The following is a 57671-nucleotide window of genomic DNA, read 5'->3' as shown; positions in this document are numbered from 1 at the left end:
ATGCTGCAATGCTTCTAATTCCGCTTTTCGTTGTTTTCGCTGTGTTTTCATTAATATATTCACATATTCGTGTAACTCATTGAGCATATAATTAAATGAACTTGCAATTTTTCTGGCCTCATAGCCCCCGTTCACTTGGACAGGCTTACTAAAATCGTACCTAGCCATATTAGAAATTTGATTAACTAATTTACTTAACGACACCGTCATTCTTCTTGATATAATAAAAACCACAAACACAGCAATGATAACAATTCCAATACTAATAAAAACTATTTCTCTCGTATCAACTAAATTATCCATCACTAAATCCTTGTCAATCAAATTAACAATGTATAGGTCAAGGGCAGGTAAATACTCTGATAACATCAAATAATCTTTTTCGAATACGTTAATTTCTTTATACTCTAAATTTTCGTCTGAAATTTCGTTCGTATAATTTAACAAATTCTGTGCATTTTCCCCTATCATTTCTCGTTGATTGCTGGAAATAATCCTCCCATCACTATTCATCACTAACACATTGTTTCCCTGACTTGTATAGCCTTCATAAAATTCTCTAAAATTTTGTTCACGGATTGGAACATACAAATAGCCATAGATATTCCCTGTCGATCTTTCAGTAAGAGCTTTTGTTGCCACAATCATTGGGACTCCAAGCGTCACTTCTGATGAATCAAACTGATATAATATTTGATTTGGATTTTCACTTGTCTTAATCGTCATTGGGTGATTGACTAACGTTTCCGCAGCAATTGGCCAATTGGAATATTTCATGTTAAATAAATGAGAATTAACTCCTAATAAAATCAGGTTTGCATCATTAGGATTATCATAATAGATACGTTCCATTTGCTGTTTTATCGCATAGAACGATGTATTCATCTCTACGGAGTTTCCATCTTCTTTTGTCAAACCCTCTTTAATCGTTCCATTATTCTGAACATCAATCCATGTAACAATAACAGAGTAATTAAAAGCTTCGAACCGTTGTTTAATTTGACTGATTACCTTCGTATTGGTAATACTGAATGTTTCCATAAAAAGATTACTAGACATGCGAATTGTGCTAAAAGTAATCAAGACAGATACGGACACAATACTTATAACCATCACCAGAAACATTTTCACAAATAAGTTGTTTTTTTTAATAAACGTTAGCATTTTTGCCATAAGGTTACCCTCAATTCATTGAAGATGCTTCTTTTCGATAATTACTTGGGGACATTCCCGCTATCCGCTTAAACACTTTACAAAAGTAACTTGGATCTGAATACCCAACCATTTCACTTACTGTTGCTATTGATATTGTACCGGATTTCAAAATAAGCTTGGCTTTATCAATTCTCACCTGATTCAAATACTCACTAAAGCCTTCTCTATGATGGGTACTAAAATAACTAGATAAATACGATGCATTAAAATGAAAATGGTTCGCTAATGTCGTTAGGGAAAGTGGCTCTGAATAATAATCGTCAATATATTGTAGCAATAACTGCATTTTCGTTGGACTTTCCTCATTATCTTTTAAAACAATTTTATTAACTTCTGATAAAAAATCATAGAAATGAAAAAGTGCAGAACTTGCATGTTTTGCTTCATTAATATTAGTAAAATAATCATACTTCTTTGACTCAATGTCTGCCGTGTCGTATTTCATATTTCCTAACAGAACAATAATATTAAAAATAATGTTCTCCAACCATGACTTATATTCAAATATATCTTTTGTATAGTTACTCGCCAAAGAATCTACATGCTCTGTTAAATATTGCATCGCAACACTAAATTGCTTATGCTTGAAAAAATCAATAAATTGGTTTAAATCAAAATGTTTACTATCTTCTACTACTTCAGGCAAATCATCGTACATGATTAATTTTCTATCTTGTAGATAAAAGAAATAATTTTTCATCCGAAGAAGGTTTTCTTCATATATTTCTTTTAATTGGGAAATGGAAGAAAAAGGCTTACTGATAATCCATTGACTTTCATAATCAGAATCGTTGTATTTCTTTCCCAGTTCTGAAACTGCTAGTTTAATAGAAGTTAACTGGTTTGGCTCAAAATTAACAATATATATGATAGCGTTTTCATAATTTGGAATAGAATACATCTCCATTGACTCCATATGCTTTGCCATTTGATCTTTTATTTCCTTGTAAGTTAAGACCTTTTCTTTATCTTCAGTCCTACATACAGCTACTATTATAAATTGGCTATATGGAAAAGCTGAGGCAAGTGTGGTTTCACCTTTCATTAAAGTGTAACCTTTTATACTTTTTTTCAAGAGTTCTTCTACCGAAGCTGGTTGATGTTTTGATTCATTGTTAGCTCTGTCAGGGGCAATTTTTCGCAACGTATTTATTAACTCTTCTCCATTTAGCTTTGGTTTTAATATATAATCGGCGACACCATTTTGAAAAGTGGAACGAACATAATCAAAGTTTTCGAAGCTGCTTAATACCAGGATTTCAATCGTAGGGTACTTGGCTTTAACTTCTTTAACAAACTCAATACCATCCATGCCAGGCATAACAATATCAGTAATAATAATGTGAGGTTGACTTTGTTCAATTAACTGTAGTGCCTCCTTTCCGTTTCCTGCTTCTCCAGCAATTTGAAAGCCTTCTTCCTCCCAGTTGATGTAGTTAATAATCCCTTGTCTAATAAGCATCTCATCATCAACGATTAGTACTTTCCATGGTACATTCATATCGTCCCTCCTCGTTCACTTTAACTCTATCAGATATAAACCTCCATATACAGTTTTGGAATAGGTTCCTTATTAGTTTTACCCACTGTATTAGAATAGGAACTCCTAGTCAATTGCATTTTTCAGGTGTCCTAATCTCGGTTCAACTATGCCAAATAATTTTATATTTGATTTTATTATACAAAAAAACGTTACATAACTCTAGAAAGGTTTGCTTATTAATATATCACATTTACTTTTTGGAGGGAATGGTAACAATTAAGGACATGCCTAAACTAATTTTAATTGAAAGAAGAACAACGAACCAGTCATCGAATTTCCTCCAGTTCCTAATCCATGGTTATAAAAGCGTTTAGGTGCTATATAATTAATAGTACAAACAGAGTCCTTCACCTAAACCTACTACTTTACCTTATCAAATATTACAAGCCTTACATCGGCAAGGTCCATACTCGCATCTGCGAAAGGGGCTTCTTTTGATAACCAAACTTCTATTAAATGGAGGCGATTCTTTGAAAATAACATCAAAATATGACCAACATAACATGTCGTTACTTGATTTAGTTGAATTCTTAGAGGAACGCACTCAAAATCCAGTACTATTAGAAACAACAGATTTTGAGCTTATTACTTATAGTGGAAACTATCAACTCCTTGATGATGTTCGCAAAAATACAATCCTTGACAAAAAAGCTCCCCTGTATATTATTGATTGCTTAACGGAAGAAAAAGTAGTCGAAACAATTGAATCTTCTCATGAACCAATCCGGTTACCTTGCATTCCAAAAATTGATTTTACAGAGCGCGTTGTATTTTGTATTCGAGAAGAGAATATATCGATAGCCTATTTATGGGTACAAGAAGCAAATCGTAAACTGACTGAAGAAGACTTTAATATAATTACCTCAGTTGGTGAGGAAATAGCAATAAAAATGAAACAAGACCATCGTCCTGCTAAATCCACGGATCAACGTCTTCTCACTAAACTGCTCGAGGGGCAATATACAAGTGAGAAAATGCTGCTTTTTGAAGCAGAGATGTCTGGAATCACTCTTCCGCTAGAATTTGTAATAATCATCTTTTATGTACCTGAAAATAAACTATTGAATCGTTTACTTAAGTACATTCGCTCCTATTGTTTTTATGAGAACGAATATTCCATGTTCGTCAAAAATGAAAATCATGTAACCCTTCTGATGGGAAGAGGAGAAAAGATGGAGGAAGATTTGTATTCTATGGCGGATCGCCTTATTGAAAAAAACGTGAAACAGAAAAATAACGCAAACGCGATTTTCTTTGGAATCAGTAATAAATCTAGAAATCTATTAGAATTGCATTCTCACTATCACGAAGCATTGGAAGTCATCAACATACACAAATCATTTAGGGAGCCGAACATCTCCTATTACTATCCTAAGCTAGGAATTTATAGTCTATTACCTAGCATTCAGGAAAAATATACAAAAGAAGGTTACATCAATACTATTATTTCTGACTTAGAAAGATATGATTTGGCCAATCACACCGCATTACTTCCCACGTTAGAAAAATACATTACCTTAAACTGTAAAGGTGTAGAAACTGCAGAGGCACTTTTTATCCATCCAAACACACTAAGCTATCGCTTAAAGAAAGTTGTGCTTTTAACGAATATTGACTTCGATGACATGAACATGCGAACTACACTTTATATTGATTTATTATTACAAAGCTATAAATAATCAACAAATGTTTAGAATGCCATACCATCCCCTACTGAAATCAAAACTACATTCGACCTTATTATTGTAGGTAGAACACAAATCTTTTTCAAAAATATTGGGCTTATCCAACGATATAAACATATACTCCATTTAATAAGATGAATAGTAAGATATGCCCTCTCGTTTATTAAGGTTGTGAAATGATTTGGAGGAAGAGGCCAATGGAATCAATCATGCGAAACTTTTTTCTATTTCTAGGTAAAAGCAAAGCAGTTAATACGTTTGCCAAAAAGTTTGGGCACAAACTTGGCGCAAGTAAATTTGTGGCTGGGGAAACGTTACAACATGCAATTGAAACTGCTTCAAGGTTAAACAAAGATGGCAGAGTTGTCACGCTTGATCATTTAGGTGAATTTGTTTCCACTCAACAAGACGCAAACGCTTCAGCACAAATGATATTAAAAACATTGGATGCTATCCACGACTCTCAAGTAGAGTCCCATCTTTCTTTAAAAATGACATCTTTAGGCTTAGATATTCATAAAGATGTTTGTCTAAAGCATATGTATGACATCTTAGAACGAGCAAAAAAATATAACATCTTTGTTCGAATCGATATGGAGGATTTTGCCCATTGCCAAGTTACCTTAGATATTTTCAAAGAGCTACTCACGCATTATGACAATGTAGGATCAGTTATTCAAGCCTATCTTTACCGGGCTGAAGATGACATAAAAGAACTTGATGCTTACCATCCAAACCTCCGCCTCGTTAAAGGTGCTTATAAGGAATCGGACAAGGTTGCTTTTCCAGACAAGCAGGACGTCGATACAAACTTCAATAAGATTATTAAACTTCACTTACAAAACGGAAACTATACCGCTATTGCAACACATGATGAAAAGGTGATTCAGCAGGCAAAACAATATGTAGACGAAAAAAATATTTCAAGTGATCAATTTGAATTTCAATTGTTATATGGAATTTGTGAAGATCTTCAAAAACAGCTAGTTAAGGAAGGATTCAAGGTTCGTGTTTATGTTCCATTCGGTGTCGATTGGTTTGGATATTTTATGAGACGTTTGGCTGAAAGACCAGCAAATGTCTGGTTCGTACTTAAAAACATGTTTAAGTAATGTGTATAAAAAATGCGCATAACTGCTTATAAACAAAGAAAAACAAGGAGGAAATTTAATTATGGTACAATTATATCGGCATGAGCCTTTTACAGACTTTACAGTTGAAAAAAATAAAAAAGAATTTGAAGAGGCACTAAAAACAGTAGAAGGTTATCTCGGTCAAGACTATCCATTAATCATTGGTGGAGAGCGGATTGAAACAGAGGAAAAGATTATCTCAGTAAATCCCGCGGATAGAGACGAGATTATTGGTCGAGTTTCGAAAGCAAACAAAGCGATTGCAGAACAAGCAATGCAAGTGGCCGATGAGACCTTTCGATGGTGGAGAAAAACGAAGCCAGAAATGCGAGCCGACATTCTTTTTCGAGCAGCTGCCTTAACCAGAAAACGCAAGCATGAATTTTCTGCTTTACTTGTAAAAGAAGGTGGCAAGCCATGGAAAGAGGCAGATGCAGATACAGCAGAAGCTATTGATTTTATGGAGTACTATGGAAGACAAATGCTTCGTTTAAAGGATGGGATGCCTGTAAATAGTCGTCCGATTGAAAATAATCGCTTTAATTATATCCCTCTAGGTGTTGGAGTCGTTATTTCACCATGGAACTTCTTATTTGCGATTATGTGTGGTACAACAGTCGCTCCAATTGTTACCGGAAATACTGTTTTACTAAAACCAGCAAGTACAACACCTGTTATTGCTTATAAGTTCATGGAGGTTCTTGAGGAAGCTGGTCTTCCTAATGGTGTCATTAACTATATCCCCGGAAGTGGATCAGAAATTGGAGATTATTTAGTCGAGCATCAACGTACAAGATTTGTAAGTTTTACTGGTTCTAAAGAGGTTGGCCTTCGAATTTTCGAAAAGGCTGCAAAAGTAAAAGACGGACAGATTTGGTTGAAACGTGTTGTTGCCGAAATGGGTGGTAAGGATACGGTAGTCGTGGATAATGATACAGACCTCGATTTAGCCGCAGAGTCAATTACTATATCTGCTTTCGGTTTTTCAGGACAAAAGTGTTCCGCAGGCTCTAGGGCAGTAATACACCAAGACGTCTACGATAAGGTTTTAGAACGAGTCATTCAACTAACGAATAAGTTAACCATCGGTGATCCTGTTGATGTCACGAATTACATGGGTCCAGTTATTGACCAAGCAGCTTACGATAAAATAATGGGTTATGTTGAGATTGGCCGACAAGAAGGACGCTTGTTGACAGGCGGTACAGGTGATCAGTCTAAGGGATGGTTTTTTAGTCCAACTGTGATTGCTGATGTAAAAGAAGATGCCCGAATTATGCAGGAAGAAATTTTCGGACCAGTCGTAGCCCTTTGCAAAGCAAATGATTTTCAACATGCATTAGAAATAGCAAACAATACGGAGTATGGATTAACTGGGGCAGTTATAACGAACAACCGAGAGCATTGGGAACAAGCACAAACTGACTTCAACGTTGGCAATTTATACTTAAATAGAAACTGTACTGGAGCTATTGTTGGCTATCACCCATTTGGTGGCTTCAACATGTCAGGTACAGATTCTAAAGCTGGTGGTCCAGATTATTTGCTCCACTTTTTACAAGGAAAAACAACTTCGGAAATGCTATAAAATAGATTTCTGAAGCTGTAAATTCTATTAATCTATGCAGGTGGGGTATGAAATAATACCCCTACTCTCTTTTACTCTCTTTCGAAAAAACTATTAACCGAATAAAACGATATTTCTTTCGTTTTAAATATTTTAGGAGGTATGTTACATGACAGCTGCAACATTATTCTGGCTTTTAGTCCCAATGCCACTCACCGTCGTATTGTCATTAATTAGTTTACTTAGAGAAAGGAGGAGAAATTAACGATGGAAACAGCTACATTAGTAACCTTCAGTGCATACTTAATAGGGCTACTCGTTATCGGGGTTGTCTCTTATCGTTTAACAAATAATCTATCTGACTATGTTCTTGGTGGAAGAACATTAGGTCCAGGGGTTGCTGCACTTAGTGCCGGAGCTTCTGATATGAGTAGCTGGCTACTTTTAGGTATGCCTGGTGCTGCGTATGCAACCGGAATGAATTCTATTTGGATTTGTATTGGTTTAACGCTCGGTGCCTACTTAAACTGGCAGTTTATTGCAGGTCGCCTACGTTCTTATACGGAAGTAGCAAAAGACTCTATTACTGTTCCGGACTTTTTAGAAAATCGTTTTCGTGATCGCTCCAAAGCATTACGCTCCATTTCAGCACTCGTTATCCTAATTTTCTTTACCTTTTATACATCCTCTGGTCTCGTTGGTGGTGCGCTACTCTTTCAAGAATCCTTCGGCATGAGTTATAATTCAGCATTACTGATTGGTGCAGTTGTTATCATTTCATACACATTTCTAGGTGGATTTTTAGCGGTTAGCTGGACAGACTTTATTCAAGGTATATTAATGTTCTTAGCTCTTATTGTTGTTCCAATCGTCGCTATTGGGAAAGTTGGTGGTTGGAGTGAAACAGTCTCTACTGTTGCAAATATGGATCCAGCATATGTAAATGTTTATGAAGGTATGGGATTTCTTGCAATTGTTTCTTTGTTAGCCTGGGGATTAGGTTACTTTGGCCAGCCACATATTATTACTAGATTTATGGCAATGAAATCTGTTAAAGATGTTCCCGCTGCACGATTAATCGGAATGACATGGATGGTAATCGGATTGTTTGGTGCGATTTTCGTTGGTTTTGCTGGGATCGCCTACTTTGCCAATGATCCATTGATTGTTGGCGATATCGATAATAGTGAAAAAGTATTTATTATGTTTACAGATGTTTTATTTAATCCATGGGTATCGGGTATTTTGCTTGCGGCTATCTTATCCGCTATTATGAGTACAATCGATTCCCAATTACTCGTATCCTCTAGTGCATTAGCAGAAGACTTCTATAAGGCGATATTACGGAAAGGCGCTAGCCAAAAAGAACTCGTATGGGTTGGAAGATTCGGTGTGCTATTGATTGCATTGATTGCCGTTATTCTCGCAATTCAATCGAATCCTGCTAATGAAAATGCATCCTCCATACTTGATTTAGTTAGCTATGCATGGGGTGGATTTGGTGCAGCATTTGGACCAGTCATCATCTTAAGCCTATTCTGGAGAAAGATGACACGAAATGGTGCATTAGTCGGGATTATCGTTGGTGCTTTAACCGTCATCATCTGGAAGCAAATAGAAGGTGGATTATTTGATCTATATGAAATAGTTCCTGGTTTTGTATTAGGTTGGATAGCGATTGTACTTGTTAGTAAGCTTGGCAAGGAACCTTCTCGAGAAATTGTAGATGAATTTAACAAAGCCCGTGCATTAAGTAAATAAGTTATTTTGATTAGCAGGCCTGCTTTATAAGAAGGCCTGCTAAATTCATGTAGAATCCAATACAACTTCAGTCAAACAGATGACAATGTCTTCACCCTAAGTAGAACAAGAAGACCAGTGAATTTTTACCGAAATTCTTGCTTTATGGTCTCTTTCCCTTTGTCAAGTGTCTCCGGTCTGGGGCTAATGGTGGTTGCTCTAACCAGCCGTTTTCAATCATCAGGTTTGCTCCGTCTTCTGCATACTTACCTAACTCTCCTGTAAGCGTTATATACATCGCAGCTAAATCTCGTCTAGAGCTTACACTAAGAGATGAACCGTAAAACGCAATAGCAACCTGCGTGGATAGTTGAACCTGGTACATCATCCACTTATCCGAAAAGGGAGCTTCCGTTGCATCTGTCACAAATGACTGCATAGACATTGGTGAATTCAGCGTTTCTTCCCGAAAAATATCTTCAAATAATTCAATATGCTTGTTTGACATCTTTGTTCCTCTGTTAATAAATTTACGAACCTTATCTGATTTCACCACCTGGCTAAATCCGACTTTTAATGCTACATGCAGATGCATTTTATTCATATTAAACGTAATATCGCCTATCTCCATTGCAGTGAGTGGACGGCGTTCATCAAACCACCCTGTTAAAAAACTTTGTTGTTTAACAAAATCAATCGAGGTAGGAGGAGTTAATACAGGTGGGCGCGTATATGTTCCTTTCGTTAGCATTGTATCAATTGTTTTATCAAATAACTGCATTGTTTCTGTATAGCCTTTAATATAGTAGTTCCGAAAGTCTTCCCGAACCGAAGTACTAACAGAAAGACTATATCCTGTTAACCCTTGTAAGGTCATAATGTACATATAATAAAGATAAAATGAATCCTGAAATAAACGAGGTGCATGAATGTTAACATCCTGCTCAGTAAACCCTTGAGGAATTGGCTGATTTTCTCCTTCGAAAAATTCTTTGATTTTTTCCACATGATTTTCCGATAAAACCAATGCTATCTGATAAATCTCACGAATATCTTCATCTTCTATATGTTCTAGTGCATATTTAATAAAGCAAATTGACATCGTATCGAACATGTATTGGGTCCAAAGACTTCCAATTTCAGGTGCAGTAAGTGGTAACTGATTCTGTTCCATAAAAATCTCCTTTTTCCAAGTTACCACTATAATTTGTCGATTTTACAATTTTATACATCATAAGAAAGCATAAATAACAAAATGAAACCTTAAATATGTTTTTTTACAATCTTCGAACTTGATATAAAGTCCGCACTAACTTCCTTGCGTTTTTTTCTAAGTTGAGTGCTCCATCCAACGCTACGGAAAAACCCCCTCATATCTCTTCATTCACTTTTATAATATAGCTGCATATATTGTCAGTGAGATACTAGGAGGTGTGCTGGGTTGAAAACAGATTATTCTAAGGATATCTCTCTGAGTGATGACATGACAATTCAATTACAACAAAAAATCATACACCTTCAATCTGAGTTAAAGAAGTACCAAAACAGAGTAAGGTTGTATAGAAAAGATTACTTTTCACTTGGAATGGATGCATTAAAAAATAAAACGAAAGAATTAACCAATTATAATTTAGAATTGGAGCAAAAGGTAACATCTCTTGAAGCTGAATTGAATGACAAGTTTGAAGAGAACAGAATGTTAATCAAAAAAGTTGAACAGCTAGAAATACTTCTAGAAGAAAAGGAAATGCAAATAGAAGATGATGCACTACAAAAAGGTGACCCCGCTGAAAAAAAGCAGTATGATGACTCTGTTTCAAAAGATTACTTACAAGTTATAAAAGATATAGTACTGAGATATAGTGAGATGCTATGCATCATGGAGGCAAAACAGGAGGATTTAGAGGAACAAAAAAATAGCATATATGACAAATTCAATGAATATGACAATCGCATGAAAAGTTTAGAGAAACTATCAAAGACTCGTGGAAGCGGCAATTTATATAATGAAATTAAAACCTCAACAAGTGATCATACGGAATGAATTCGGCGAAAACCTTATCAAATATGAAAATGCGAAATCGTTAAATAAAAGAGGTATTGACTTTAGCGAAAAAGACAAAATCAGCCCTGATAAACATATGTTTAACAGGGCTTTTGTTTGCTAGTTGGACCGCGTAATGGTCCTTTGATTAGAATGAAAATTAGTAGAATCCTAAATCTTAAATCTTTTAACCAGATCTTGTAATTCTTCTGCCATTTGTGATAATGATTCTGCCGAAGCAGTGATTTCTTCCATGGAACCTAGCTGTTCTTCGGTAGATGCGGCAACATTTTGCGCGTTAGCTGCTGATTGCTCGGAAACATTTGCAACCGTCTCTATCGTTTGTACCATTTCTTCAGATCCCGCATTAACCTGTTCAACGATAGCGGAAACCTCTTGGGATTGAGAAGAAATATCTTCAATCATTTTGGCAATTTCATTAAACGAGTTACCTGTTTGGTGAACCATTTGTAATCCATCTTCAACAGACTTTGATCCTGCATCCATTGAATCTACTGCTCTGATTGACTCCGTTTGTATTTCACCAATTAGTCGACTGATTTGACCAGCAGCATCTCCTGATTGTTCAGCGAGTTTCCTTACCTCATCAGCAACGACAGCAAATCCTTTTCCATGTTCACCAGCTCTTGCAGCCTCAATTGCAGCATTTAAAGCTAATAAATTCGTTTGATTAGCGATTTCAGTGATTAACTCGACTATTTGGCCAATTTCACTTGATTTAGTACCTAAAGCATTAACTACAAGGGATGTATTTTTAACTTGCTCCTTCACATCACTCATTTGCTTAATTGTACGTCCTACTACTTCGTTTCCTTCTGCTGACTTTGTATTCGTTTCTATAGATAGGTCCGCAACAGAAGTAATCGAAATCGCGACTTGATCCATTCCCTTTGAAATTTCTGTCACAATCTCACTTGTTTTATTAATACTATCCACTTGCTTCTCAGATCCTACAGATACCTCTTGCACTGCAGTCGTTATTTGTTCTGTCGCCTTACTTGTTTCCTCAGCACTTGCAGTTAACTGTTCAGACGAGGCAGCAACTTGCTCTGAAGTATAGCGAACCCGCTCGATAAGGTTTCTTAATCCTTTAACCATATCATTCATCGTATTCGTTAACAATCCGACTTCATCTTTAGACTTCGTAATGATTTCATCCCCAGAAAAGTCACCTTTTGCTACCTCCTGCAATCTAGTTACCACTACTAGAATTGGATTTATGATAATCTTTGCAACCACAAGTGCTATGATAACACTCGCTATTAAAACAATTGCAGTAACAACTAAGTTAGATGTATTCGTAACTTTGCCATTTAAAAGAATATTGTCACCCATATCATGAACTAACTTATTCTTGTCTTCTACTTGTACCTGGAGCAAACTCATTAATTCTTCTGCTTCTTCTCTTGCATCCTTATTTAACTCATTTGCTAGCTCTCTATCTGTTTCATAAGTACCATAAACTTGCTGATCTGTATAATCTCCCCATGCACTATTTTTTTCAACTATTTCCGTTGTTTTCGCTAGATTTGCTTGTGAAGAATAGCTAAGTAACTGCTCTTCAATCTCTTTACTTTGTTCCATATAAGAGTAAAACTTTTCTTTAAGCTCTATATCACCATATAATAAATAGCCCCTTGTTACTGCAATCCGGTCAGCTACATTGAAACGAAGTTCTTCATATAAAAGTAGTTCCTCCATGTCTTTCATTATCATTTTTTCTGATAATTTGTTTGCATTATTCGTATTGTAAATTGTAATTGCCGACATAATCAAAACTAATACTAATATTATTCCGAATCCAACTAATAATTTTGTGCGAATTGACTTCATCCTGACCTCTCCCTATTTGCTGATTTGTAAATATATATTAAAGATGTATAAATGCATTTTTCTTTACGATCAGATCATAGTCTTATTTTGCATTATTTTGTCGAATTATTGTATCACCACTTCCTCCTATCTTTGAAAACACAAAAATATCTATAGGAAATACTTCCTATAGATAAAAAATTGATTACTATTCATTTGCTAGCTTCGAATTAACCGATAATATTTTGCTATTAATTTAGCTCGATCAGAAACTTGTAATTTGCGATATATATTCGTCACATGATTTTTAACTGTATGGTTCGTTATAAAAAGTTGCTCGGCAATTTGATTACTAGAATAACCCTTAAGCAAACAATGAAAAACTTCACTTTCCCGATTAGTAAGATTAGTAATAACATCCTTTTCCTTATCTTCTAAAATCTTAATAGTTGAGAAAGAAAGCGTTTCGTGTTTAATCGGATGCTTTGTCGCATTTAAGTTATTCTTTTTATAATAGAGTTCCGAACCCTTATTCACATTTATTATTAAATTGTCTTTTTTTAGAGAAACAATTACATTTTTTATTTCAGTTTCATTTCTACCTATTTTTCTACTTAAGCTATTTATTGTCTCGATAGAATAGGGATTATTCATGAAGTATTCCTTGCATTCTTTTTTTACTATTTCCGAGTTTACATTAATCAAAGGAACTCCTCCTGCTTTAAACCAACACAAAAAATGGGGTCTTGTTTGAAGGCTCGATAATATATGGTTGGGTTGTGTGACCGTGGGGAGATTTTGCTAATTTAATATATTGATATTTTTCATCCGACCACATTTTGAACACACCTGTTGACTTGCGATAGGTAAGCTCACCTATTTCCCGCTTTATCTCTGACGTATTACAAATACGAATAGAAGTTAGTTCTAATGAACGAGTTAAGGAAGTTACAACTGGTAGCATTGATTTTACAAATTTTTCTCCTCGAAGATTCAATGAAGAATTAATATCATAAATGATAATCCAGTTATCATTTATTTTCTTTTGTTCTAGTAAACAATGGAACAACGTATCTTTTATATAATCCATGTATTCTTCTTCATTTAACTCATCTACTTTTACAACAAAGGGTTCCATCTCTGTTTGAATCATTCGATTAAATTGGTCCATGATTACAAGAACTCGTTCCTTTAGAAGTGAGTATAAATCAAAGTTATATTTTTCAAGGACTAATGCTAGTTCATTATAGCTAATATCATCAGGTAACTGTAGGAATACTTTTCCATTATTTCTTAACTGTGATGCAATCAAAGCAATTACAATTAACTTATGATTTGATTTACTATCTATATCAAGTGTAAACACTTCACCTTTAGGTATCCCGCCTTCCAACATATTATCAAGGTCCGGCACACCGGTTGGGATTATGTTATCTGTCCTTAATGCGTTTTTTACCATTCTATTTTTTAATATAAGGTGAATACCACCAGTCATAAAACGATAGATATGTTCTCCTTGTAAGAAACTCGTACCTCGCATCTTTGTTATTTCTAGTGTTCGTTGAAGGTAATCGTCTAGTAATCTCTTATGGGAAAGCTTAATTACCCCGTCAAATACATATTGCTCAAAGGTTTCTGTCTTATTTTCCTCATTTATAATTAATGCTGTAATATTTTTCTTGCGCAGTATATTTCGAAACGTATAGATACGGTTACGACATTTCATCACATCTTCATTAAATAAATACTTTAATAGACTTAAGCTGTCTAGAACCAATCGTTTGCAGCCAATGTCCTCTACTAGATGTTCAAAAATACCCTCCGTACTTAATAAATCATCATAGAAAATCTCGGGAGTTACGCCAACAATCCGAAGAAGTCCTTTCTCTTCATACTCTCTTAAGTTCCAGCCAAACGCCTCCATATTGGAGTATATTTGCTCTGGTGACTCTTCAAAGGATAGATAAACACCTGGTTGATTCTGTTTAGCCCCATCCATTAAAAATTGCACACCTACTGTTGTCTTTCCAGATCCTGGTGGACCTTCTAAAAGAATCGATGAGCTTTCAGGATATCCTCCATTTAATAAAGTATTTAAACCTGAAATTCCAGTTGTCAAAAACGATTTCACCTTCACTACCCCTTTTTATTACGGATTACAAACAAAAAAAATCTTGATTTTTTCGTGTTTGTATCTAGTTCTAGTTGTGTATATTTTTGTGTATAGGGTTGGGTTCAATGCTAGATTTATTTTACCATAGTAGTGAACCTATAAAGTAAGGGAATTATTACATATTTCGCAACAATTGGGAGATGGAAAAGATTTCTCGTCCCTACAAGCTTAATACAGTGTAATGGATTGTTGTGTTAGGCGATTAATTATTACTAATCAATTTTCTATAAAAAAGAAACATAAGAACCATCCATTCTCATGTTCCACTTTTCTAATTGTTATGTATTTTAAAAAAGCAATCGTGCCCTTTCCTAATCACCTATATTTATTATGATTAGGAATGAACAGATCATCATCCGTATTCCTTACAAGTGAAAAGTTATCTACATTATAATGACCGTGCAGTATTTCATTATGATGAGAAATTATCTGTTTGGCAGATAATACTTTCGAATCTGACGTAGAATGACCATCGCCTACTAATGTGACATCAAAGTCATTAATTGTTGCCGTTCTAACTGCTGTATCTATACAATGTTCTGTCTTACATCCCATAATTACGAGATGCTCTATATTGTTCTCCTTTAAATAATTGTGTAACGGTGTCCCATAAAAGGAATTTGTGGCCGCTTTATCAAATATGACAGTAGTAGAGGGCACAATAATTTCATTATGTATTTGGAATCCTGGTCCTTCTCCCTCAGAAACGTCTAAATCTCTTATAAAAACAATCGATACACTTTCTTTTAGTGCTTTTTCAATGACTATATTAATATTATTAATTAGTTTTTCTTTCTGATAAACCTCTTGTTCTTCCCAATTACCTTCTATTAATTCCTGTTGAGCGTCAATGATTAGTAGAGCTTGTTTCAATAAAATTCCTCCTTCGTTTATTACCATAAAGCACTAAGACGTTAAGTCCTTCCACTTTTTTTAATATACTAATACCCAACTGAACATAACTTAGATGATATTTTCAAAGTATTAGAAACGGCACCATACTCTTGAGCCAAGCTTCCTATCTATACCTGATAGCTAGTCCTTTTAGGAAATTCCGGGCGTATTTGTCACCACACTCCATATAATTCTTATGCCCTTCTTTTCTCAAGATGGCACTAAGTTCACCTTTTGTTACGGTGACTCCAGCTGATTCTAATATATCAAGCATGTCCTCACTAGTTAACGCAAGTGCTATTTTTACTTTTTTTAGAAGTACGTTATTAACACTTCCATTTTTCTTTATCGTCATGACTGGTTTTTCAGGTTGCCCTGGTTTTGGTTCTTGTTTTCCTCTTTTAAATATAATTAGACCATTTAAAAATGACTCCAAGGTAGAATTATGACATTTTATATTCTCTTCTTCCTCTTCCGTCTCATCGTCAAATTCATTATCGTAGTAACTGTCTTTTGATTTTATGAGAAGCTTTTGCACTTCTTCTTTAGTTACATCTACGTCCCCAAGTTTAAAAATTCTTACCATGTCTGCATCTTTTATATCCAAAGCATATCTTAATCTAATTAATATATCATTATTATCCATATTACGTTAAACCTCCTAGACTGTTTGCCAATATTTTCTATTTTATTCGTTCTGTCATCCACACTTTATTTATGCTTAGTTCTTATCTAATAACAAGATATGGTCTCTCATATTGTATCTCGAACACGCACCAACAACAAGGAGAAGCATTAACAGTATAATATAACTCAAAAGCCACCAATGGAAGGTGGCTCTTTAAGTTTCCTATGTATTTAATTAAATTCCTACACTGATTCTATCTCAGTAGTTTATAAAATTAAACATTAGACGTGTTTAGTGATTGACTCACCTTAGGGAAATTATGACTAGTCTCGGAGCGGCGTTTTTTGTCACATAGAGGATTGTCCGAGACTTCAGGCGTGGTAGGCCTTTTTATAATATCGTCGAAAAAAGACGGGCAAATGATTCCTTTGTTCGTACTACTAGCCCACGCTCTTGATAAGCAGAAATGTTGATTCTACTACTATCTTGCAAGTCTTCTTTATAATGAGCAACAAGGTCTTTAATGCTGTCAGTTTCAAAAAGAAAAGCATTGATTTCAAAATTTAAATGTAAACTTCTTAAATCGATATTTGCTGTTCCAACAGTTGCAAACTGTTCATCAATAACAATTAATTTCTCATGAAGAAAGCCCTTTTTATATGAATATACGTCGATACCATAATCAAGCATTTCAGTAAAATAGGATCTTGTTGCGTATTTTGTTAAAAAGCTATCATTTATTTCAGGAGTTAATAATTTCACATCTACCCCTTTTGCACTTGCCATTGCCAAGGCGGTTCTGATTGCTTTATTAGGAACAAAGTATGGAGTAGCAATTAGAATGGACGTTTTTGCAGATGTTATAAGTTCATAATATAAATCACTCATTATTCCATCAACAGGTGAATCCGGCCCACTTGGGAGAATTTGAACTCCGCCCTGAATTTCTTCAACAGGGCTTGTGTTCATGTACTTCGAATTTTGTAATGTTTTCCCTGAAACAAAATTCCAATCCAATATAAACGTATCTTGAAGTGTTTTTATTACTTCCCCTTTTAACATAAGGTGCGTGTCTCGCCAAAAACCAAGTTTAGGGTCTAGTCCTAAATATTCATCACCAATATTTAAACCTCCAACAAATCCAACTTCTCCATCGATGATGATTATTTTTCGATGATTTCTGAAATTTAATTTTTGATTAAAGAATCCTTTTTTAATTGGCAGAAAAGTATATACTTCTATTCCAGCTTTCTCCATTTCACGGATGGATGTATTAGATAATTTAGTACTTCCAAATGCATCAAAAATAAGCCGAACTTCAACTCCATGTTCTGCTTTAGAACACAACAAATCTATGATTTCTTTCCCAATTTGATCTGATTTAATTGTAAAGTATTCTAAATGGATGTAATAATCAGCCTGCTCTATTTCCTTTTTTATTGTAGAAAAAGTCTCATCACCATTTTTCAGAACTTTTGAAATCGAATGAAAGCTGATTTGATTATTACTAAATTTATCGATTAATCGTGAAAGATTTTTTTGAGCTTCAGTGATGTTATTCCATTGGGTAGAAGGGTTAAATGAATACTTATTTTTCATTAATTTATTTGTTTCCTCACGTTTACTCCGAAAGAGATGGCCTTTCACTTCTAATTGTCCTGAATAAATAAAGAAAATATAGCCGATAATCGGCACAAAAAGAAGTACATAAATCCACAGAAGTGTCCTATATGGTGATCGGTTTTCTAAGAGAAGCATATATATAATGGAAAAAATCGTGATTAGGTAAACTAAAAAAGAAGTAATATTTATAACATTTGAAAATGCTGAAGCTAAAGAAATATAACACGTTACTATTAGTACTATAAATAATACAAATTGCCGGTTACGTTTCATATGTAAATCCCTCGATTCATTTTATAAGATTTAAATATTAAGAAGAGAGCCCCAATATCAAAATTGGTACTCCCTCCTTAAATCGTCAACGTATTTAATATTTATTTCCCCGGCAATAGTCCATATAAACTTTTGTTAATTCTACTTTCCAACCTTCACAAGTAACTTACCGATATTTTCCCCTTTAAATAAATCTAAAAAAGCATCCGGAATCGAGTCAAATCCTTCTCGAATTGTTTCGCGGTATGTGAGTTTCTCTTCTTTTAACCATTGACCTAGTTGACTTGCACCCTCCTGAAACCGATCTGCGTAATTCCCTACGGTAAAACCTTGCATAAGGGCACTTTTCTTTATTAAAACCGTTTGAACCCGTGGCCCAAGATCAATCTCCTCTAAATTATAAGAAGAAATTGCACCACAAACTGGAACACGTGCAAATCGGTTCAACTGGGTTAAGACTGCATCAGAAATATCACCACCAACATTATCGAAATACACATCCACTCCATTTGGACAAGCTGCTTTTATATCCATTTCAATGTCTTCCGATTTCTTATAGTTTATGACTTCATCAAAATCTAGCTCTTCCTTTAAATAAGTAACTTTTTCTTCAGAACCCGCTATTCCAACAACTCGTGCACCTTGAATTTTAGCAATTTGTCCTACCACTGATCCAACAGCACCTGCTGCCCCCGAAATAACAACTGTTTCTCCTGCTTTTGGTTTCCCAATATCCAGTAAACCAAAATATGCAGTCAAACCAGTCATTCCTAATACACCCAAATTTGTAGTTATAGGTGCAAAATTCGGGTCAATCGTGCGTACCTCAGTTTCATTTGCAATATAATACTCTTGCCAACCAAACATTCCGATGACCATATCACCTTTTTTATATTGATTCGATTTAGATTCAATTACTTCTCCAATCGAACCTCCTTGAATCACATCTCCAATCTTAAATGGTTCCACATAAGATTCTGCATCAATCATACGTCCGCGCATATATGGGTCAACAGATACATAATGCGTTTGGATTAGTATTTGTCCATCACCTGGTTCTCCTATTTCTCGTTCTACAAACTTAAACGAACGATGATCTGGTGTACCGGTTGGTCTTTCCGCTAAAATAATCTGTCTATTCATAACTGTCATTTAAAATTCCTCCTTGAGCTCATTCTGTCTCTTTAAAGTATGCCACTCTCGAACCCTGTACTCAAAAGAAACGATTCATATTTATTTCCACACCTAAAAGAATTGGCTTTATTGTTTTTTAATTCTGTAACAAAATGCCCATTTAGACCATATGCTTATACTGTAGAAGTTGAAAGGGGTATTGATTTATGGACAATCATAGTTATAACCATAGTGGAGTGATGCGTGTGCACTTTGATAAAGAACGTCTTTATTTTAATAAATGGGAAATGTATAAGCTACTGGCTCCTTATAAGTTCCCTTTTCATATTCCTTATACAAATTATTTAACAAGCCAATCTGTAGATTTATTTGCTAATAATAGGGCTTCATTTTTCATTAAACCGGTAGACACATGGTCTGGAAAATACATTTCACTTGTTACTCCTAACGCTCAGGGCTTTATTTTACAACATCCTAATGGAACTGAGGAACTTCTTCCTACTAAGGAGGTTTTACAACAACGAGTCGTTCACCAATATTCTAATACACACGCCATTATTCAAAAGCAAGCACCACTGCTTCCTTTTGAAAACCGTGCTTTTGACATTCGTGTACACTTACAACGTGATAAGAATGGATACTGGCTATATGCCGGGGATTTAATTCGTATGGGTGGTGAAAACGCTATTGTTTCCAATTTATTTTCAAAAGGAGGCGGTGTAATAGAAACAGACATTGTCTTACAACACTTATTTAATTCTTATCACGTAAAAGCAGTTAAAGCAAACTTGGTAAAATCCGCTTTTGCAATTGCCAACCTTTTGGATTATCACTATCTATTTGCTGATATCGGAGCGGATTTTGGTGTAGATCAATATGGTAATCTATGGCTGTTGGAAGTCAATACAAACGATAGAAATGGAAGACCAGATTATAAATTATTCAAGAAATTACCCAACAAAAATATATATAAACAAATGGTTTCTGTAGACAAAGCGAGGATGTGAAGTGATGGTTCGCTTGGCTCCCCTTCAATATAAAACTAACCTCTTCCACTTGTAACAACATATGAATTATTAACTGAAATATGATATTTATTCTAAGTGAAATGACCATCAATGGATATCCATTGATGGTCACTTCTAATTTCGAATCAAAATCAGTTATGTGAAGAAGAATTTGTGCTTCAATTAAAAGGAAAAGTTTACAACGATTGTTTTTCACACAGAAATTAGCTTATAGCAAGTATTATAAATGTGAAAACTATAAAAATAGGGATAAAGCACCTTCGCTTTTGTTTAATTTAACAAGGTTAGAGGAATCTGTTATACATAAATATCATTAACAATAAAAAGGTTTGACAGAATTCCATAACAAGTTACATCAAAAAAAGGACGGAGAGTGCTAAATGATGAAACATGATACTGCTTTATTAATTATTGATATGATTAATAATATGAATTTTGACGGTGGCGAGGACCTATTAAGAAATACTCTTTCGACAGTAGATCCAATATTAAATTTAAAAACAATTGCCAAAGAAAAAGGAATGCCTGTTATTTATGTAAATGATAATTTTGGATTGTGGCAAGACAATGTTGATGAGTTAGTTGAAGAGTGTAAAAAAGGACGCGGCAAAGAAGTAGTAGAATTACTTCAGCCTGAAGAAAACGACTTTTTTATTATTAAACCAAAGCATTCTGGTTTTTTCGGAACACCTCTTGATATATTACTTAATGAATTACAGGTAAAAAAACTAATTATAACTGGTGTCGCTGGAGATATATGCATATTATTTACAGCAAATGATGCGTATATGAGAGGATATGATTTATGGGTTCCACAGAATTGTATTGCATCTGAAAGTAAGGTTGATAATGATAATGCACTTACAATTATCAAACGTTCTACATTTTCAGTTATTGAGAGGAGTAACAACATGAACATAGATTCTTTTAGAAAAACTACACCTAACTGGTAAATTGGTTGGGTGTAGTTTTATGTGTAACTTACGGTTGAACATTGTCTTGCTGGGCATTCAAATTAGTAAGAGCTCTTTCCATTTGGTGCTGCGTTTCTTCCACACGCAGTTGAGCTTCAAATAAGGGCTCAGTTGAAGTACCACTTCCATTAATTGCTTTACCTCGAGCATCTTGTATTTTATCCTGCACTTCACGCAATTCCTGTTGAATCGCTTGTATCGCCTCAGCGTCAGCATTATTTTTCGCTTGGCGTGCTGCATCCTCTAATTTCTGAGAAACTTCAAATAATTGTTGAATTTCATGATCATTTTGAATAGGCATAATAATCCTCCCTGTTATTTTCTATACCTATCTTTTACGGATTTCCTTTTACCTACTCATTATTACTAAATTTTTTAAAATTAAAGTCACATTTTTTTAACTCTCATCACTTATAATTCCATACAACTCAATCTAAAATCCCTATTTAACCTCAAGCCGACAAAAAGTTGGATATTTTAAAAGATAGGTTTAATCTTACAGAAAATAAATCTAACAAGCGATCTAATCAAATGAAAATAGAGATATACGAAAAGTTTAATCACGCAGAATCTAAAATTAACGTGCAATTTGAGCAAGCTGAAATTAGAACAAGTAACCGATTTGATTTCACGAATAGAATATAACCTACAAGAAGACATTACTGGCATACTTAACCAGATTAATAAAAACTTGAAAACGTGATTCAGGCTACAAGCTCTAAACAAGCGCTTATTTATAATTGAATCTAAGCTAGAGCGATTAACATAAGCGAATTTAAGTATGATCGTTTTATCAAATCATCCTGTTTCCATTTAGCTACTTACTGACTCTTTTCCTTTTACACTTTTGTTAAATCCTCTACCCTCACGAAAACAAATTCCACATATCCTTAAAATGCATATCCGTTTAACACCTTGACCAATCATTATATAATGAATGAACCTACTTCGAAATACGGTAGGTTTATGCTTGGTCAAAGGGGTTATGTATGAAAAAAGTTTTCAGCGATATTATTCAGTTTAGAGGAAATCATTATGATTTTGGATATATGCAAGGTGAATTATTAAAGAAATCACCTATTTTGCCTAACCGTGAAAAACAGTGGGCAGCAAAAAGAAAACGCCATTTTTCGATCAATGAAAACGAAGCGATTAGTATTTTATCCACATTTATACCAGGTATGTTGGATGAGATTCAAGGTTTGGCTGATGCGTTAAATTGGAAAATGGAGGATGCGCTAAGAGAGTTCGGCGGCTATTATGTAGATTATGGGCGGAGCGGGTGCTCGATCTTAACTGAGTCTGACTTTTTAATTCGGAATTATGATAGTCATCCAGCAGGTTATGAGGGTAGGTATCTCATCTATCAGCCTACTGATACAGGCTACGCAGTAATCGGCCCTTCTATGCAAATCACAGGAAGAATCGATGGTATGAACGAAAAAGGGCTTGCTATGGGCTATAATTTTATAAATCGGATTGGCTCTGGAGATGGATTTGTCTGTAATATGATTGGACGTATCATCCTTGAAACTTGTGCAACAGTAGAAGAAGCAATTGCTGTCTTAAAAAAAATTCCTCATCGCACTTCGTTCACTTATGTGTTATTGGATACTAAGGGAGATACATTTGTCGTAGAAGCTTCCCCACGATCGGTAGTGGCCAGGAAATCAAATATGAGTACCAATCATTTTGAAATATTAACTGAAGAAAATCGCTACCATATGGAAGATTCTTTGCGAAGACAGAAAGTGATCAAAGGGTCTCGACAGAGTAATTTGACTATTTACGAGGCATTTAGACTGTTAAATGATAGGAATCAACAGCTATTCTCAAATAAGTACGGTGCTTTTTCAGGAACAATACACACCACAGCGTACCATCCCTCCGAGGGAAAGGCTTGGTTTGCACTTGGCGGTGACCGATTGCCGGTTATCTTTGATTTTACAAGCTACTTAAAAGGTGAAAACATGAAAATAACACAAGTTAAAGGCCTACTTGAATACGATACACCCTTTGTTAATATGGAAATAATTTAATTCCTTGATGTTTTCTTATTTTTTCAACGATTAGCAATAATTAGGCTAGGGATAAATCAGGGATATTATAATCTCATTATCCGGCTTTATTAGCCTATTGACTTGTAGTATTTAAACTTTAATGACTGACAAATCACTTTTTTAGATATGAGAGTAAGAATCAGAAGCAAGGTCACCTTTCCCCCTTGCTTCTACCAGTCTAAATGTAGCCTACGATTACAAAAGCAGATTAACAATTTTCCTTCTGTTAATAGTGGGCAACTCCTTGATTGTCCACATACACTGATTTTATAATTGTTCTTTGAAATTTTTCTTTCCCTGTTTTCCCATCAACATCAATGGTTAGGTTATAAACACCTTCTCCTAGTTTAGGTAAAGCGTGGATTTCATCAGACTTCTTCGTAATCTTAAACTTTGTTTCTTTTAGTTTTTGATTCTTATTATAGTATTCCACCGTTGCTTCTGTTTTTACTTTTATATCCTTCTTAGTTGTCTTTACTTTTACATTCTTATCAGTTAAATCAAAGGTAAGAGCCTTGTTTAATGGACTATCAATTGCCACATTTAATAGATAACTCTGTACTTTATTTGTTGTAGTTTCTAATGTCCATTCTCCTGCATTAGGTTCTTTAATTGTTAACATATGGTGAAAAGCACCGTTGAAATAGTTTGATTGATCGGCTTCCACTGTAAAAGAATCATATTCGTTTTTCTGCGAATCTTTTAAAACAATGTTGGTGTTTTTCGTATCGCTTATCCAATCAATTACTATTTCGTTCACACCCTCTTCGATTAAAAAAGATTCCTTTTTCTTTCCTTTACATTGACCCCCTCGAACAATAGAAGATAATAATTCGTTGGATGTCGCTGAGGTTGCTGCAATAGCTACACTTTCATCTTGGTACGCCTGCAATGATTCGTTCGACCCTGTTTCTTGAAGATAATTTTCAAATAATCCAAATGTTGACGAACCTTCCTTAATAGTAGTGTGATTCCAATTACCTACACTCACTTCTGTTCCATAAGGCAGTCTTGAACTAGATACAGTTACTGCCCCATCATTTGCACCATACGTACTTAAATACAAACCACCCCAATAAAGAGAACTACCAAAGCTACCACGTTCTGTTCCAGCAAAGGTATAAAAAGGGGTTGCGGAAACTGCAGCCTGGTCATCTGTTTCTGACCTAAAATAATCCATGTAACCAGTTTGTAAGGAATAGGTTGCGTCACTTTTACTCCCTATGATATTTGCAAGCCAACCAGCCCAGCTACTATAAGCAAGATCCGCAAGCTGCGAACCATAGTGTGGTGTGGAAAGGGTTATTACTCCTTTTACATATGGATGTGCATCGTAATGTACTAGCGCAGATTGTGTATCGACACCACCTTTACTATGTGCTACAACTATAATTTCCTCTCCAAAGTAATCGTACATTTCTTCCATCTTTTCCGCTAAAAGATCTCCATTGGACCACATATCATCTGTAGGATGTAAATCTATAAATGCCGTCTCATAACCGTTCTGCAAAGCTGTATCATACATGTTGTTACTTTCCCACCATGTCTTAGATGAACTATTCAAGCCGTGGACAAATAGAATCGGATGTTTCGAAGGTGTTACATAGGCTGGTGCTGTTCCTGTGTACCACTCACCTGGGTTACCTGATGGATCATCCTTCCCAAAGGAACCAGCATGGGTTACAGATGGAAGCATGAAAGCGATGAGAAAAACAATAAAAAACAGTTTTTTCAACATTCTTCACTCCTCTTTTTAAAATAAAATTCAAGTATTCAAATAAAGTATAAATTCTGGAGATGAAGATAGTAATAAGTGCTAGTAAATATTGAGTTAACTTTGTGTGAAAGACGATTATTGCCTTAGGTTTGCAAGCGCGATTTAGTCTATCGTCATATTTTCAATCTGAGTGTATAAGTATCTATTAATACTAAGTTATAAAAAATGGCGTACCCCTGTCATACCTGCTAGAAAGCTATTGCTCCTTCCGTCTATTAAACTCAAATGATGATGACTACTGTTTAAGAGAGCAACTGTCGTGGTACAAGTTATATATAGGATGGAATAACAATTTTTTAAAAATCTAAATCAAATGATAACAAGAAGGAGCTGAACATTATGCAAACTCAACAACGAAGTCAAGAAAAAAGTATGTTTTTAAAAGGTGTAACAATAGGTGCGATTGCTGGTGGAACAGCTACTATGTTCAATCGAGGCACACGGAAAAAAGTAAAGCAAAATGTTAATAATGTTAAAGGAACAGTTACCAAAATTACAAGTGATATAAAAGATAATCCGAGAGAAACAAAAGATGACATGATGAACCGTGTAAAAGAAGCATCTAATGTATTAAAAGAAGCAGTCGATAGCGTTCAAAAACTCTATGATAAAGCTAATGACGAGATCCGAGATGAAGTAAATAATGTCAAACAGGACTCACAAATTGCAATGGAAACAGTTAATGAAGCAAAAAAAGATTCCAAAGAGGCTGTTTCAACAGTCTCTGATGCAAAAGAGGATTTAAAATCTGTAGGGAAAAAAGTAAATGAAGCAAAAGAAGAGTTAGTCAATGGTTCAAAATCTCAATCTGATCCTATGATATCTAAAAGAAGTCAATTATAAAGTTAGTAAAGTAAGTAGTAGAAAAAACAGCGCATTAAAAATGCGCTGTTTTTTAGTTATATAACAGAGATAAAAAACTGCCTCTACTGGAAAGATTCCATTTCTTTTATCAATGATTTAGAATTCACACCTTCTTCTATAACCAAACATACACACTCAATTGTATGTTCATTATCTCATAGTTAACAGACTTTTGTTTTCATCCATGAGAAATCAACTATATACCGAGACAAAAGAAGAGACAAGGTTGATTATCTTTCCTGGTTTCTTCTACTTATCCAACACAACACGCGTATCACTCAACATGTCATGAATCCCTTGTTTTTTTGCAGCAAATGCAACAACTATATACAAAAATACACCTATAAAAAAGACACGGTGAATGAATCTACCGACTACTTCTCTAAATAGAAGGTCACTCCATTGTAATGGTTGTGCGTCTTCCCGAATCACTTTTAAGCCGAATACCATTTTTCCTAATGTTTGATTAAAACTTTTGGTCATTAACAAAAAATACAGATAGAACACAATAGAACTTAGAACTCCAGTAACAGTCCAATATCCAATATCGATACTCATACCATTATCAAAAAATTTAAACGGAATAAGCAGGATGCCGTTGAGACTAATTACAATAATTAAGTCTAACAAATAAGCCCAAAACCGCATCCAAAACCCTGCATACCTTATGTCTATTGTTTGTGTTACTTCATTTTCAACATACTCTTCACTCATAACGACACCCCCTTATTTAGAATACAAGTACATGGCACGTGGGGCGTTACTTTCCCTGAGCAGATCTTTAATACCTATTAAATCTGCTTCTGAGCCAAACATACTTTTCATCGTTCCACCAAGAAACTGATTGAATCCTAAGCCTTGTTCGTATTCGACTACTTGTGCATTGTCTATTTCTTGCTCTTCTTTCATCATAGCAATCGTATCACTTAATGAACCAAGTTCATCAACAAGGTCTACCTCTTGTGCTTGCGACCCCGTATATATGCGGCCATCACCCAATTCGCGCACACGATCCTCAGACATGTTTCGACCATCCACAATTACCTGCACAAAATCATCATACATGTCATCAATCATAGTCTGTAATATTTCCCGTTCATCATCTGTCATCTCACGTGAGCTCGACATGATGTCTTTATATTCGCCACTTTTTATCGTGTTAAAATCAATCCCATGTTCATCAGCCAATTCAGCAAAATTAATGCTTTCCATTATAACACCAATGGATCCAGTCAGTGTCGCGTTATGGGCAATAATTTTATCAGCTGGTGCCGCAATATAATATCCACCAGACGCTGCTGTATTTCCCATCGACACATAGACCGGCTTATCATATTCTTCTTTAACCTCTAAAATTTTATCGTGAATTTCATCACTTTCGACTACTCCGCCTCCAGGTGTATTAACACTTAAAATAATCCCTTTGACGTTACGATCTTCCCCTGCTTCATCTAACATATCCAAAAACCGTTCATGGTTGTAGGAACTTGTATTTAACAGCGTGTTTGCTGTTGTGTCTTGAATTACTCCATTTAAGTGAAGTACTGCAATTTTGTTTGTAGCTGAGCCTTTTTCAATCACCTTTTCGTTAATCCCATTTTCTTCTGGTAAGCTAAGAATTGATTCAAAGTCAGCAGTTGCAAAGCTTGTTACAAACTGAAAAAATACTGAGAAGAAGAATAGTCCCGCAGCAACGAAAAGTGCTATCCATCGTTTTTTGTTCATATGTATTTCCTCCATCCTTATCTATATATTTACTTTTTTAAGGATACATGATTTTTGAATTCATTTCGAGTTTAGTGCATGGAAAAGTTTGGATTAAATGGAGATTTAGATGTATTAAATAAATACAGCCTAGACTCAGTAGATAAAAGATAGTACCTTAATTTATTCTATTAGATCAAAGAAATACGCTAAAAAATCAGAGACAAGAAGTTTCCCCCTTGTCCCTGTTAGCTTTTATTTTTTAATAAACATTTGTGTCCATTGGTTGCCATTTTCTGCAAATCCTACTCCGATATGGGTGAGTTGTTCGTTTAAGATATTTTTTCTATGTCCCTCACTATTCATCCATCCCTTAACCACTTCATCAGGGGTAGTTTGACCTGCAGCAATATTTTCTGCCGCTGTTGTGTACTCGACACCAAATTGCTTCATCATGTCAAACGGAGAACCATAATTTGGTGATGTATGGGAAAAATAGTTACTATTAGCCATATCTTCGGCTTTTACTTGAGCAACTTTTGTTAATTCTGGGTCTGCATCCAAGGGTGCAAGACCCTTCTCCTCTCTTCTTTGATTCGTGAGCTCAACAACTTTGGTTTGGAAATCTCCCATTGTTTCTGAAACCTGATCATTCGTTTGTTTAGGTTTTTCTTTGGCATTATTATTTTCATTGATATTTCGGGTAGTTTGATTTTGCCTATCTTCATTTATCGTTGTCGACTCTGACGTAAGACCACTATACCTTTTTTCATCTTGTTCGTCAGACTGCTGACGATTAGCAATATCTTCTTCATAAATAATTCGGCTATTATCCGTTTCATAATTTACTTGTCTTGGTACTTGATTCTCATCTTCAGTTTCCATTAAGGATTCTTGATTGTTGTTATTACATGCTGCTAAAAAGAAGATTGAACATAAAATCAGAACCGATATGGTTACCTTTTTCATACTTTATCACCTCCTCTTAGATTGATTACTTATACTATCTGTATAAGTTATCAATCTATACACGAAGTGGAAAGATGCTTACTAATCTGTTTAGAACATATTATTACTTTTACCAATACTATGATTTACCATTTTTGCATAAAAGAGTATTTAGGGGTATAATTTACAAGTTATTATCCCAAAATTCGATTTAGCTTACCTTAAGTTCGTAAAATCAAACTTCTATACCCCGATGACAAAGAGCCATTCAACTTGCTCGCAGACATGAAAGCTAAATGACTTTATACCACACAGATTTAGAGTTTAATAAATAAAATTAAGGAGTGAATGCTATTGAAACATACAACTGAATTTATATTAGGATTAATCGGCTCAGTTTTAGGCATCTTATTTACAATAATATGGTTTTTTGCGGGAATTGAATTTTGGGCCACTTTCTCTTCAGGGTTTTTAGGTGAACCTGATAATATTGTATCAGATGAAGCATATGGAATCGGCCTGATTATTACTCTATTTCAAGTATTCATCTTATCCGCAGTTTACATTGTAAGTTGTATCTTTTCGATTCCATCTTTTCTAGAAAAAAGCAGTAAACGAAGTGGAATTATTTTGTTAATCGGAGGAATTCTAGCACTAATTGTCAATGTTGCTTCATTAATTCCTAGTGCCCTACTTATTATTGCGGGTGGATTATGTTTCCGGAAAGCACCTGCAGAATCTGTAAAAGAAACAGCCTAGACTTTTAAAACTCTCTATCTGTTGTGGAAAAACTTTCTCTTAGCAAAAACATAGTGATGTCCTATTTTTGTTCAACGATGATATTTATCCAAGATTATTTTAGTTTGGAATTATATAAGGATCTTCGGATTTTCATTTATGAAACAGAAGTTTTGGAGTATTCTGCTCTCGCTAGGTAACGTAGAAAGTTATTTACTTTTTTAAAAAAGAAAAACCGTTTAGTTGATTATTACTGCAACTAAACGGTTCCAAAGAATGATACTTTTATTAACTTTCTTGATTCTTGTTTTTTCTTATAACAATTATCGTGCTAAAACCAATAACAAGTAATAAAGCCCCTAAGACTAACCAGTTATATTGGTTTGTTGCTGTTTCTGGTAATTCCTCCCCAGACGATTCATCGGCGTCAGCCTCTTTTGTTTCTTCATTAGAATCTTCCGTTGTTTCCTCTTCATCTACTGGTTCTTCGGTATTTGTTTCCGTCTCTTCTAGTCCATCTATCGCTGCTTGCAAGGCAATGATAGCTTCTGTTACTTCTTCTTCTGAATTAACAGCATTGAGTGCTGCTTGTGCATCTGTTATTGCTGCTTGTAATGCTGCATAAGAAGATTCTGTATATCCATCACCAGATAACTCTTCTGCTTTCTCAATTAATTTCTCTAAATCTGTTACATCAGGGTCAGCTTCAGCTATTTCAAACACACCATAAACACTAAAGTGAGTTACTTCTGCAACAACTTCACCAGTCTCTTTATTATAAGAAATCGGCGTAATCATTTCTTGTTTTATTCCATTTTCATCAATATATACTACTTTTATATCTTCCCAATTTGTTACTTTCTTTGGGTCAATCGTAAATGTTAGTGTAATTGGTGTATCAAAACTTACATTTTCACCATTTGAAGTTAGTGTAAAGTCATATAACTCACTTAAACTATCAGCATTATTCGATTTAACTTTGTCCGATACATCATCAAAGTTAAACGTCACATCGGCGTTTATTTTTAATACGGATACTGGAACTGTCGCTTTTACTTCTTTATAAGTCATTTCAACAGAAGCATCATCATTCAATTGATTAATTACCTCTTTTTTAAACTCAGTAGTCTTTGTGACCTTATTTGTTTTGTAGACATTATCATCTAACTCTAAATCTTTTGTATCACTTATAATCGTTTCTTCTGGCTCTGGTTGTGGATCTGGATTCGGATCTGAATCTTGCTCTACTAATCCATCAATCGCTGCTTGTAAAGCTGTGATAGCTGCAGTTACTGCTTCTTGTGAATTAACAACATTGAGTGCTGCTTGTGCATCTGTTATCGCTGCTTGTAAGGCTGCATAAGAAGATTCTGTATATCTATCACTAGAAAATTCTTTAGCTGTCTCAATTAATTGCTCTAAATCCGTTACATCAATTTCTGGTTCACTAGGATCTTCAACAACGCTATCATAATAAGCCTTAATATCCTGTGCAGAAAGTGCTGTTTCACCGTATATACGTAAATCATCCATTAAACCTTTGTATGGCGTATCCCAGTAATTTACACCCAAACCAAACAATGCTTCTTCAGTCGTAAATACATTCGGGAAGTCCTGTCCGGCAAACGCTTCCTCACCATTGATATAGACTACAGCATCACCGTTATCAACAGTGAAAGCTACATGTGTCCATGCGTTTGTTGGAATCGTATCACCTATTGTTGCATGATAACGATCATTTCCATCACTATCAACCATTACATCCGTGTGCGTTTCTCCACCTACCGGGCCTGCTGGAACCAAACTAACCCAGTTACTATTTGTTCTTGTCCCAAAAAATGCAGTTGTATAGTCATTTAATTCTGATGGATTCAACCACAAGGAAACAGAATATTCATTACCTGAAAGCAATCCATCTGGTAATCTTACTCCAGATTCTCCATTGAATACTGCAGCTTGTCCACTGATTCCTTCTGTATAAGAAATAGAACCACCTGTATTATCAATGAGGTCTCCAGTAATGGAACCTGCATCAAAATTACCTGTTTCTTCATTTAAACTATCTTCAAAATTATAATTCGCTGTTAATCCTTCTGGGTTTTGATAAAGTTGCTGAACCTCTTGTTCTGGTAAAGCCATGCCATCATAAACACGAACTTCATCCATTAAGCCTTTAAAAGGTGTATCCCAGTAATTAACACCTAACCCAAAGCTTGCATCTACTGATGTAAATATATTCGGGAAGTCTTGTCCACTATATTTCTCTTCACCATTGATGTAAACCTTGGATTCTCCTCCATTAACCGTCAATGTAAAATGCGTCCATTCATCTACTGGAATAATGGAATCAGATGTTAAATCATACCAATCACTTCCATTATGAACCCATGCCTTAGTTACACCACCGGCATTTGGCGTGACACTAATCCAGTTGTTTTCTGTTCTTGCACCAAAGAAGGTTGTCGTAAATTCAGTAATTTCCTCGGGTTTCACCCATAATGATACCGTGTACGTATCACTAGCTATTAAGCCATCTGCTAAACGTAGTCCAGATTCACCATCAAACTTAGCTGCTTGTCCAACTACACCATCAGCAAACGTGATATTCCCACCTTCATTATCGATTCTATTACCTGTAACGGTTGCATCATCTTTACTTCCGGTCGTGTCTTCAAAGCTATCATTAAAATTATAGTAGGCAGCTAATCCACCTTCTGACTCGGCAAGTACAGTAGTTTCAACTGTAAGTGTTTCTGTCACATCCCCTAATGAAATATTTGCTGTCAGTGTAACTGATACATCATCCGAACCCAACCTCGGTCGAACTACTTCGCCTTCATTTGAAATCACTTCAGTGTTTGAGGATTCCCAAGATATCTCAGTTCCTCTTGTTGCTACAGTTTGAAGTGACAGATCATTAGTAACAGTTTCCGAAATTGTGTTCCTTAGTTCTTCTTTTATGGCTGCCACTAACTCTTCATCTGATGACTCTTCTACGTGACTACCCCAGATAACAACACCATCATCAGACATAGCACTAAAAGTCATTACCCAACTCTCTGATGTAGGATCATATTGTTTGATGAATACACCATCGTAGGTGTTATCACCATTAATCGTTAATTTCGCTCTGTAATTGTCGTACAATTCCCAAGTACCTTCAACAGAACCAGAAATAGTGTTATCCTCATTTAACTTAACCCATGTCGATTCTGTTACTTCACCAGTAATCTCTTCGCCATGGTTAATAAATTTATAGTCACCAGTTACATCTCCACTTGAAACGGTTTCAATTGTTTCACCAGCATAGTGATACGGTGTTGGCACTGGCCACTTATCACTATTTTTAAACGTTTGATGCACACGAACCTCATGCATTTCTCCTTGTTCTGGGAAACGCGTATGGGTAACAATAAATTCTTTTCCAGTCTCAGAATCAGAGTAATAAGAGTTATGACCAGGAGCCGCATAACCTGTCCCTATTCCAGAGCCATCTTCTCCAAGATCTCTCTTGAACAAGAAGTTCCCCATCATTTTGTTACCAATATCTTTATGGTCATCATTTCCCGGAAAATTCCCTACACCCATATCGAAACTATCTGGAAATACTGCTTTGTTCCCTGAAGCATCTGTATATGGTCCTTTAATGTTTTCAGATCTAAACTGTCTCATTTGATAACCACCATCGGATGCTAATCCACCATAGGTGATATAAAGATAATAATATTCTGACTCCTCATCGTACACTGCATACGTAGCTTCGCCGGATCTACCATATCCACCAGCAATTTTCGTACCATAATATCTATCTATCATTCTACCATCTTCTGTTTGACCATCTTTTCCAGGGTATTTTGGTAGACCGGTTTGTTTATCCAATTCTAAGATAAATGTACCACCTGACCAAGATCCGTAGGTCATCCATAATGTACCATTTTCATCATAAAGAATATTGGCATCAATGGCATTTGTATAAAGCGCATTATTAAAATCACCATCTTCAGTAAACCAATCTGGATTTACCTCATCAATATCCCCTTTTTCAATAAGATCTGGAATGTTTGTATTTTCATAGTGTTTATTGACATCACTACTATTGTCATACGTTTCATAATTCGTAAAGCCAGAGTACATAATTGTATCAACATACTGATACGGTCCTTCAATGTTTTCAGATACCGCAATTCCTATTGCTGATCTGATATAAGTAGAAGATACACTGTAGTACATCATATACGCGCCAGTAGACCCATCCTCATGGAGATAATCTTTATTGTAGAAAATGTCTGGTGCCCATACCGCAAATCCTCCAGAACTATCCGCATCATCTTCTCCTGCCCATTCAAATGACTCAGCAAGATTATTTGATAAATCTCCATAAATCGGATTATTTTCTGGAGTTTCATACTCCCTATCTACGATAGAGGTCCAATTTATTAAGTCATCAGATTTAGCTGCTGCAATGTGTGAACCAAACACATAGTAAACATCTTCCCCCTCTTCTTTAATAATCGATGGATCATGAACGGAAGCTCTATCAAATTCAAGCGGTTCGGTTTGCTCATTTCCAAGAACTGTATTAGGAACTAATAAAATTAATAATATAAAGATAGAGATAAGTAGTTGAAAAGACTTTCTCATTAATTAATTTCCCCTCTCGTTTAATAACAACTAATGTAAACGTCGTCATTTAACTGATTTGTTTAAAATCAAGAATTTAATTTAGGTAATCGTCTCGCTGTAGAAGAACAAGGAGATTTTGCTCTTTTTTCTTTTGGTGTATGTAATTAGAATACAAAAGTGGCTGTTGCATGAGCAACTTAGTTAAACAAAAAATTTAGTGGCTAAAAACTTTGCGGAATGTTACACGTTACGACATAAAGCTATTGATTCATTAACCCCCTCCAATACAATAGATGTACTTATAACTATAAAGCGTTTACAAAAAGTTATTAATAAGTTAACTTCTCTAAACACTACTTAACATAATACACCGTTTAATAATTGTCAACCTGTATCTGCAAGTAAAATTAGTCTAGAGACGTACTTATTTATTAATATATCAAAACCAACACAAAAAGTTGTCCGGTTCACCGATGCCCTTGTCCCATTCAAGTATCTAAAATCTATATACACATACAATACCAAGATCACTTATCACACTGTTGTAGAACGTCCCCATAAAAGTCCATCAACCAAAATAGGAGCACTGCTTTTATAGGGATTTAGCATCGATTACATAGGATGAACCTTGCGTCTACACCATTAAAACCTGCAAACACTCTTCAATCATTTAACTCAATTTCGACTTTTTCATCTAGGTACGTTGTTTTTCCATAACTATTTATTTTAATTGCCTTGGGTTTGATTACTTCTCCCTGTCCGTCATCAAGAATTATTTCAGATTGTGTTACAAAGAAGCTAATTTGCCCATCTCCGGTCCAATCTTTTAATTGTTCTCGATTAAAAACATCACCGTTTTCTGTCACATAAACCCCATCGACTTGCATACTAGGCATCGAGCTTCCACTCTCACCAACAGCCTCAACGTCCAATCGTTCAAAATCGCGTCCTTCTTCCCACTCAATCCCTACTGATAATTTTCCGGGTGGATCTAGATCGATTTCTTCCACTGTTATATCTATTCCTCTAAACTGAAACATTTGAGGAAGTTGACTAGGATTTATGTCATACGATTTATCCACTGGTATATTTTCATTAATTAAAGATACATGGACATTAAATGATGTTTTTTGGTTGTAATACATAGAGTCGAAAGGTAAAAATTGCGTGTAACGATTCTGTTCGTTGAAGCGCCACTCATCAGGTATTAACGAGTCCATCCTTTCAAGATCATCTGTATCTGTAGATAACTTTTCAAAAGAAAAATAATTGCTTGTCCTTTCCTCCCCCGTATTATTTTGATAGAAAAGAAAGGTAGTTGTAGGAGCAATGATAAGCTTATTAAAAGAAACCATATGACCAGCTACTTCTATTTCTTGATCAATCTGTTTTTCTATAATCTCTTCTTTCTCAATTGGTATTGTAAATGTCCATTTGCCTTCTAGGCCTATTTCATTTTTAGGTTCAAAATACCCATCTGATTCCACTACTTCTATTAATTTTGAAATTTCCAATTCAATTTCTGATTGTTCTTTTTTTAATGGAAGCATGGTAACCCTGCCTCTATAGGTACGATTATTTATCCTCTCTATATCATTTGTAAAAGCAATCGAATCGCTAGAACTCGAAGACCAATTAAAAACATCGTAATCCTCGGCAACAGAAACCGAAGAAGGGTTAACTCTATACAATTTGTCTTCCTCTAAATTCTCAACTTCATAATAGACAAAGGTTTGAATCTCATCTGCTAAAACATGTGTAATTCTGATCTCAAATCCATTATCCTCTTGTTCGAGATTTAAAGTATTTCCAACTCCAAACTGATGAATATCAGTAATTGTATCTTCCTCACTCACGGCAAGTCCGTCCCACCAACTGACAACTTTTTGAAAACCACCAGTTACATAAATGATTCCTAAACCTATTAGTACAATAATTAGTATGCTCCCCCAAACAAATCTAGGAATCTTCTTAGCAATTGCAATAATTGAAATGCTAGCCGCTCTTTGACTATATTTGTTATAAGCCTTATTACACTTTGAACAGCTATTTAGATGATTTTCTAATTCTACTATAATTTCAGAATCTGCTAAACTCCCATTAAAATACTCCTTAAATTGCTGACGACACTTTTTACAAACCATTATGCACCACCTTCTCCGACATGGGACAGATTTCTTGTTGTCCCATTACTATCTATTAGGTTAAATTCTATCACTTCACCTAGAATTCTGAAATATCCATATTCCTTCGTATGATTAAAATAAGTGTAAGATTTATCAGCATACTCTTCTATGAAGCTCCTTCGTATTATTTAATTTATTTTCTTCTACTTCACTTTCAAATATGTAATCGATAAGCAATAATACGTGTATTTTGAACTACAAAAACACCACGGCATATGTATATTTTAACTTGTTCTTAACAAGATATATATGGAGGCTAACAAGGAGGAATTGTGTTTGGATTTACATTTCACATGGAAAGCTATTGTCGTTGTCATTGGTGGAATACTTATTTTACGCTTAGCAGGGCGGAAATCCATATCGCAGTTAACCGTTGCACAGACTGTCATGATGGTTGCTGTAGGTTCCTTAATTATTCAACCTGTAGGTGACCGTAACATTTGGATTACGATGGTAATCACGTTGATAATGGTTTTTACACTTATTTTCATTGAACGTATTGCCTTAAGATACGACAAAGCAGAAACCTTTATCTATGGAAAATCACGCCTTGTAGTTGAGAATGGTCAGATCAATGTCGAAAACTTAAAAAAACTACGCTTAACTGTTGATATGTTAGAAGTACGTTTGCGACAACAAAATATCCAACATATTAGCGATTTACAATGGGCGACAATTGAGCCAAACGGTCAGTTAGGATATGTGCTAAAGCCTGGTAAACAATCTGCAACAAAAGAAGATATCCAAATGCTCAGATCATTAATTCAGGGTACCCAGTTTTATCCACCATCATATTTCATAAAAAACAATCCTGAAGACACTGAAAATATCTTTACCGAAGTCAAAAATAAAGAACACAAACAAGAACCTCCTGAAGGTTTGAAATGAGGGACAATTGGCGTGAACATAAAAGAAAAATATACAAACCTTTTTTTAACGCTTATTCAGTGGATATTATTCGGTAGCATTATTGGCGGTGTAGTTGGATCAACAACGGCTTTATTACTTGAGGCAAACGATTACTTAGGAGAGTTACGTGAGAAGGATAGTCAGTGGCTTGTCTTTCTTCTTCCTTTAGGTGGAATTTTAATCGGATACATATATATGAACTATGGAAAAGTATATTTGAATCATTCATTACATGATGCTGCAGAACAAAATAACTTGGTGATTGAAGGAGTACAAGGAAAAAAACAACTATTAAAACGTATGGGGCCAATCACCTATTTAGCTACCTTCATCACCGTTTTATTTGGTGGATCGACTGGAAGAGAAGGAGCTGCTATTCAAATGGGTGGAAGTGTAGCCCAAACGGTTAATCGTTTATTCAAAATAAAGATTTTCGATAAACGCATTCTGATTATGAGTGGAATAAGCGCAGGATTTGGGGCAGCTTTTGGAGCTCCGATTGCTGGAGCTTTTATGGGAATCGAAATGGTTGCTTTAGGTATGATTAAATTTGAAGCCATCATCCCATGTCTTATCGCAAGTTATGTTGCACATTTTATAACGACAGGCGCTTGGGGAGTTGAGCATGAAGAATTAATAATTGAAATGGTGCCAGAACTATCTCTACTTACCTTTGCAAAAGTCATTCTAGTCTCACTTATTTTTAGCCTTTTAAGTATATTATATTGTCAGTTAAGACATTGGATTCAGGAAACGTCCGAGAGGTTATTCAAGAAAAACCATATGAAACGTGCTTTTATGGGGGGAATTATTATAGTAATATTCACGTTAATCATTGGTTCCCAAGATTACAATGGTCGCGGACTAGAAATGTTGCAACAATCTTTTACCGAAGATGTTCCTCCATTCGCCTTCTTAGCAAAACTCGTATTCACTGCTGTTACACTTGGAACTGGCTTTGTTGGTGGTGAGGCTATTCCATTATTTTTCATGGGTGCTACATTAGGTAATACGTTACATGATTTTATTGGTTTGCCTATATCATTTCTCGCTGCATTAGGGTTAATCGCTACCTTTAGCGGAGGTGCTAATGTACCGATAACAGCATTCTTATTGGCATTGGAAATGTTTGATGGAAAAGGTTTAGAGTTCTTTTTTGTTGCCTGCTTTGTTAGCTATATATTTTCTGGACACCACGGGCTATGGCCATCTCAACAAGTTCATGAACCTAAAAGTAGATTATATAATATCCCCAATGGAAAAACGATTAAAAGTATTGAAAAGAATAACGATACCTGACCTTGTTTTCCTTTTCTTTTCACTTCCATATTGCTAGCGTTTTAGCACAAAAAGCAATACACACGCTAAAGACATAAACGATAATCAATTATACGAATAACTGCTTACTTTCTAAGTATCGGGATACCCATCCTTTAGTTATAAAGAAACATTGGACTTAAAATCCGCTAGGACAATACGTTGGGACAAGATTTTTCTGCGCAGAAAGTAAACCATCATTTCACCTCTTCTAGTATGAACAACCTTAATATGGTAATAATGTGGTTGACACTGACTTTTAGGGGATGAAACAATGGATGAATATATTTCAATTATAACTGAACTATTATGGGGATTTATTTTATTGTTTGTTGTTTTAAAATGTTTAGGGAAAACACAATTCGCGCAAATTTCTCCTTTTGAATTTATTTCCGCAATAATTTTAGGGGAACTCCTAGGTAATGCTATTTATGATAATGAAATAACATTTAGTCATATAACCGCAGCTATATTGTGTTGGGGTATTCTTATTTATGTTGTAGAAATGTTAACTCAAAAATTTAAAGGTACACGAAAGCTTCTAGAAGGAGAACCAAACATAGTCATTCATCAAGGAAAAATAAAATATGATGCTCTTAAAAAAGGCAAAATAGATATCAATACATTACAAAGTTTAATAAGACAACAAGGTTATTTCTCAATTCAAGAAGTTGAGTTTGGGGTTTTGGAATCAAATGGTAAAATTAGTGTTCTGCCCAAGTCAGAGCATGATACTCCAAAAAATAGTGATCTAAACGTGCCTACTAAACCAGTAAATATACCGATTACACTTATTTTGGATGGGGAAGTTGTTTACGATAATTTAAGTGAAGTTGGGTTTGATGAAAAATGGTTAAAAGATCAACTAGCAATGCAAAGCATTACGAATTATAAAGAAGTCCTTTATGCTGAATGGCTGCCAAACAAACCATTATATGTAGTAGGTTATGAGAAAAAATCTAGTTAATTTGATAGATAAAATCAAATATGTTTTTTTTAAAAAAAGGTGGAGAAACCCTTTCTTCTAAGACCATACAACAAGATGAGTAATTATCAAGCGTACATTTGGTGGTTATGGTCATTACCTGCATAGAGAAATTGTAAAAAAAGTGGTAATTTATTAACTGTACCCTCCACCAATAGGGTAGTCGTCACCTACGATAATCAATAGAATAAATAGAATTACTAACAAAATAAAACTGTTATTTCAACCGAATAACTGAAAAAAGCTTTTCAAAATTTTTAACATGGATAATCTTATGTAAATGATGATAGGAAGGCTAAGCTCTCCCCAGCATGGGGATTCAGATTGAATAAAGGCTTAGCGAGGATTACTTTCTTAAGTATTTTTAAATATTATCGTGAAGGTATAAACTAGCGGATATAACAGAGTCTCTGAATTTTTTTGTTAGACGATTTTTAAAAGGAAAATGGTAAAGAAAGGCTGTTTTTCGTTATCTAAGATTTTGTAGAAATTTAATAAGTTAGAAATTAGTGAAAATATGCTGATGAAAAAGAGATGAATTTATTTGAATGGGGCTATGTTTTTGTCCAAGTGGTATAATTTATTAGCATTGACTGTAAATATTTTAGGAGGTAATATAACTTAAATCGTCGCTTCATGAACAGTAAATCCAATATAAAGATTATATAAGTGTAAGTTCTAGCTTCATATTGTTTGTTTTCCCTTCTAGAACTAGTAACAAAATAAAAATTAAATCTTCTTCTTCACATCTTGTTTGATTGATTCAATTAAGTCCTCCGGTAAATCAATAGGAACAGAAGTATGATTTTCAAAAGCCCAAGCATTAACTATTCCAAGGTCAGACTTGTCAAAAGTTACGCTAAAATTCTTACCCTCGCTAGTAAAATCAGCAGTTACAGTTTCTGCGTTATAAAATCCATCGTCAATAATCATATTTTTAATCTGATATGGTTTCATTTTTAAACTCCTTATTAACAATCTTACTAAGTATAATTAACCTTTTCTTTTTGTTTATACATTTGCGCGATTCGTATTTTTTAAAAGGACGCATCAGCAGTTTTTGCCCTCTTCATACATAGAAAAAGGCTGGTTGCATTTTAGATACCATACAACCGGCCTTTAAGCTTTTTAACTAACTACATATTTAGATTGAAACTTCTCCTCAGAGCTAAACAGATAGATGATACCTTCTATAAAACCTATAATTGCTGGTATGCCTGTCCAGCAGAATACTAAATATAAAATACCCTTTCCTTTTTGACCAAGATAAAATTTGTGTATTCCGAAATCTCCCAAGAAAATACCTAGTAATCCAGCAGCTAACTTACTTTTCATCTATATCAACCTTTCTACATTCATTATTTCTTTGTTTCGTTAAATGCGTCTTACAAGAGTTTACAATCCGAAATCAAAACGGTTATAGTTACCCTTTCCCAAATAAAAATGCTAGCAAACCTATACATAATGGAAGAATCAATGAAATAATGCTACACTTTTAATTCTTATACTAATATTTCGGATTTCTAAAAACTAGTAAAACTACATTTCAGTTTACAGATTAGCTCCAACAAAAAAACATCCCTTGGAAAAGTATATCTTTTTCCAAGGGATGTTTATTTTCGGGACATAAGGGCAGTTGTACCTCTTGTCACTAATAGTCCATCAATGTAAGCAACTTATCTAAATAACGCTTTGTCTATATTATATTTTGCTTTAAGCTCATTAATAATATACGTTTCATAAATTTCTCTATGGACAGGATCTTCAACGAGACATACATCAATCGTAGCCACTTCATCACGGTGATTTTTTATTACCGATACATTATCCTCAAAGTGCTTCTTAACTCTTTGTCTTAGCTTTCTAGCCTTCCCAACGAAAAGTAATTCCTCATTAATGTTATAAAACATGAAAATCCCACCTTTATCTCTAGGAATCAGGTGAAGCTCTGTAAAACCATATACATTGCTTTCTTCAGGATAATCCTTTTTATTAATCGTAATATCCGCTTTTGGTATTGTTATTTCTATCATATAAAACACGTCCCTTTTTTTCTTTAGTAGATGTTCATACTAGCATAAAGTTGTACTTCTGACCAAATTATCAGACGAACTTTTTCAAATACACAAAAAATAATTCGGAAAGAAGAAACCTTGTCCCATGTAACCATTTTCTTTATGAAACGTCAAAGTAATTATAAAGGATAATATATCCTATACTAAACGAGGTGAGTTCATTGTGAATAAGAAATCTTTTTTTTTAATGTGTGTCATTGGTATATGTGCGATTGGGGTTCTTATGTATAGTTTTCTTTCAAATAATGTAACTGCTATGATTCCTTCTGCTTCAAGCTATGCATCGACATTTAAAGATTGGTCCGTCCATTTCTCAGATGAAATGAATCCCGACACATTTACAAATGAAACAGTAACCGTTTTTGATAATAACAACGATAAAGTATCCGTAACTATAGAATGGAATGATGATTATACCATATTGACTTTATTATCTCCGGAAGATGGATATAATATGGATGAAAATTATCTGATAACCATTTCTGATAATATAGAAACCGCTCAAGGTGACCACTTAACTAAGTCCCTTACACATGCTTTCCAAGCAGTAAAAGAATTACCTAACATTAAAAACAATGAACAATTAGTCACGCTATTAAATGAACGGATAGAAAAAACAATCCAGGGCAATGAGGGATTTTCCTTTCAGGACGAAACAACTGAGAGCTCCGATTCTGCAGCAGATACAGCTACTAGTTCTGGTGCCGGTAATGATGCTCCAACTTCTGAAACTAATGTCCAGGTCGAAGGAATCGATGAAGGTGACATCGTAAAATCCGATGGTGACTATCTTTATTTTGCAAGGGAAAATGACATCGTTATTGCATCGACAAATGGAACCAGCAGCAACGTTATTAGCAGAATTCAAGAAAAAGAATTTCATGCACAAGAATTACTTTTACACAACGACCTCTTAATCAGTATTGGCTACACATATGAAAGTATTCGAAGTGATATAAAAAATGAACTTTCTGAGCAGTCACCCAACGAAGATATTGCTTATCCACCAGTCTATTCGACTCAAACGAGTGTATTTATCTATGATATTTCTAACAAAGAAGATCCTAAACAAATTAGAGAATTTACCATAGAAGGCGACCTGACTGCTTCTCGAAAAATGAACGGCTTTTTATATGTAGTTGGAAATAACCATCCTCCGTATCACTTGATGCGGAATGAGGGAGAAAATATTGATGAGCAGGCTATTGAATTTCGTCCCTTTGTGAAAGATACAGCAGTAAGTGATGAGGGCAAGCCAATCAATTATGAGGATTTGTATTTCTTCCCAGAAAGTGACGAAGAAAGTTTTATGTTGCTAAGCACAATCGATTTGAATGACATGGAACAAGAAGCAAATGTTGAAACCTATTTGGGCGCTTCCAATCAAATATACATGTCAGAAAACCACTTATACACAGCAGTGAATAAGTATCATCCTAGTGAATCAACCAGTAAAAAAACTACTACTGACATCATGATGCCTCAATCTGCCGACACGGAAATAATTCAATTTAACATTGATGGTGGAAAAATGACCTACAACGCTTCTACTATCGTTAATGGGACATTGATTAACCAATTTGCTATGGACGAACGAAATGGAACCTTCCGCGTCGCCACTACTAAAGGGGATATGTGGCAAGATAATCAACCATCCACTAATAACTTGTACACCTTTGATACTGATTTAAACTCTTTAGGTGAAATCGAAGGCCTAGCTAAAGGAGAACAAATTTACAGTGTCAGGTTTATGGAGAACGTGGCATACATGGTCACATTCAAACAGGTCGATCCTTTATTTGTTATTAATCTAGAGGACGCAGAAAATCCAGAAGTGTTAGGGGAATTAAAGATTCCAGGCTTTAGTAATTATCTACATCCACTCGATGACAACCATGTGATTGGATTCGGCCAACATACTAAATTAGAAGATGTCAAAGGAAGTAGTGAGCCTCGTGTTCGACAAGTTGGTCTTAAAATATCTGTCTTTGATGTAAGTGACCCTAGAAATCCGAAAGAAAAATTTAGTGAAATACTCGGTCAAGGTGGATCCTACTCAGAGATCAACTATAATCATAAATCATTATATAAACATCCGGAGAAAAACCTCTTTGGTTTTCCAGCTCAAATATATGAAACAAAAACTGTACATAAAGGAGATGCGATTTATGAAGAACAAACCTACGTTTATGAAGGAGCTTTTTTATACGAAATCTCACCTGATGCAGGGATTGAGTTAAAAGATACGATCACACACCAAGACCAAGCACAAGACATTGAATATCCTGAATGGGAATCGCAAATCATGCGCATGGTTTCCGTAGGTGATCTCCTCTATACCCTTTCATTTGATCAAATGAATGTCTATGACATAAATGATGAGCGTATCACTCAAACAATTAAATTACCGTAGGGTTTAAAGACAGGTTGCGTCCCTATTTGGCATTAGGTGGGTCTGCTAAGATTGGGAATAGGAACCTGTCTATCTATTCCCTTCTAAAATTCCCAATTACTTCAACTGTTTCACTAACGCTAACAAATGCTGTTTGGTCTACACGTTTAATAAGCGACTTAACAATCGCTAATTCATAACGAGATATAACCGTATATAAAACTTTTCGCTCCGCATTTGAATATCCACCTTGGCCATCCATGACGGTGATACCACGGATCAAATTGTTAATTAACTCGTTTTTAAGCTCCTCACCTTGATTGGTTACAACCATTAAGTTCAGTTTTATATGACGAGTATGAACACGGTCCACAACAATCCCAGAAATATAAATGGAAGCCATTGTGTACAATGCTAAATCCCAAGAAAAGATAAATCCAGAAATAAACACAACAACACTATTTAAACAGAAAACTAATCCACCTAAAGGAATATCACGCTTCTGAGTAAGAAGAAGTCCAACGACATCAAAACCTCCAGTTGACCCATAAAAACGAATAATAACCCCTATAGCCGCACCTGAAATAACTCCTCCAAATACAGCAGATAACAACGGGTCATCCGTTACTGCAACGACTGGAATATATTGCATGGAAATAGATGTAATCACAACAGCAAAAATGCTGTTCCCAATGAATTCTTTTCCTAACTTCATCCATCCGATAATTAAAATAGGAATATTTAAAAGAAAAAACCAAATTCCACTGTTCACTGGCGAAAGTAGTCCAAAAATCATCGCAAGACCTGTCACCCCACCTGATAAAACTTCGTGGGGAAGAAGGAATATATTAAAAGCAAATCCTAAGGCTAAAGAACCTACTAATATAACAATAAGACTATATAAACGCCTCATGGACTTAACACTCCAATTCATAGAATAATAGAAATACCCAATGAATTTTAAGCTCCACAAAAGTAAAAGTCAAGAGTGAAATTACAGATGATTTTTCTAGTTATTTTTCATCAAAATCATAAAACCTGAACAAGTCTCCATAGACAATTTTGTCAGAATAAGATAATTCTTTTTCCGCATTTTCTTTTATCGGTTCACATGGATTATCTCCTGCTTTAGGAGATTGTAAGGCATTACCATCAATCGCTAAGACTTCACCTGTCAACCTGTCATAACATTGATTTTTTGTATAGATATAATTTTCACTTATAAAGCTCCCATTTCTTAGAGCAATAAAATTATCTTTACTTGTATCAGTGAATATGTCTGTACCAAAGACAATATCTTTATCATTTTTCACACCAAGGAGGTTAAGTAATGTTGGTTTCACATCAATTTGACCACTCACTTTTGATATTGTTTCACCTGAATGTCCAGGTATATGAATAAGAAATGGTACACGTTGTAATTGCACTTGATCGTATGGTGTGATTTCCTCTTTGTCTAGAAATTCACTCATTGCATTATTATGAAAATCACTTATCCCGTAGTGATCACCCATAATTAGAATAATAGAATCTTCATAAAGACCTGATTCTTTTAATTGTTCAAAAAATAACGCTAATGCTTCATCTGTATAGCGAACCGTTGGAAAATACTGATTCAAAGTCTTTGAATTTGAATCATAAGGTTCAATGGAAGCATCGTCCTCTCCTAAATTAAATGGATAGTGATTCGTTAAGGTAATAAAACGGGAGTAAAAAGGTTGTGGAATAGACTGTAAATATTTAAGCGACTGTTCAAAAAAAGGTTTGTCTTTTAAGCCCCATCCTACTGAATTATCATCGTTGATTTCATATGCCTCTTCTTCATAAAAATGATCATAACCATTATTCTCATACATGACATCCCGATTCCAAAAACTTTTATTATTGGCATGGAAAACTGTAGAATAATAGCCTTGCCCCTTTAATAATTCTGGCAAAGGATTATATTCATTTTGGCTATGGGTAAAATAAACAGCTCCCCTAGGTAACGGGTATAAAGAATTATCTACTAAAAATTCATGATCTGAGGTTTTTCCTTGTTCTGTCTGATGATAGAAGTTTTCAAAGTAATAACTCTCTTCTATAAGTTCATTTAAAAATGGTGTAATCTCTTCTCCATTGACAGTATTGTTAATCACAAAGCTTTGAACAGACTCTAACGACACGATAATAACATTTTTATCCTCAGCAACACCAAATAAGTCTGACACTTCTTTACTTGATTGATGATTTTTAACATACTCCCTTATCTCTGTCATTTCCGTTCCATCGGCAAACACACGTTGTACTTTTGTTTTAGATTGCAACACTAAATCATAAATATGAAAGTTAAAAATGCCTAAATTTTTAACTAGATATTCTCTATCAAAAGCTCTTTGCAACAATTGTGGACGTTCAATTTCCGCTAAAACAAAGTTCACAAATAACGTAGACGTTACTGCTATTATCGCTAACTTCTTTGACTTTTTCTTATAGCTTTCTTTAACCGGAAAATAATGCTTCTTACTTAAATACCAAATAATTAATACATCTGTAAATAAGAAAATATCGGGAAGGTACATTAGGGCCAGTATACTTGAACCTAAATCCGCTGCATTACTACCTTGAAATAAAACTGGTAAAGTTAAAAAGTCAGTAAAATTACGATAGAAAATCAAATTAAAATACAATATAAGTGATCCAAGCAGAGCAGAATAACGAAGATATCTCATTTGCCACTTTTCTTTGAGCCAAACACTCACAGCAAATACAAGTAATGCAGAGGCAACGGGGTTGATAATTAAAATGATTTCCTGCAAAAAATTTTCTATAGAAATATTAAATAAAAAACGATAGGCAATATACGTCTTCAAACCAAATAAAATACTCGAAACAATATATAAAGGTAATTTATTTTTATTAAGTTGCATAAGGCGCCCTCCACGTGTACTCCATTACACCTATTTTTTTATATCTACCCAATAAAATCTACAACCAAACCGCAATAAATAAAATGTCTATAAAATGAAATATAATATACTTATTTGTAATATTAAAGCATATCAAGTAGATTTATGGATAAAAAGATATATTAGTTATTCTATTCAACTAACCATTACAATTTCCTGCTTTTTCAACATATTAAAAATATCGAATTATCATCTGCCATATTATTGATATAAAATTAAAAGAGCAAGAGAACTGTCCCTTCGTCCCCGCTATTGTTTATATATATAAAACTTGCTACAATAATAACTTACTTATTAGTATGAATGAGGTGTCTAATTTGCCAAAAGTACGGAGTATCATCTTTTTAATACTTATTGTAGGTGCTCTTTGGCATTTTTATGGAGAAACCTTCAACCAATCTGGTTTTCAAGGCGTTTATGAAGATATGCGCTCAGATGTTATTGAAATAAAAGAGAATCCAAAAGTGATTCAAACAGTAGAATTTATAAATAATGAAATTCAACTTTTATTGAATAAATTGAAAGATAACGTAGATGAAACTAAAGAACCTAGCCAGCCTACACCTGATAAACCTGAACTTGATGGACCATCTAAACAGTCGTTTTCTGTTCATAATATCGAGCTTGGTGACGACCGTTCTAAAGTAGAACAACAAGCTGGCCAACCCAAACGTACTTCATTAAATGAATACGGGGTCAATTGGGTTGCTTACCATGAAAATTATCATAACTTTTTCATGACCGCTTATAATGATGACAATGAAGTGATCGGACTTTATACGAATCAAGACTTACTAACATCAACACAAGGGATTACCTTCAACAGTACGAGAGATTCAGTTCTTTCCATGTTAAATGAGCCACTTAAAAGTATTCGAAAAGGGTTTGTCAATTATCAGATTGAAAACAATCAAGAATATAACACGTTCCATATCGATAACAATTATGTAACTGTTTTTTTCGATAAGCATGAAAATTTGACAGTAACAGCGATTCAAATTATTAGTGAAGAACTCGAACAACAAAAAGAAGCGTATTTTGCGGAGGCAAATGAGGAATTAAAAGCTGGATTCGAATATCAACTATTCGACCTTACCAATGCCGCAAGGGTAAACCACAACCTTTCCGTTTTGAGTTGGGATGAGTCAGTAAGAATAACTGCTCGCGACCATAGTAAAGATATGGCTGACAACAACTATTTTGGCCATACAAACCTTGAGGGGCAATCACCTTTTGATCGAATGACAGAAGATAATATTACGTATAGAATGGCTGGTGAGAACCTCGCAGCAGGTCAACCAAGTAGTATCTTCGCCCACGAAGGTTTAATGAACTCGATTGGACATCGCGAAAATAAATTACATTCAGATTTTGAAGCACTCGCTGTCGGTGTTGCTTTTAATGAAGAATCACAACCATATTACACGGAGAATTATTTAACAAAATAGTTAAGCTAAAACCCAGATAATGAGTACCGATACAATGGCACTCATTATCTGGGTTTTCTATCTATTGGTGTACAGTTATTTAAATAAACCGCATTAATTTTCGGAAAAAGAAACTTAAAAACCATGTTAAGTTTCCTTACATGATTGTTTTAATAATTCAAGTACCATGCTATCCTTGCATTAGTTTAAATATTCAGACACTTAGGAGGAACTAACCATGAACGAAACAAAGAATATTAATCTTTTTTCATTTTCATTCTTAGTACTTGCCGTAAGAATGGCTTTTGCAAAATAAAGTCAGTTTTAAGAACTATGTTATAAAGAAGCCATTAATGAGATATATAGAAACTTATTATAACAATCCCCTCTAAAACTACGAGGGGATTGTTTTTTAGTTACATGAGAGCAAATCTCTCTATTATGTAAGGGATTATTTAAATTGTTTCTACAAGACGTAATTACCTTCAAAAATCGCTTGTTTATTAACCCCTCTGAATGATGAATTTCATGATTACTTTTCTTCTTGCTTAATCTAAATGGGAAATGTTTTAAAAAAATTACCACAGGGAATATTTTTAAAACATGTGGTAATAAACAGAACTAGTAGTATGTTGAGGTTATCTTCACTTGAAAATCCAACAGAAAATTCGCTGATTAATTTTAATGTAATAATTAATATTTGTATTACACTCAACAAAAAAGATTGAACTTTTTGAAACATTATGATTAACATATTCGTATTCATATTTACATGGAAAGGAGTCTTTTGAATGTTTGATAAATTTCTAAAAAAAATAAAACAATATAGTGGTAGTAGTAGCAAAAAAAAGCACCGCAGGTATAAGCATAGCTCAAGCGGCCGTAAATCTAGACGTTTCAGTAGTAGTGGTCACCATAGACATTCGCCATTCCAAGGAAGTCATCGTTATAAAAGAAAAGGGTACGGGAGCAGCAGTAGTTAAGTCTAATCTTTTAAACAAACTATTGCACGATTGACATCATTTATAGCTGCTAACGTATGTGTATAAGGTTCTCTAATGTTTAATAACCTTTTTAAAAAATAAGTCGTTTGTGGATGAAGTGTTAATTCTTCCGTCCAAGAACGACCTTTTTTTACGTTCGTACCGTAATTAGAGTAGAGCAAGAACAACAATAAGTCACCAATATCAAAGTAGTCTTCTCTAAGCAAATCAATCTTTTCCTTCTGGTCTCTCTTACTTGTTTCTGTTGGATTTTCGAACAATTCAGCCAACCCAAAGTCTATAATATAAGGTTTATCATTTTGAAGAATCACATTCGGTATTCTTATATCTCCATGGATAATCCCCATTGAGTGTACATAAGCAACAATATTCAGTAAATCTCTAACTAAAACTAACGATCCTCTTTCAGTAAAACTGAACTTATCTGCAAATAAAACATCTTCTAAATTTCGTCCTTTTATGTACTCCATAGAGAAAAAATAATTTTTTTCAAATATAAACTGTTCAAAAAATGTTGGAATATTTGGATGGTTTAGGTGTTCTAGTATTTGCGTTTCATGGTTGTATTGCTCACGTATTACTTTCTGCTTTTTGCTTTTCGTCATTTGCTTTATGACACACAACTGTTGCCTTTCTAAATTTATACACAAATAGGTCATCCCATAACTACCCATTCCTAACGCTGACTTAACTAAATATTTTCCAGCTAACAAATCCCCTTGCTTGTAACGCCGGTCTGTAAGTAACCTATATCCCCGCTTCAGCCTTTTATAAGCTTTCACAATCTTTTCACCACTTTTTCAATTGCAGTTTTCATACTATTATACTTTACTCGTGACTTATGAACAGGCCCATTCCCCTTTATTTTCTATTTTTAGTTACAATAATTTCATTAACCATATCATACATGATCTCAACACCTATACTTGAAGCCTGAAAACTATAGGCATGATCGTTATTAATTCCTAGGTTGTCAGCTTCTTGAGCAGTATCGATATTTGCTCCTAGAAATATAAATCGTCAATTGCTTTTCTTGGTCAAAATTTATGATTAAGCTGATAACACTTGTGACTTCAGTCATGAGAGGTTCAAAAGCTCCTTTACTTTACCATAGGTAAACTCCAGGCTTGCATTTTCCTTTCCATCCATCGTAATGACAAAGATGACTGTCTCAGGTCGTTGTCCATCGCCAAAGCTCTGGTAGGGGGGACTTAAAGGCAGATTCGGTGTCCCACAGATGTGTTTATTAAATCTTACAGACGGGTATTGTATTTTAAGGGAGGAATTCATTTTGATTACTCTAAGAACAAATAATCTAGAATCCGTAGTTGAAGTTCATGTTGAGGGTAAGATTACCGAGACAGACATGATTGAATTCAAAGAATATTTTAAACTTAAAAATGCTGCGGACGGAAAAGTTAACCTATTATTAATGATTAAAGATCTTAAAGGTTATTCTGTCCAAAGTTTAATAGAAGACTTAAAGTTTGATGCCAAGCATTGGAATGATGTGAACAAGCTTGCTGTCATCAGTGACAAAAAATGGATGGAACTTGTTACAAAAGTAAGTAGTTTTTTACCAAATATGAACGCTAAGCATTTTAATCTCACAGAAAGAGATGACGCAATCGATTGGCTAACAGTTTCTTAAAGCCAGGACAAAGAGGGTTTCTTTGTCCCTTTTCCATTTCTTTTATATCAAGGTTAAGATAATGTTACAGTTTTACTATTTTCCTACTTTTATACTTAGTATATCTACAACAATAGTTATCCCTGTTTCACGATTTTCCGTATAGTTTTTCTACAGGAGAAAACAAAATAGAAAAAACAGCGACAAGGATTTATCCTCATGCTCTCCTAACTTCTTTTTAAATTCACGACAACAATTCCCATTGCAACCATTGCGATAGCGACAAGAATAAATATATTTAAGTTTTCTCCTGGAATAAATAGAGAAGACAGTAAAGTTCCTGCTACGGGAACAATAAATTTATAAATACTTATTTCTCCAGCATGATTATATTTCAATAAAGAATACCAAAGTGCAAAAGCAACTGCAGAAAGCAATGCGGAGTATAATAATAGTACCCAGCCAAACGCTGTAAATACAATTGCACCAGAATCGATTTGCGGCAAACCAACTAAAAGCATAATGATTGCTCCTATACTTAGTTGCCAACCGGTGACAGCAAACGGGTGGATTCCGATTGCTAATTCTTTTGCCATAATCGTTGCGATTGCACTTGTAATTGCAGCAAAGATCATAAATCCTTCTCCGTCCCATGTAAAACTAAGTTGAAGCTCTTGCCCCCAGTTTGCAACTGCAATTCCAGTAAACCCTGCAATCATTCCAATTGTTTTTTTCCAATTCAAACGGTCATTTTTATAATAATAATGTGCGAGAATAACGGTGAAGAATGTACCACTAGATGAAAGAATCGCCCCTTGCATCCCTGATACTTTTGCTAAGCCATTATAAAAGAAAAAATATTGCAAAGCCGTCTGTACAATCCCTAGAATTATTAAAACCATAAATTGTCTACGTGTAACTAAGATTTTTTTCGGATTAGAAAATAACAAAAATATCAAGACAATTAAACCTGCAAGTAAAAAACGCACACCTGCAAACACTATCTTTGCAATCACGTCATCTGGAGCCATTTGTAGCTCCTCATAACTTACTTTAAGTACTGGGAAGGCACTCCCCCATAAAATTGAACAAAGTACTGCAACCCCAATAACCGACCATTTTTTCTCAAACAAACCTTTCAATGATGTCATCTCCAAATCTATGTAATCGTAAAATACTGTTCGTGAACATACTGGATATTGTACTAATATTTATACCTTTTCACTACTTTTTTGACTATAGATTCACAACTGTTGACACCATCTACTTTAAAAGATGAATATTCAAGATCAAATCTAGTTTTAACTACTTCTGAAATTTTGAGAAAAATCCATTTAGACTCATCAAAATTAGACTCATCAAAAAAAATTCTTGTTATTTTCATCATTATTGTAGAAAGTTTTTTTACTTAGAGAACTAGGAACACGTTCTTATTAAACTTAAGAGGGAATTAAATGGGGTTAAATATTTTCGTACATTATTTTCTAGGTTTTATGGGAATTTTTTGATTAGTTGTATCCCCCTTTTTTAGCAATACTTTTGAGCTTCATATTATCGAACAGTTTCAAATATACGAGTTATAGTTGCACGTTTGAGATATTTATTGAGGAATCAATCATTCTAGGTCCAGATATGCCGACCATTCGCATCATTATCTACTTAGATGCTGGTTCCCTATTTTAATCATGTACTTTTCTCTATTTTTTTCAGTTCAGACAATTACTAAAAGCATTATAGAAGAACAACAGTGAAAAGTAGGCGGGGCATAGGGGTCGTTTTTTGTACAACTAAACGGATGAATTTGAAATTAAAAGGGACAAGGCTGCCCCATGTCCCTTTTAATTCCCCTGTACCGTTGGGCGCACAACCATTTCATTAATTCCGACTTCTTCTGGTTGTTCAATTGCAAAGCGAATCGTACGCGCAATATGTTCAGGTTCTATTGCCATTTTCTTAATTTCTCCAGTAGCTGCTCTAATATCTTCATCAGTAATATGATCCGTTAACTCTGTTTCAATCGCACCCGGTGAGATAATGGTTGCCCTTATATTGCTACTTGCAGACTCTTCTTTACGTAATCCTTCTGTAATGGCACGAACAGCAAATTTTGTTCCACTATAAACAGCACTTCCTGGTCCGACAGAATGACCCGCAACAGAAGATATGTTAACAACATGCCCTTCTTTCTGCTCACGCATATATGGTAATACGGCGCCTATCCCATTTAGCACTCCTTTAATATTCACATCAATCATTGTATTCCATTCATTTATTTTCCTTTTGTTTAGAAAAGATAATGGCATAAGCCCCGCATTATTTACAATCACATCTACCTTCCCAAATTTTTCATGTGCTGTTTGAGCTAGTGATTCCATTTCATCAAAAGAAGTAACATCCGTCACTTTATAAGTCGCTGTATTTCCTTTATCTTCAATTACTTTCTGTATTTCCTTTAGTCTGTTTTCCCTTCTAGCTGCGAGGACAACCTTTGCTCCATTTTGTGCAAGTTCCTTTGCTGTTTCCTCCCCTATTCCACTTGAAGCTCCAGTTATAATAACTACCTTATCTTTAATATTTAACATAATACTATCATCCTTTTGAAAAATTTGTAGATTCTTTGATACTAATGACTGTTTTCCCAACATACATGAGATTAAACGTAACTCGACTTGGGTGTCCCTTATAAGGCTTAATTGTAATAGAAAAGGTAACCATTTCCTTATTGATGGTCTAGTATTTCTTTAATAACTTTTGCCTGATTATACTTTTCATCTTTTGCTGCAAACAATAGTGTTATATTTTTATTATGCTTTTTAGTGATTCCCTTTAGCTTTTCAAGCTGTTCTTGTTGCTCTCCATCTTGAAATTCATCTTTATATTTATTTTTAAATTCATTATATTTATCCGGGTCATGCCCAAACCATTTTCGTAAATCATTCGATGGACCAATTTCCTTCATCCAATAATCGATTTGTGCATCTTCTTTTGATATACCTCTTGGCCAAATTCGATCCACTAAAACACGGACCCCATCTTCCTTGTTAGCTTTCTCGTAGATTCTTTTTAATTGAACAGGCATTCTCGATTTCCTCCTTTTAAAAATCTATTAAACCATACCCGCGATTTAACTAGATAAACTAATTTGAAACGGTTATTAAAATCTACTATCTTCTTCTCAATAGTTTGTACTATCCTTTTGAAAATTCGTTCCATATTCGTGCCATTTCTTATGTAATTTTTTTAGAAACGTGACGATCTTCACTCCCTAATATTTTATAAAGCTATGACTGATTTCACAGAGAAGACGAAAACTGAAATGAAGGAAAAAGTAGACGACTTCATTATTTCAGGTACTGACATTTCTAGAGATATGGACAACATGGACTAAAGATATAGAATCCCTGTCATTTCAATTGTCTCATCGTTGATTAGCAAAACTTTCTGAATGTCTATGTGAAAATACTAGAAGTTTCAATGAAGTAGGATAGTCAGACTTCTTTAGAAAAGGTTACCTTTACTTTTTTGAATACCTCAACTTTTTTACAATAGATGGTCTGCTTTACATCTATAAATAATTACGATGACTCGTTTTCACTAGAAGTTGTCCGATAAAGCTTTCATTCTGTGAGATTTCTCTCAGAAATAGTTTCCAGAAATTCTCCTTGCATATCATTACTTACCTTTAGTACTAATAGCAGATAACTACCGACATAATACTTCCAATACCACATTTTCTTGTAGTAAGGCTTCTAATCCATTCCTTTTATTAACGCACTTGCCATCTGAACTTTGTTTTCGTACATTGTTTCTGCTAATATCCTTCTAGTTTCTTTTGAAGCAAAGAAATAAGAGGCATCATTACAAAGCCCTGTGACTGTGTATTGATAACCTATATTCTTATCGTTTAAAGCGTATACTCCATAAACATGAAACGGCTCTATGTGATTACCATCTTTATCTTCTTTCAAAGTATTTCCCAAATCACGATTAAGACGGTTACAGGCCTGTTCAAGCATGCTAAATACCCTTTGTGGATCCTCATAAAAACTGATAGTAAGGTGTTCGATCACACGCATTTTTTCTTTATTATAATTTTGCATTGTGTGAACCTGACTATTTCTTATCATCAGTAACTTTCCAGACCATTGGCGTATTTGTAAAGAACGAAACCCTATATCTTCTACAGAACCTTCAAAAGTCTGATTGATTCTAATCCAATCTCCTTTATTAAATTGATTTTCATATAGGAATAAAACCCCTGCTAGAAGATCTTTAATTAAATTTCTTGCACTAAAGCTAACAATGATACCAACTATACCTGCACCAGCTAAGATACTGCCAAACTCCACGTCAAAAATAGACAATAGATAAATAATGAAACCTAAGGTAACCGTATATTTTATAACTGAATGAAACATAGATTGGACTGTGCGTTCATCTCGTTTATCAAATAAATCAGTCCGTTTAAAAATAAATTTAGCAACACTACGAAGTACCCGAGTAAGTAGAAAACTTAGAATTAACCCCGCTATAACTTTTGTGAATGGGTTGTTTAAAACTACAGGTAAACTTATTAAAGCCAACTCCATCTTCAACACCCCAAACAAAATTAGATAAGGTAGTATATACACTTAACAAATCTCTTGTTACAGGGGACGGGTCTCTTGTATCACTTTGAAAATGGATAAGAAGAATTGCCAATTAAATTTGTGCCTGCAGATGAAGCATACACCTCTTGTTTCTACATTTTTTATTTATATCATCCTAATCCACCTGCAGCCTAAATCTATAATTTCCGATATAAAAAAAGCAACCCCTGGAATAAAACCGGGATTGCTTATGTTTTAACTCTTAATTTTCATCTACTACTTCTTTTAAAATCTCATAGGACTGCTTTTGTTTTTCAGGATCGTAAATATAAGATACTGCCATAATTTCGTCGACGTTATATTTTTCCTGAAACCTGGTCAGTTGTTCACGAATCGATGATTTTCCTCCTAAAAGAGTCATACTAGACATCCCTAATGACATCTCTTTCTCACGCTGACTCCAAATCTGATCCATGTTTTCAACTGGTGGCTGCAACGGTGTCTTTGAGCCGCGAACCACATTCAAGAAAAACTGTTGCATCGTAGTTAACTGGAATGCAGCTTCTTCATCCGTATCAGCTGCTATTACATTTAGACATACCATCATATAAGGTGCGTCCAAATATTCAGATGGTTGGAATCGACTGCGGTATATCGATATAGCCTCTTCCATATGTGTCGGTGCAAAGTGCGATGCAAATACATAAGGTAAGCCCAGTTTAGCTGCCAAATGAGCTGAATCCGTCGATGAGCCAAGGATATAAATAGGAATATTCGTGTTAACACCTGGATAAGCTTTTACATAATCCTGATCCTCTTCAGGTCCAAAATACTTCAGCAAAGCAGATACATCGTCTGGAAACGTATAAACACTGTCATTTTGCGATCTTCGTAGTGCACTGGCGGTCACCATATCAGTACCCGGTGCCCGACCTAATCCCAAATCCAAGCGGTTAGGGTAAATCGTTGCCATTGTTCCAAATTGCTCGGCAACTACAAGCGGAGCATGGTTAGGAAGCATAATTCCCCCAGACCCAACTCGAATCTGGTCGGTATGTTCTAATGTATGTTTTATTAACATAGAAGTGGCTGAACTTACTAAGGTTGGTGTATTATGATGCTCAGCAATCCAATATCTTGTATAGCCCATTTTTTCCGTCGCTTGCGCCAAATCCACCATTGCATCAATAGCTCCTTTAGCATCTTGTCCTTCACGAATAGGGGCTAGATTTAACACGGATAAGGGGATTTTTATGTTTGTCATTTAAACTGTCCTTTCTTGTTGGAAATTCCATTTGTCCATTTCATAGTATCAACAAGAACACCAGAAACAAATTTAAATGCTTAGTTTTTTATAAGTGAAATAGAATTTTTTCCTAAGAATACATCTAGTAAACATTACAAGCATGAAAAAAATTGCATTTAAATTTCAAGTAAAACGGGTATAAGTTTAAATTAGGGTTAGGCGCTCTCTTTGGATTGAACTTACAAATCATGAAACAAGTAAGGAGTTTTTTTATGAATGATTCATCCTTTACTAACCATATTAAAGGCGGTTGGCTCCTACTACGCGGAATTGCAGTTATTTCATCTAGTGTCACTACGATTGTATCTACCATGCTTCCAATATATTTATACTACAACGTTCCAAATAATAGGTTGTTTTATATATTTCTCCTGCTGGTTTTTGCTGCATTTTTAATACATGGAGTACTCACGCACGTGTTAAATGATTACATGGACAACAAATCAGGAACAGATCAGCATAGTCCAGCTATTTTATCTGGCGGAAGTCGAGTGATACAAACTGGGCTAATTCCATCTCGTTCCCTTAGACGTGTTGGTATAGCGATGATTTTTCTACTCAGTTCACTTGTAGTAGGACTTGCTCTATTCGCCCATTATAAACTTGCACTCCTATTAACGATTGGATTATGGGGAGCGATTTCCTATTCTCTTCCACCATTACGATTAAGCTACCGCCCTTTTATTGGTGAATGGTTGTCTA

General features: G+C 34.8%; 46 protein-coding genes and 2 pseudogenes (2 of these 48 only partly in view). 19 read left to right on the top strand and 29 right to left on the bottom strand.

Annotated elements, in window-relative coordinates; genetic code table 11:
• Together QQS35_RS22540 and QQS35_RS22535 are read right to left on the bottom strand one after the other, a co-directional pair.
• On the bottom strand, nt 1-1173 hold the 5' portion of the coding sequence (locus QQS35_RS22540) for a sensor histidine kinase (protein WP_285934517.1). Its footprint begins 582 nt before the window's first position; 1173 of the gene's 1755 nt are visible here — the first part of the coding sequence; the start codon lies at nt 1171-1173; its stop codon lies off the left edge, out of view.
• Nucleotides 1174-1183: 10 nt separating this feature from the next.
• The gene (locus tag QQS35_RS22535; protein ID WP_285934516.1) at nt 1184-2716 is read right to left on the bottom strand and encodes a response regulator transcription factor; all 1533 of its coding nucleotides are present in this window, start codon (nt 2714-2716) and stop codon (nt 1184-1186) included.
• A gap of 512 nt (nt 2717-3228) precedes the next feature.
• On the opposite strand from QQS35_RS22535, the gene QQS35_RS22530 reads away from it, so the two are divergent.
• The 4 genes from QQS35_RS22530 to putP all read left to right on the top strand — a co-directional run bounded on the left by QQS35_RS22530 (nt 3229) and on the right by putP (nt 8904).
• Nucleotides 3229-4437: a PucR family transcriptional regulator gene (locus tag QQS35_RS22530; RefSeq protein ID WP_285934515.1), complete on the top strand. Its 1209-nt coding sequence runs from the start codon at nt 3229-3231 to the stop codon at nt 4435-4437.
• Nucleotides 4438-4640: 203 nt separating this feature from the next.
• A complete protein-coding gene (locus QQS35_RS22525) occupies nt 4641-5555 on the top strand; it encodes a proline dehydrogenase (RefSeq protein WP_285934514.1) in 915 nt (304 codons plus the stop codon).
• A 61-nt stretch (nt 5556-5616) separates the two neighbouring features.
• A complete protein-coding gene (gene pruA / locus QQS35_RS22520) occupies nt 5617-7164 on the top strand; it encodes an L-glutamate gamma-semialdehyde dehydrogenase (protein ID WP_285934513.1) in 1548 nt (515 codons plus the stop codon).
• 246 nt (nt 7165-7410) lie between these two features.
• Complete coding sequence (gene putP / locus QQS35_RS22515) at nt 7411-8904, top strand: sodium/proline symporter PutP (RefSeq protein ID WP_285934512.1); 1494 nt, start codon at nt 7411-7413, stop codon at nt 8902-8904.
• A 142-nt stretch (nt 8905-9046) separates the two neighbouring features.
• Here the strand turns inward: putP and QQS35_RS22510 are convergent, their stop codons facing one another.
• Nucleotides 9047-10057 (bottom strand): DUF3231 family protein, encoded by a 1011-nt coding sequence (locus tag QQS35_RS22510; protein WP_285934511.1) that lies wholly within the window; start codon nt 10055-10057, stop codon nt 9047-9049.
• Nucleotides 10058-10324: 267 nt separating this feature from the next.
• On the opposite strand from QQS35_RS22510, the gene QQS35_RS22505 reads away from it, so the two are divergent.
• Nucleotides 10325-10927, top strand: coding sequence for a hypothetical protein (locus tag QQS35_RS22505; RefSeq protein ID WP_285934510.1), 603 nt, complete (start codon nt 10325-10327; stop codon nt 10925-10927).
• Nucleotides 10928-11098: 171 nt separating this feature from the next.
• Here QQS35_RS22505 and QQS35_RS22500 read toward each other — a convergent pair whose 3' ends face one another.
• The 7 genes from QQS35_RS22500 to QQS35_RS22470 all read right to left on the bottom strand — a co-directional run bounded on the left by QQS35_RS22500 (nt 11099) and on the right by QQS35_RS22470 (nt 19503).
• Nucleotides 11099-12781, bottom strand: a complete 1683-nt coding sequence (locus tag QQS35_RS22500; protein WP_285934509.1) for a methyl-accepting chemotaxis protein — start codon at nt 12779-12781, stop codon at nt 11099-11101.
• A gap of 198 nt (nt 12782-12979) precedes the next feature.
• The gene (locus tag QQS35_RS22495) at nt 12980-13465 is read right to left on the bottom strand and encodes a response regulator transcription factor (RefSeq protein WP_285934508.1); all 486 of its coding nucleotides are present in this window, start codon (nt 13463-13465) and stop codon (nt 12980-12982) included.
• A 16-nt stretch (nt 13466-13481) separates the two neighbouring features.
• Nucleotides 13482-14891, bottom strand: a complete 1410-nt coding sequence (locus QQS35_RS22490) for an ATPase domain-containing protein (protein WP_285934507.1) — start codon at nt 14889-14891, stop codon at nt 13482-13484.
• A gap of 357 nt (nt 14892-15248) precedes the next feature.
• Nucleotides 15249-15806, bottom strand: a complete 558-nt coding sequence (locus tag QQS35_RS22485; protein WP_285934506.1) for an isochorismatase family protein — start codon at nt 15804-15806, stop codon at nt 15249-15251.
• Nucleotides 15807-15951: 145 nt separating this feature from the next.
• Nucleotides 15952-16473, bottom strand: a complete 522-nt coding sequence (locus QQS35_RS22480) for a YehS family protein (RefSeq protein WP_285934505.1) — start codon at nt 16471-16473, stop codon at nt 15952-15954.
• A gap of 372 nt (nt 16474-16845) precedes the next feature.
• The gene (gene cls, locus QQS35_RS22475) at nt 16846-18351 is read right to left on the bottom strand and encodes a cardiolipin synthase (RefSeq protein ID WP_285934504.1); all 1506 of its coding nucleotides are present in this window, start codon (nt 18349-18351) and stop codon (nt 16846-16848) included.
• A 141-nt stretch (nt 18352-18492) separates the two neighbouring features.
• Complete coding sequence (locus QQS35_RS22470) at nt 18493-19503, bottom strand: NADP-dependent oxidoreductase (RefSeq protein WP_285934503.1); 1011 nt, start codon at nt 19501-19503, stop codon at nt 18493-18495.
• Between the two features lie 188 nt (nt 19504-19691).
• On the opposite strand from QQS35_RS22470, the gene QQS35_RS22465 reads away from it, so the two are divergent.
• Together QQS35_RS22465 and QQS35_RS22460 are read left to right on the top strand one after the other, a co-directional pair.
• On the top strand, nt 19692-20492 hold the full coding sequence (locus QQS35_RS22465; protein ID WP_285934502.1) for a YheC/YheD family protein: 801 nt from the start codon (nt 19692-19694) through the stop codon (nt 20490-20492).
• A gap of 401 nt (nt 20493-20893) precedes the next feature.
• Nucleotides 20894-21466 carry an isochorismatase family cysteine hydrolase gene (locus QQS35_RS22460; protein WP_285934501.1) on the top strand — a complete coding sequence of 191 codons (573 nt, stop codon included), beginning with the start codon at nt 20894-20896 and terminating at the stop codon, nt 21464-21466.
• A gap of 28 nt (nt 21467-21494) precedes the next feature.
• On the opposite strand, the gene QQS35_RS22455 is transcribed toward QQS35_RS22460, so the two are convergent.
• Nucleotides 21495-21788, bottom strand: a complete 294-nt coding sequence (locus tag QQS35_RS22455; protein ID WP_285934500.1) for a hypothetical protein — start codon at nt 21786-21788, stop codon at nt 21495-21497.
• 688 nt (nt 21789-22476) lie between these two features.
• On the opposite strand from QQS35_RS22455, the gene QQS35_RS22450 reads away from it, so the two are divergent.
• Nucleotides 22477-23526 (top strand): C45 family autoproteolytic acyltransferase/hydolase, encoded by a 1050-nt coding sequence (locus tag QQS35_RS22450; protein ID WP_285934498.1) that lies wholly within the window; start codon nt 22477-22479, stop codon nt 23524-23526.
• A gap of 247 nt (nt 23527-23773) precedes the next feature.
• On the opposite strand, the gene QQS35_RS22445 is transcribed toward QQS35_RS22450, so the two are convergent.
• Nucleotides 23774-25285, bottom strand: coding sequence for an esterase/lipase family protein (locus tag QQS35_RS22445; RefSeq protein ID WP_285934497.1), 1512 nt, complete (start codon nt 25283-25285; stop codon nt 23774-23776).
• 378 nt (nt 25286-25663) lie between these two features.
• Between QQS35_RS22445 and QQS35_RS22440 the strand changes: the two genes are divergently transcribed.
• On the top strand, nt 25664-26167 hold the full coding sequence (locus QQS35_RS22440) for a YtxH domain-containing protein (RefSeq protein ID WP_285934496.1): 504 nt from the start codon (nt 25664-25666) through the stop codon (nt 26165-26167).
• A gap of 270 nt (nt 26168-26437) precedes the next feature.
• Here the strand turns inward: QQS35_RS22440 and QQS35_RS22435 are convergent, their stop codons facing one another.
• The 3 genes from QQS35_RS22435 to QQS35_RS22425 form a co-directional block, all read right to left on the bottom strand.
• Nucleotides 26438-26902, bottom strand: a complete 465-nt coding sequence (locus QQS35_RS22435; RefSeq protein ID WP_285934495.1) for an RDD family protein — start codon at nt 26900-26902, stop codon at nt 26438-26440.
• Between the two features lie 12 nt (nt 26903-26914).
• Nucleotides 26915-27913, bottom strand: a complete 999-nt coding sequence (gene sppA, locus QQS35_RS22430; RefSeq protein WP_285934494.1) for a signal peptide peptidase SppA — start codon at nt 27911-27913, stop codon at nt 26915-26917.
• A 234-nt stretch (nt 27914-28147) separates the two neighbouring features.
• Nucleotides 28148-28861 (bottom strand): CAP domain-containing protein, encoded by a 714-nt coding sequence (locus tag QQS35_RS22425; RefSeq protein WP_285934493.1) that lies wholly within the window; start codon nt 28859-28861, stop codon nt 28148-28150.
• Nucleotides 28862-29194: 333 nt separating this feature from the next.
• Here QQS35_RS22425 and QQS35_RS22420 point away from each other — a divergent pair, with 333 nt between their 5' ends.
• On the top strand, nt 29195-29599 hold the full coding sequence (locus QQS35_RS22420; RefSeq protein ID WP_285934492.1) for a hypothetical protein: 405 nt from the start codon (nt 29195-29197) through the stop codon (nt 29597-29599).
• A 267-nt stretch (nt 29600-29866) separates the two neighbouring features.
• Here QQS35_RS22420 and QQS35_RS22415 read toward each other — a convergent pair whose 3' ends face one another.
• Entirely contained in the window at nt 29867-34219 is a 4353-nt protein-coding gene (locus QQS35_RS22415) for a LamG-like jellyroll fold domain-containing protein (protein WP_285934491.1), read from the bottom strand.
• A gap of 644 nt (nt 34220-34863) precedes the next feature.
• On the bottom strand, nt 34864-36345 hold the full coding sequence (locus tag QQS35_RS22410; RefSeq protein WP_285934490.1) for a DUF4179 domain-containing protein: 1482 nt from the start codon (nt 36343-36345) through the stop codon (nt 34864-34866).
• Between the two features lie 318 nt (nt 36346-36663).
• On the opposite strand from QQS35_RS22410, the gene QQS35_RS22405 reads away from it, so the two are divergent.
• From QQS35_RS22405 to QQS35_RS22395, 3 genes are all read left to right on the top strand, one after another.
• Nucleotides 36664-37275, top strand: coding sequence for a DUF421 domain-containing protein (locus tag QQS35_RS22405; RefSeq protein WP_285934489.1), 612 nt, complete (start codon nt 36664-36666; stop codon nt 37273-37275).
• Nucleotides 37276-37287: 12 nt separating this feature from the next.
• A complete protein-coding gene (locus tag QQS35_RS22400; RefSeq protein WP_285934488.1) occupies nt 37288-38595 on the top strand; it encodes a chloride channel protein in 1308 nt (435 codons plus the stop codon).
• A gap of 292 nt (nt 38596-38887) precedes the next feature.
• Nucleotides 38888-39580: a DUF421 domain-containing protein gene (locus tag QQS35_RS22395; RefSeq protein ID WP_285934487.1), complete on the top strand. Its 693-nt coding sequence runs from the start codon at nt 38888-38890 to the stop codon at nt 39578-39580.
• Between the two features lie 153 nt (nt 39581-39733).
• On the opposite strand, the pseudogene QQS35_RS22390 reads toward QQS35_RS22395, so the two are convergent.
• The 4 genes and pseudogenes from QQS35_RS22390 to QQS35_RS22375 form a co-directional block, all read right to left on the bottom strand.
• Nucleotides 39734-39820 (bottom strand): annotated as a pseudogene (locus QQS35_RS22390) (YjcZ family sporulation protein); the annotation flags it as partial.
• 507 nt (nt 39821-40327) lie between these two features.
• Nucleotides 40328-40555, bottom strand: coding sequence for a hypothetical protein (locus QQS35_RS22385; RefSeq protein ID WP_285934486.1), 228 nt, complete (start codon nt 40553-40555; stop codon nt 40328-40330).
• Nucleotides 40556-40726: 171 nt separating this feature from the next.
• Nucleotides 40727-40933 (bottom strand): TM2 domain-containing protein, encoded by a 207-nt coding sequence (locus tag QQS35_RS22380; RefSeq protein WP_285934485.1) that lies wholly within the window; start codon nt 40931-40933, stop codon nt 40727-40729.
• A 341-nt stretch (nt 40934-41274) separates the two neighbouring features.
• Nucleotides 41275-41631, bottom strand: coding sequence for a nucleotide excision repair endonuclease (locus QQS35_RS22375; RefSeq protein WP_285934484.1), 357 nt, complete (start codon nt 41629-41631; stop codon nt 41275-41277).
• Between the two features lie 205 nt (nt 41632-41836).
• Between QQS35_RS22375 and QQS35_RS22370 the strand changes: the two genes are divergently transcribed.
• Nucleotides 41837-44086, top strand: coding sequence for a beta-propeller domain-containing protein (locus QQS35_RS22370; RefSeq protein WP_285934483.1), 2250 nt, complete (start codon nt 41837-41839; stop codon nt 44084-44086).
• Between the two features lie 73 nt (nt 44087-44159).
• Here the strand turns inward: QQS35_RS22370 and QQS35_RS22365 are convergent, their stop codons facing one another.
• Entirely contained in the window at nt 44160-44978 is an 819-nt protein-coding gene (locus QQS35_RS22365; RefSeq protein WP_285934482.1) for a YitT family protein, read from the bottom strand.
• Between the two features lie 100 nt (nt 44979-45078).
• Nucleotides 45079-46974 carry an LTA synthase family protein gene (locus tag QQS35_RS22360; protein ID WP_285934481.1) on the bottom strand — a complete coding sequence of 632 codons (1896 nt, stop codon included), beginning with the start codon at nt 46972-46974 and terminating at the stop codon, nt 45079-45081.
• A gap of 356 nt (nt 46975-47330) precedes the next feature.
• Between QQS35_RS22360 and QQS35_RS22355 the strand changes: the two genes are divergently transcribed.
• Together QQS35_RS22355 and QQS35_RS22350 are read left to right on the top strand one after the other, a co-directional pair.
• Nucleotides 47331-48461: a CAP domain-containing protein gene (locus QQS35_RS22355; RefSeq protein WP_285934480.1), complete on the top strand. Its 1131-nt coding sequence runs from the start codon at nt 47331-47333 to the stop codon at nt 48459-48461.
• A gap of 770 nt (nt 48462-49231) precedes the next feature.
• A complete protein-coding gene (locus tag QQS35_RS22350; RefSeq protein WP_285934479.1) occupies nt 49232-49423 on the top strand; it encodes a hypothetical protein in 192 nt (63 codons plus the stop codon).
• 2 nt (nt 49424-49425) lie between these two features.
• Here QQS35_RS22350 and QQS35_RS22345 read toward each other — a convergent pair whose 3' ends face one another.
• Nucleotides 49426-50226 carry a serine/threonine protein kinase gene (locus QQS35_RS22345; protein WP_285934478.1) on the bottom strand — a complete coding sequence of 267 codons (801 nt, stop codon included), beginning with the start codon at nt 50224-50226 and terminating at the stop codon, nt 49426-49428.
• 509 nt (nt 50227-50735) lie between these two features.
• Between QQS35_RS22345 and QQS35_RS22340 the strand changes: the two genes are divergently transcribed.
• Nucleotides 50736-51095, top strand: coding sequence for a SpoIIAA family protein (locus tag QQS35_RS22340; protein ID WP_285934477.1), 360 nt, complete (start codon nt 50736-50738; stop codon nt 51093-51095).
• 206 nt (nt 51096-51301) lie between these two features.
• Here the strand turns inward: QQS35_RS22340 and QQS35_RS22335 are convergent, their stop codons facing one another.
• The 3 genes from QQS35_RS22335 to QQS35_RS22325 all read right to left on the bottom strand — a co-directional run bounded on the left by QQS35_RS22335 (nt 51302) and on the right by QQS35_RS22325 (nt 54153).
• Nucleotides 51302-52216: a DMT family transporter gene (locus tag QQS35_RS22335; protein WP_285934476.1), complete on the bottom strand. Its 915-nt coding sequence runs from the start codon at nt 52214-52216 to the stop codon at nt 51302-51304.
• A 696-nt stretch (nt 52217-52912) separates the two neighbouring features.
• Nucleotides 52913-53656 carry an SDR family oxidoreductase gene (locus tag QQS35_RS22330; protein WP_285934475.1) on the bottom strand — a complete coding sequence of 248 codons (744 nt, stop codon included), beginning with the start codon at nt 53654-53656 and terminating at the stop codon, nt 52913-52915.
• 137 nt (nt 53657-53793) lie between these two features.
• Nucleotides 53794-54153, bottom strand: coding sequence for a DUF488 domain-containing protein (locus tag QQS35_RS22325; protein WP_285934474.1), 360 nt, complete (start codon nt 54151-54153; stop codon nt 53794-53796).
• 201 nt (nt 54154-54354) lie between these two features.
• On the opposite strand from QQS35_RS22325, the pseudogene QQS35_RS22995 reads away from it, so the two are divergent.
• Nucleotides 54355-54526 (top strand): annotated as a pseudogene (locus QQS35_RS22995) (nitronate monooxygenase); the annotation flags it as partial.
• A gap of 297 nt (nt 54527-54823) precedes the next feature.
• On the opposite strand, the gene QQS35_RS22320 reads toward QQS35_RS22995, so the two are convergent.
• Nucleotides 54824-55663 (bottom strand): mechanosensitive ion channel family protein, encoded by an 840-nt coding sequence (locus tag QQS35_RS22320; RefSeq protein ID WP_285934473.1) that lies wholly within the window; start codon nt 55661-55663, stop codon nt 54824-54826.
• A 262-nt stretch (nt 55664-55925) separates the two neighbouring features.
• Nucleotides 55926-56927 carry an LLM class flavin-dependent oxidoreductase gene (locus tag QQS35_RS22315; RefSeq protein WP_285934472.1) on the bottom strand — a complete coding sequence of 334 codons (1002 nt, stop codon included), beginning with the start codon at nt 56925-56927 and terminating at the stop codon, nt 55926-55928.
• 254 nt (nt 56928-57181) lie between these two features.
• Here QQS35_RS22315 and QQS35_RS22310 point away from each other — a divergent pair, with 254 nt between their 5' ends.
• Nucleotides 57182-57671, top strand: partial view of a prenyltransferase gene (locus QQS35_RS22310; RefSeq protein WP_285934471.1) — the 5' portion only. Its footprint extends 440 nt past the window's final position; 490 of the gene's 930 nt are visible here — the first part of the coding sequence; the start codon lies at nt 57182-57184; the stop codon falls past the right edge of the window.

Source organism: Aquibacillus rhizosphaerae (assembly GCF_030282825.1).
Taxonomy (GTDB): domain Bacteria; phylum Bacillota; class Bacilli; order Bacillales; family Amphibacillaceae; genus Aquibacillus_C; species Aquibacillus_C rhizosphaerae.
This window is presented reverse-complemented; position numbering and strand designations above follow the sequence as displayed.

Bases quoted from the DNA above. Each gene is read 5' to 3' on its own strand.
- QQS35_RS22465 (WP_285934502.1), top strand. From the start codon at position 19,692: ATGGACAATCATAGTTATAACCATAGTGGAGTGATGCGTGTGCACTTT.
- QQS35_RS22325 (WP_285934474.1), bottom strand. From the start codon at position 54,153: ATGCCTGTTCAATTAAAAAGAATCTACGAGAAAGCTAACAAGGAAGAT.
- QQS35_RS22510 (WP_285934511.1), bottom strand. From the start codon at position 10,057: ATGGAACAGAATCAGTTACCACTTACTGCACCTGAAATTGGAAGTCTT.
- QQS35_RS22525 (WP_285934514.1), top strand. From the start codon at position 4,641: ATGGAATCAATCATGCGAAACTTTTTTCTATTTCTAGGTAAAAGCAAA.
- QQS35_RS22375 (WP_285934484.1), bottom strand. From the start codon at position 41,631: ATGATAGAAATAACAATACCAAAAGCGGATATTACGATTAATAAAAAG.
- QQS35_RS22535 (WP_285934516.1), bottom strand. From the start codon at position 2,716: ATGAATGTACCATGGAAAGTACTAATCGTTGATGATGAGATGCTTATT.
- QQS35_RS22320 (WP_285934473.1), bottom strand. From the start codon at position 55,663: ATGGAGTTGGCTTTAATAAGTTTACCTGTAGTTTTAAACAACCCATTC.
- QQS35_RS22445 (WP_285934497.1), bottom strand. From the start codon at position 25,285: ATGTTGAAAAAACTGTTTTTTATTGTTTTTCTCATCGCTTTCATGCTT.
- QQS35_RS22455 (WP_285934500.1), bottom strand. From the start codon at position 21,788: ATGCCTATTCAAAATGATCATGAAATTCAACAATTATTTGAAGTTTCT.
- QQS35_RS22500 (WP_285934509.1), bottom strand. From the start codon at position 12,781: ATGAAGTCAATTCGCACAAAATTATTAGTTGGATTCGGAATAATATTA.
- QQS35_RS22440 (WP_285934496.1), top strand. From the start codon at position 25,664: ATGCAAACTCAACAACGAAGTCAAGAAAAAAGTATGTTTTTAAAAGGT.
- QQS35_RS22410 (WP_285934490.1), bottom strand. From the start codon at position 36,345: ATGGTTTGTAAAAAGTGTCGTCAGCAATTTAAGGAGTATTTTAATGGG.
- QQS35_RS22350 (WP_285934479.1), top strand. From the start codon at position 49,232: ATGTTTGATAAATTTCTAAAAAAAATAAAACAATATAGTGGTAGTAGT.
- cls (WP_285934504.1), bottom strand. From the start codon at position 18,351: ATGAAACGTAACCGGCAATTTGTATTATTTATAGTACTAATAGTAACG.
- QQS35_RS22315 (WP_285934472.1), bottom strand. From the start codon at position 56,927: ATGACAAACATAAAAATCCCCTTATCCGTGTTAAATCTAGCCCCTATT.
- QQS35_RS22360 (WP_285934481.1), bottom strand. From the start codon at position 46,974: ATGCAACTTAATAAAAATAAATTACCTTTATATATTGTTTCGAGTATT.
- pruA (WP_285934513.1), top strand. From the start codon at position 5,617: ATGGTACAATTATATCGGCATGAGCCTTTTACAGACTTTACAGTTGAA.
- QQS35_RS22470 (WP_285934503.1), bottom strand. From the start codon at position 19,503: ATGACAGTTATGAATAGACAGATTATTTTAGCGGAAAGACCAACCGGT.
- QQS35_RS22435 (WP_285934495.1), bottom strand. From the start codon at position 26,902: ATGAGTGAAGAGTATGTTGAAAATGAAGTAACACAAACAATAGACATA.
- QQS35_RS22480 (WP_285934505.1), bottom strand. From the start codon at position 16,473: ATGGATAATAATGATATATTAATTAGATTAAGATATGCTTTGGATATA.
- putP (WP_285934512.1), top strand. From the start codon at position 7,411: ATGGAAACAGCTACATTAGTAACCTTCAGTGCATACTTAATAGGGCTA.
- QQS35_RS22385 (WP_285934486.1), bottom strand. From the start codon at position 40,555: ATGAAACCATATCAGATTAAAAATATGATTATTGACGATGGATTTTAT.
- QQS35_RS22380 (WP_285934485.1), bottom strand. From the start codon at position 40,933: ATGAAAAGTAAGTTAGCTGCTGGATTACTAGGTATTTTCTTGGGAGAT.
- QQS35_RS22460 (WP_285934501.1), top strand. From the start codon at position 20,894: ATGATGAAACATGATACTGCTTTATTAATTATTGATATGATTAATAAT.
- QQS35_RS22425 (WP_285934493.1), bottom strand. From the start codon at position 28,861: ATGAAAAAGGTAACCATATCGGTTCTGATTTTATGTTCAATCTTCTTT.
- QQS35_RS22330 (WP_285934475.1), bottom strand. From the start codon at position 53,656: ATGTTAAATATTAAAGATAAGGTAGTTATTATAACTGGAGCTTCAAGT.
- QQS35_RS22415 (WP_285934491.1), bottom strand. From the start codon at position 34,219: ATGAGAAAGTCTTTTCAACTACTTATCTCTATCTTTATATTATTAATT.
- QQS35_RS22365 (WP_285934482.1), bottom strand. From the start codon at position 44,978: ATGAGGCGTTTATATAGTCTTATTGTTATATTAGTAGGTTCTTTAGCC.
- sppA (WP_285934494.1), bottom strand. From the start codon at position 27,913: ATGAACAAAAAACGATGGATAGCACTTTTCGTTGCTGCGGGACTATTC.
- QQS35_RS22450 (WP_285934498.1), top strand. From the start codon at position 22,477: ATGAAAAAAGTTTTCAGCGATATTATTCAGTTTAGAGGAAATCATTAT.
- QQS35_RS22395 (WP_285934487.1), top strand. From the start codon at position 38,888: ATGGATGAATATATTTCAATTATAACTGAACTATTATGGGGATTTATT.